Annotated in this window: 51 protein-coding genes and 1 pseudogene (2 of these 52 only partly in view); 33 read left to right on the top strand and 19 right to left on the bottom strand. The window is 69.8% G+C overall.

Annotation, left to right across the window (positions count from 1 at the left end; translation table 11 throughout):
- The 6 genes in view from ACFPOE_RS02950 to hpaR are tightly spaced (at most 18 nt apart) and all read right to left on the bottom strand, a layout consistent with a single transcriptional unit that may run on beyond the window.
- Positions 1-372 carry the 5' portion of a 5-carboxymethyl-2-hydroxymuconate Delta-isomerase gene (locus tag ACFPOE_RS02950; protein ID WP_376848496.1) on the bottom strand. 33 nt of this gene lie to the left of the window's left edge, so the window shows 372 of its 405 coding nt (coding positions 1-372); its start codon is at positions 370-372; the stop codon falls past the left edge of the window.
- Positions 372-1,298 (bottom strand): 3,4-dihydroxyphenylacetate 2,3-dioxygenase, encoded by a 927-nt coding sequence (gene hpaD, locus ACFPOE_RS02945; protein ID WP_376848495.1) that lies wholly within the window; start codon positions 1,296-1,298, stop codon positions 372-374. Before hpaD ends, ACFPOE_RS02950 begins: the two co-directional genes overlap by 1 nt.
- A 2-nt stretch (positions 1,299-1,300) precedes the next feature.
- Positions 1,301-2,758: a 5-carboxymethyl-2-hydroxymuconate semialdehyde dehydrogenase gene (hpaE, locus tag ACFPOE_RS02940; protein WP_376848494.1), complete on the bottom strand. Its 1,458-nt coding sequence runs from the start codon at positions 2,756-2,758 to the stop codon at positions 1,301-1,303.
- Between the two features lie 18 nt (positions 2,759-2,776).
- On the bottom strand, positions 2,777-3,523 hold the full coding sequence (locus ACFPOE_RS02935) for a fumarylacetoacetate hydrolase family protein (RefSeq protein ID WP_376848493.1): 747 nt from the start codon (positions 3,521-3,523) through the stop codon (positions 2,777-2,779).
- Positions 3,520-4,146: a fumarylacetoacetate hydrolase family protein gene (locus ACFPOE_RS02930; RefSeq protein ID WP_376848492.1), complete on the bottom strand. Its 627-nt coding sequence runs from the start codon at positions 4,144-4,146 to the stop codon at positions 3,520-3,522. Before ACFPOE_RS02930 ends, ACFPOE_RS02935 begins: the two co-directional genes overlap by 4 nt.
- Positions 4,143-4,574 carry a homoprotocatechuate degradation operon regulator HpaR gene (gene hpaR / locus ACFPOE_RS02925; RefSeq protein WP_376848491.1) on the bottom strand — a complete coding sequence of 144 codons (432 nt, stop codon included), beginning with the start codon at positions 4,572-4,574 and terminating at the stop codon, positions 4,143-4,145. Before hpaR ends, ACFPOE_RS02930 begins: the two co-directional genes overlap by 4 nt.
- Before the next feature lie 93 nt (positions 4,575-4,667).
- Between hpaR and radA the strand changes: the two genes are divergently transcribed.
- Positions 4,668-6,044, top strand: a complete 1,377-nt coding sequence (gene radA / locus ACFPOE_RS02920) for a DNA repair protein RadA (RefSeq protein WP_376848490.1) — start codon at positions 4,668-4,670, stop codon at positions 6,042-6,044.
- A gap of 14 nt (positions 6,045-6,058) precedes the next feature.
- Complete coding sequence (locus ACFPOE_RS02915) at positions 6,059-6,499, top strand: glycerate kinase (protein ID WP_376848489.1); 441 nt, start codon at positions 6,059-6,061, stop codon at positions 6,497-6,499.
- Here ACFPOE_RS02915 and ACFPOE_RS02910 read toward each other — a convergent pair.
- A complete protein-coding gene (locus ACFPOE_RS02910; protein WP_376848488.1) occupies positions 6,465-8,630 on the bottom strand; it encodes a prolyl oligopeptidase family serine peptidase in 2,166 nt (721 codons plus the stop codon). The two genes, ACFPOE_RS02915 and ACFPOE_RS02910, sit on opposite strands and share 35 nt — an antisense overlap.
- 88 nt (positions 8,631-8,718) lie before the next feature.
- Here ACFPOE_RS02910 and ACFPOE_RS02905 point away from each other — a divergent pair, with 88 nt between their 5' ends.
- From ACFPOE_RS02905 to waaF, 3 genes are all read left to right on the top strand, one after another.
- A complete protein-coding gene (locus ACFPOE_RS02905; RefSeq protein WP_376848487.1) occupies positions 8,719-9,654 on the top strand; it encodes a branched-chain amino acid transaminase in 936 nt (311 codons plus the stop codon).
- A 2-nt stretch (positions 9,655-9,656) separates the two neighbouring features.
- Positions 9,657-9,875 carry a zinc-finger domain-containing protein gene (locus ACFPOE_RS02900; protein WP_376848486.1) on the top strand — a complete coding sequence of 73 codons (219 nt, stop codon included), beginning with the start codon at positions 9,657-9,659 and terminating at the stop codon, positions 9,873-9,875.
- 93 nt (positions 9,876-9,968) lie between these two features.
- Positions 9,969-10,955: a lipopolysaccharide heptosyltransferase II gene (waaF, locus tag ACFPOE_RS02895; protein ID WP_376848795.1), complete on the top strand. Its 987-nt coding sequence runs from the start codon at positions 9,969-9,971 to the stop codon at positions 10,953-10,955.
- Between the two features lie 80 nt (positions 10,956-11,035).
- Here the strand turns inward: waaF and ACFPOE_RS02890 are convergent, their stop codons facing one another.
- Entirely contained in the window at positions 11,036-12,019 is a 984-nt protein-coding gene (locus ACFPOE_RS02890; protein ID WP_376848485.1) for an NAD(P)H-dependent flavin oxidoreductase, read from the bottom strand.
- A gap of 377 nt (positions 12,020-12,396) precedes the next feature.
- Between ACFPOE_RS02890 and ACFPOE_RS02885 the strand changes: the two genes are divergently transcribed.
- The gene (locus ACFPOE_RS02885; RefSeq protein WP_376848484.1) at positions 12,397-13,560 is read left to right on the top strand and encodes a sensor histidine kinase; all 1,164 of its coding nucleotides are present in this window, start codon (positions 12,397-12,399) and stop codon (positions 13,558-13,560) included.
- A 275-nt stretch (positions 13,561-13,835) separates the two neighbouring features.
- Positions 13,836-14,993, top strand: coding sequence for a sensor histidine kinase (locus ACFPOE_RS02880; protein ID WP_376848483.1), 1,158 nt, complete (start codon positions 13,836-13,838; stop codon positions 14,991-14,993).
- Positions 14,994-15,253: 260 nt separating this feature from the next.
- On the opposite strand, the gene ACFPOE_RS02875 is transcribed toward ACFPOE_RS02880, so the two are convergent.
- Positions 15,254-16,426 carry an ATP-binding protein gene (locus ACFPOE_RS02875; protein WP_376848482.1) on the bottom strand — a complete coding sequence of 391 codons (1,173 nt, stop codon included), beginning with the start codon at positions 16,424-16,426 and terminating at the stop codon, positions 15,254-15,256.
- 186 nt (positions 16,427-16,612) lie between these two features.
- Positions 16,613-17,326 (bottom strand): response regulator, encoded by a 714-nt coding sequence (locus tag ACFPOE_RS02870; protein ID WP_376848481.1) that lies wholly within the window; start codon positions 17,324-17,326, stop codon positions 16,613-16,615.
- A gap of 87 nt (positions 17,327-17,413) precedes the next feature.
- Here ACFPOE_RS02870 and ACFPOE_RS02865 point away from each other — a divergent pair, with 87 nt between their 5' ends.
- Positions 17,414-18,874 carry a class I adenylate-forming enzyme family protein gene (locus ACFPOE_RS02865; RefSeq protein ID WP_376848480.1) on the top strand — a complete coding sequence of 487 codons (1,461 nt, stop codon included), beginning with the start codon at positions 17,414-17,416 and terminating at the stop codon, positions 18,872-18,874.
- 3 nt (positions 18,875-18,877) lie between these two features.
- Here the strand turns inward: ACFPOE_RS02865 and ACFPOE_RS02860 are convergent, their stop codons facing one another.
- Positions 18,878-20,224 (bottom strand): AmpG family muropeptide MFS transporter, encoded by a 1,347-nt coding sequence (locus tag ACFPOE_RS02860; RefSeq protein WP_376848479.1) that lies wholly within the window; start codon positions 20,222-20,224, stop codon positions 18,878-18,880.
- Positions 20,225-20,328: 104 nt separating this feature from the next.
- On the opposite strand from ACFPOE_RS02860, the gene ACFPOE_RS02855 reads away from it, so the two are divergent.
- The gene (locus ACFPOE_RS02855) at positions 20,329-21,171 is read left to right on the top strand and encodes a M48 family metallopeptidase (protein WP_376848478.1); all 843 of its coding nucleotides are present in this window, start codon (positions 20,329-20,331) and stop codon (positions 21,169-21,171) included.
- Between the two features lie 3 nt (positions 21,172-21,174).
- Here the strand turns inward: ACFPOE_RS02855 and ACFPOE_RS02850 are convergent, their stop codons facing one another.
- Positions 21,175-22,071, bottom strand: a complete 897-nt coding sequence (locus tag ACFPOE_RS02850) for a DMT family transporter (RefSeq protein ID WP_376848477.1) — start codon at positions 22,069-22,071, stop codon at positions 21,175-21,177.
- A 42-nt stretch (positions 22,072-22,113) separates the two neighbouring features.
- Here ACFPOE_RS02850 and pyrF point away from each other — a divergent pair, with 42 nt between their 5' ends.
- Positions 22,114-22,938, top strand: coding sequence for an orotidine-5'-phosphate decarboxylase (gene pyrF, locus ACFPOE_RS02845; protein ID WP_376848476.1), 825 nt, complete (start codon positions 22,114-22,116; stop codon positions 22,936-22,938).
- A 6-nt stretch (positions 22,939-22,944) separates the two neighbouring features.
- Here the strand turns inward: pyrF and ACFPOE_RS02840 are convergent, their stop codons facing one another.
- The 5 genes from ACFPOE_RS02840 to uvrA form a co-directional block, all read right to left on the bottom strand.
- Positions 22,945-23,709 (bottom strand): hypothetical protein, encoded by a 765-nt coding sequence (locus ACFPOE_RS02840; RefSeq protein WP_376848475.1) that lies wholly within the window; start codon positions 23,707-23,709, stop codon positions 22,945-22,947.
- 156 nt (positions 23,710-23,865) lie between these two features.
- Entirely contained in the window at positions 23,866-24,789 is a 924-nt protein-coding gene (locus tag ACFPOE_RS02835) for an EamA family transporter (RefSeq protein WP_376848474.1), read from the bottom strand.
- Entirely contained in the window at positions 24,786-25,229 is a 444-nt protein-coding gene (locus ACFPOE_RS02830; protein ID WP_376848473.1) for an acyl-CoA thioesterase, read from the bottom strand. Before ACFPOE_RS02830 ends, ACFPOE_RS02835 begins: the two co-directional genes overlap by 4 nt.
- A gap of 35 nt (positions 25,230-25,264) precedes the next feature.
- A complete protein-coding gene (locus tag ACFPOE_RS02825; protein ID WP_376848472.1) occupies positions 25,265-26,008 on the bottom strand; it encodes a GNAT family N-acetyltransferase in 744 nt (247 codons plus the stop codon).
- A gap of 25 nt (positions 26,009-26,033) precedes the next feature.
- Complete coding sequence (gene uvrA / locus ACFPOE_RS02820) at positions 26,034-29,141, bottom strand: excinuclease ABC subunit UvrA (protein WP_376848471.1); 3,108 nt, start codon at positions 29,139-29,141, stop codon at positions 26,034-26,036.
- Between the two features lie 171 nt (positions 29,142-29,312).
- Here uvrA and ACFPOE_RS02815 point away from each other — a divergent pair, with 171 nt between their 5' ends.
- Complete coding sequence (locus ACFPOE_RS02815; protein WP_376848470.1) at positions 29,313-30,521, top strand: MFS transporter; 1,209 nt, start codon at positions 29,313-29,315, stop codon at positions 30,519-30,521.
- A gap of 26 nt (positions 30,522-30,547) precedes the next feature.
- Positions 30,548-31,048 (top strand): single-stranded DNA-binding protein, encoded by a 501-nt coding sequence (gene ssb, locus ACFPOE_RS02810; protein ID WP_376848469.1) that lies wholly within the window; start codon positions 30,548-30,550, stop codon positions 31,046-31,048.
- 157 nt (positions 31,049-31,205) lie between these two features.
- Here the strand turns inward: ssb and mnmA are convergent, their stop codons facing one another.
- Positions 31,206-32,333 (bottom strand): tRNA 2-thiouridine(34) synthase MnmA, encoded by a 1,128-nt coding sequence (gene mnmA, locus ACFPOE_RS02805; protein ID WP_376848468.1) that lies wholly within the window; start codon positions 32,331-32,333, stop codon positions 31,206-31,208.
- A 48-nt stretch (positions 32,334-32,381) separates the two neighbouring features.
- On the opposite strand from mnmA, the gene ACFPOE_RS02800 reads away from it, so the two are divergent.
- The 3 genes from ACFPOE_RS02800 to ACFPOE_RS02790 all read left to right on the top strand — a co-directional run bounded on the left by ACFPOE_RS02800 (position 32,382) and on the right by ACFPOE_RS02790 (position 35,003).
- Complete coding sequence (locus tag ACFPOE_RS02800) at positions 32,382-33,455, top strand: hypothetical protein (RefSeq protein ID WP_376848467.1); 1,074 nt, start codon at positions 32,382-32,384, stop codon at positions 33,453-33,455.
- A gap of 2 nt (positions 33,456-33,457) precedes the next feature.
- Complete coding sequence (locus ACFPOE_RS02795) at positions 33,458-34,390, top strand: LysR family transcriptional regulator (RefSeq protein ID WP_376848466.1); 933 nt, start codon at positions 33,458-33,460, stop codon at positions 34,388-34,390.
- Between the two features lie 94 nt (positions 34,391-34,484).
- Positions 34,485-35,003: a GlcG/HbpS family heme-binding protein gene (locus ACFPOE_RS02790; protein WP_376848465.1), complete on the top strand. Its 519-nt coding sequence runs from the start codon at positions 34,485-34,487 to the stop codon at positions 35,001-35,003.
- A gap of 86 nt (positions 35,004-35,089) precedes the next feature.
- Here the strand turns inward: ACFPOE_RS02790 and ACFPOE_RS02785 are convergent.
- Positions 35,090-35,962, bottom strand: a pseudogene (locus tag ACFPOE_RS02785) (LysR substrate-binding domain-containing protein); the annotation flags it as partial.
- 138 nt (positions 35,963-36,100) lie between these two features.
- On the opposite strand from ACFPOE_RS02785, the gene ACFPOE_RS02780 reads away from it, so the two are divergent.
- The 18 genes from ACFPOE_RS02780 to tcuB all read left to right on the top strand — a co-directional run.
- On the top strand, positions 36,101-37,369 hold the full coding sequence (locus tag ACFPOE_RS02780) for an ABC transporter substrate-binding protein (RefSeq protein WP_376848464.1): 1,269 nt from the start codon (positions 36,101-36,103) through the stop codon (positions 37,367-37,369).
- An 84-nt stretch (positions 37,370-37,453) separates the two neighbouring features.
- Positions 37,454-38,329, top strand: coding sequence for a branched-chain amino acid ABC transporter permease (locus ACFPOE_RS02775; RefSeq protein ID WP_376848463.1), 876 nt, complete (start codon positions 37,454-37,456; stop codon positions 38,327-38,329).
- On the top strand, positions 38,326-40,863 hold the full coding sequence (locus ACFPOE_RS02770; protein ID WP_376848462.1) for a branched-chain amino acid ABC transporter ATP-binding protein/permease: 2,538 nt from the start codon (positions 38,326-38,328) through the stop codon (positions 40,861-40,863). Before ACFPOE_RS02775 ends, ACFPOE_RS02770 begins: the two co-directional genes overlap by 4 nt.
- A gap of 44 nt (positions 40,864-40,907) precedes the next feature.
- On the top strand, positions 40,908-41,351 hold the full coding sequence (locus ACFPOE_RS02765) for a type II 3-dehydroquinate dehydratase (protein ID WP_376848794.1): 444 nt from the start codon (positions 40,908-40,910) through the stop codon (positions 41,349-41,351).
- 21 nt (positions 41,352-41,372) lie between these two features.
- Positions 41,373-41,924, top strand: coding sequence for a TRAP transporter small permease (locus ACFPOE_RS02760; protein ID WP_376848461.1), 552 nt, complete (start codon positions 41,373-41,375; stop codon positions 41,922-41,924).
- The gene (locus ACFPOE_RS02755; protein ID WP_376848460.1) at positions 41,921-43,201 is read left to right on the top strand and encodes a TRAP transporter large permease subunit; all 1,281 of its coding nucleotides are present in this window, start codon (positions 41,921-41,923) and stop codon (positions 43,199-43,201) included. Before ACFPOE_RS02760 ends, ACFPOE_RS02755 begins: the two co-directional genes overlap by 4 nt.
- A 64-nt stretch (positions 43,202-43,265) precedes the next feature.
- Positions 43,266-44,285 carry a TRAP transporter substrate-binding protein gene (locus tag ACFPOE_RS02750; RefSeq protein WP_376848459.1) on the top strand — a complete coding sequence of 340 codons (1,020 nt, stop codon included), beginning with the start codon at positions 43,266-43,268 and terminating at the stop codon, positions 44,283-44,285.
- Positions 44,286-44,313: 28 nt separating this feature from the next.
- Positions 44,314-45,000 (top strand): hypothetical protein, encoded by a 687-nt coding sequence (locus tag ACFPOE_RS02745; RefSeq protein WP_376848458.1) that lies wholly within the window; start codon positions 44,314-44,316, stop codon positions 44,998-45,000.
- 64 nt (positions 45,001-45,064) lie between these two features.
- On the top strand, positions 45,065-45,454 hold the full coding sequence (locus ACFPOE_RS02740; RefSeq protein ID WP_376848457.1) for a cupin domain-containing protein: 390 nt from the start codon (positions 45,065-45,067) through the stop codon (positions 45,452-45,454).
- On the top strand, positions 45,454-46,917 hold the full coding sequence (locus ACFPOE_RS02735; RefSeq protein ID WP_376848456.1) for an aldehyde dehydrogenase family protein: 1,464 nt from the start codon (positions 45,454-45,456) through the stop codon (positions 46,915-46,917). The genes ACFPOE_RS02740 and ACFPOE_RS02735 overlap by 1 nt, the downstream gene beginning before the upstream one ends.
- Positions 46,918-46,940: 23 nt before the next feature.
- Positions 46,941-48,719: a thiamine pyrophosphate-binding protein gene (locus ACFPOE_RS02730; protein WP_376848455.1), complete on the top strand. Its 1,779-nt coding sequence runs from the start codon at positions 46,941-46,943 to the stop codon at positions 48,717-48,719.
- Between the two features lie 29 nt (positions 48,720-48,748).
- The gene (locus ACFPOE_RS02725; RefSeq protein WP_376848454.1) at positions 48,749-49,471 is read left to right on the top strand and encodes an SDR family oxidoreductase; all 723 of its coding nucleotides are present in this window, start codon (positions 48,749-48,751) and stop codon (positions 49,469-49,471) included.
- Between the two features lie 108 nt (positions 49,472-49,579).
- Positions 49,580-50,470 (top strand): sugar ABC transporter substrate-binding protein, encoded by an 891-nt coding sequence (locus ACFPOE_RS02720; RefSeq protein WP_376848453.1) that lies wholly within the window; start codon positions 49,580-49,582, stop codon positions 50,468-50,470.
- A 2-nt stretch (positions 50,471-50,472) separates the two neighbouring features.
- Entirely contained in the window at positions 50,473-51,450 is a 978-nt protein-coding gene (locus tag ACFPOE_RS02715) for a Bug family tripartite tricarboxylate transporter substrate binding protein (protein ID WP_376848452.1), read from the top strand.
- A gap of 23 nt (positions 51,451-51,473) precedes the next feature.
- Positions 51,474-52,445: a tripartite tricarboxylate transporter substrate binding protein gene (locus ACFPOE_RS02710; protein ID WP_376848451.1), complete on the top strand. Its 972-nt coding sequence runs from the start codon at positions 51,474-51,476 to the stop codon at positions 52,443-52,445.
- Complete coding sequence (locus ACFPOE_RS02705; protein WP_376848450.1) at positions 52,442-53,917, top strand: FAD-dependent oxidoreductase; 1,476 nt, start codon at positions 52,442-52,444, stop codon at positions 53,915-53,917. Before ACFPOE_RS02710 ends, ACFPOE_RS02705 begins: the two co-directional genes overlap by 4 nt.
- Positions 53,918-54,006: 89 nt before the next feature.
- Positions 54,007-55,410, top strand: a complete 1,404-nt coding sequence (gene tcuA, locus ACFPOE_RS02700) for an FAD-dependent tricarballylate dehydrogenase TcuA (RefSeq protein ID WP_376848449.1) — start codon at positions 54,007-54,009, stop codon at positions 55,408-55,410.
- Positions 55,397-55,602, top strand: partial view of a tricarballylate utilization 4Fe-4S protein TcuB gene (gene tcuB / locus ACFPOE_RS02695; RefSeq protein ID WP_376848448.1) — the start only. Its footprint extends 1,006 nt past the window's final position; the window shows 206 of its 1,212 coding nt (coding positions 1-206); it begins with the start codon at positions 55,397-55,399; its stop codon lies off the right edge, out of view. Before tcuA ends, tcuB begins: the two co-directional genes overlap by 14 nt.

Below are 55,602 nucleotides of genomic sequence, written 5' to 3'. Positions count from 1 at the left end.
CTTGCCGTCGTACACCTGGCCCGGGCTCTCGTCGATCTGCAGCGTGATGCCGATCGGCTCGCGGTCGAAGATCGGCGCGAAGTGCTGCTTGACGACGGCCAGCAGCCGGTCTCCCGCCTCTTTCTTCACTGCATCGCTGCGCCCGGTGGCCATGCGCACGTTCAGGTACATGAAGCCGTAGTCGCCCTTGCCGTCGGCCACGGCGTAGTGCGCCGCCGGATAGGCCAGCACGCGCGTGCCGCCGGTGGGAAACACCTGCTTGCCCGCTTCGTCGCGGATCTCCAGCATCTCGTCGGCCAGCCTGCGGCACAGCGCCGAGACGTCGGTCTTCGGCTCGATGTTGGGCGTGTAGAGGATGACGAGGTGCGGCATTACAGGCGCTGGTTGATGTTGGTGTAGCCCGCGGCCGACGAGGCCTGGGGCGCGGGGATCGATGCGCCAGACTGCGGCGTTACCGGAAAGATGGCGTTGATCTGGCCGGTGCCCGAGGCGCCGAAGTAGGGCGTGACCACTTCCGCCTTGCCGTCGTAGTCGGACCAGCCCAGCGCGCCCAGCAGCATGGCGGTGTCGTGCATGAAGCCTTCGCCGTGGCCCTTGGCCGCGTATTCCGGCAGCATGCCGCAGAACTGCCGCCACTCGCCGTGCTCCCACATGCGCACCACCTCGTGGTCCAGCGTCTCCAGGAACGGGCTCCAGACCTTGAAGGCGAACTCGGGCGCCAGCCCGTTCTGGGCGAAGCGGTGCGACAGCGAGCCGCTGGCGAAGATGGCGACGGTGCCGTCGTAATGGTCCTCGATCGCGCGCCGCATCGCCCAGCCCAGGCGGGCGCTGTCGTTCAGGTAGTGGGCCTGGCACAGCGCCGACACCGAGACCACCTTGTAGTGCCGGTCCTTGTTCATGTAGCGCATCGGCACCAGCGTGCCGTATTCCGGCGCCAGCGTGGTCTTGTCGTGCGCCAGCGTTTCCACTCCGGCGTCGTTGCAGGCCTGGGCCAGCAGCTGGCCCAGCTGCGGATTGCCCGGGAAGCCGTAGGGCAGGTTGCTGATGAAGTGCGGCAGCTCGTTGCTGGTGTAGGTGCCTTCGAAGTTGGGCGCGCAGTTGACGTGGTAGTTGGCGTTGACCAGCCAGTGGCTGTCGAACACCACGATGGTGTCCACGCCCAGCGCGCGGCAGCGCCGGTCGATCTCCAGGTGGCCGTCGATCGCGTCCTGGCGCGAGCCCTTGCGCGCGCCTTCGAGCTCGCTGAGGTACATCGAGGGGACGTGGGTGATCTTGGCCGCGAGCGCTAACTTGCCCATGCTCAGACTCCCCAGTGCGGAATGTGATGGCTGCCCATCGACACCGCGACATTCTTCGGCTCGCAGAACACCTCGTAGCTCCAGGTGCCGCCCTCGCGGCCCGTGCCCGATGCTTTCGTGCCGCCGAACGGCTGCCTCAAATCCCGCACGTTCTGGCTGTTGACGAAGCACATGCCGGCTTCCACCGCAGCGGCGACGCGGTGCGCCTTGCCGATGTTCTCGGTCCAGACGTAGCTGGAGAGGCCGTACTGGATGTCGTTGGCCAGCCGGATCGCATCCGCCTCGTCCCTGAATGGAATCAGGCAGGCGACCGGGCCGAAGATCTCGTCCTGCGCGATCTTCATGCGGTTGTCGACGTCGGCGAACACGGTGGGCAGGACGTAGTTGCCTTTCTTCACGCGGTCAGGCAGCAGCGGCGCATCGAGCCCGCCGCACAGCAGCGTCGCGCCTTCCTTGGGCCCCAGCTCGATGTAGCTGCGCACCTTGGCCAGGTGGGCCTGCGAGATCATCGGGCCGACGATGGTCTCTTCATGGAGCGGATCGCCGACGCTGATCTTCCTGGCCCGCGCCACGAACTTCTGCACGAAGTCCGCATAGATCGACTGCTGCACCAGGATGCGGCTGCCGGCGGTGCAGCGCTCGCCGTTGTTGGAGAAGATCATGAACACCGCGGCGTCCAACGCCCGCTCGAGGTTGGCGTCGTCGAAGACCACGAACGGCGACTTGCCGCCCAGCTCCATGCTGAACTTCTTCAGGCCCGCTTCCTTGACGATGCGGTTGCCGGTCGCCGTCGAGCCCGTGAAGGAAATGGCGCGCACGTCCGGGTGGCGCACCAGCGGCTCGCCGGCCTGCTTGCCGTAGCCGTGCACCAGGTTCAGCACGCCGGGCGGGATGCCCGCTTCCAGCGCCAGCTCGCCCAGCCGCGCCGCGCTCATTGGCGACAGCTCGCTCATCTTGAGCACCGCGGTGTTGCCGAAGGCCAGGCAGGGCGCGACCTTCCAGGTGGCCGTCATGAAGGGCACGTTCCACGGCGAGATCAGCGCGCAGACGCCCACCGGATGGAACAGCGTGTAGTTCAGGTGCGTTTCGGTCGGGTAGGTGTGGCCGTCGACCCGGGTGCACATCTCGGCGAAGTAATAGAAGTTGTCGGCGGCGCGCGGCACCAGCTGCTTGCCGGTCTGGGCGATCACCTGGCCGCAGTCGTTGGTCTCGGTGCGCGCGATCTCCGGCACGTGGGCCGCGATCAGGTCGCCCAGCTTGCGGATCAATTTGGCGCGCTGCGGCGCCGCCATGCCCGCCCACTTCGGAAAGGCTTCCTTCGCCGCGGCGACTGCCGCATTGACTTCAGCCTCGCCGCCGCTGGCCACTTCCGCCAGCACCTCCTGGGTGGCGGGGTTGACGGTCTCGAAATAGTCGCGGCCGGCGACCGCCTTGCCGTTGATCAGGTGATCGATTCTCATATCGGGGTCAGACTCCAATTACGCGATGGTATTCACGAGCGCGCCGATGCCCTCGATCTCGGTGACGATGACGTCGCCGGGGCGGCAGTCCACCACGCCGTCCGGCGTGCCGGTCAGGATCAGGTCGCCGGGGCTGAGCGTCATGAAGCTGCTGAAGAATTCGATCAGGTAGGGCACGTCGAAGATCATGTCCTTCGTGTTGCCCGATTGCGTGAGCTTGCCGTTGACCGTGGTCGACAGCGCCAGCGCCATCGGGTCGGGCACGTCGGCGGCGTCGACCAGCCAGGGACCGAGCGGCGTGGTCGCATCTCGATTCTTCACCCGCAGGTTGGGGCGGTACCAGTTTTCCAGGTAGTCGCGGATCGCGTAGTCGTTGGCCACCGCGTAGCCGGCGACATGGGCGTAAGCATCGGCGCGCTTGACGTTCTTCGCGGTCTTGCCGATCACGACCGTGAGTTCGCACTCGTAATGCATGAACTCGACGCCCGCGGGGCGCTTGGTCATCTGCCGGTGGCCGGTCAGCGCGTTCTCGCCCTTGAGGAACACTAGCGGTTCCTCCGGCGCCTTGAATTCAAGTTCCTTCGCGTGGTCGGCGTAGTTCAGGCCGAGCGCAAGGATGGTGCGCGGGCGCGGCGTGGGCGCCAATGGCGGCAGCCACGACACGGCGTCGAACGCGACGAGCCGGCCGTCGGGCAGCAGCAACTGGCCGTCGCGCTCGGTCGCCTCGTGCACCACACCCTGGTAGGAAATGCGGGCGTGCTTCATGCCGTGCCCTCCGCCACCAGGCTATTCGTCAGCGTGCCGAAGTCCGGCGCGCTGATCTCGATGCGGTCGCCCACCTTCGCCAGCGGCCGCCCCAGGTCGCAACCGAGCATCAGCGCATCGCCCGGGCGCAGCGTCATGAATTCGCTCACGTCCGCCAGCAGCTGCCGGGCGTCGCGCACCAGCTCGCTGAACCGGACCGTCTGCTTGAGTTCGCCGTTGATCCGCACCTCCAGCACGAAGGTGGAGGGGTCCACGCCGGGGGCGTCGGCCAGCAGCGTGTCGCCGATGCCGAGGAAGCCGTCCAGGCACTTGAACTTGACCGGCGGGCGGAAGAGGCTGGCGTGCGGCAGCGACAGGTCGTTCATCAGGCGCCAGCCGCCGACCTGGTTGGGGGCCTTCATGATCATCGCGATCGTGGCACCCACTTCCACCTGCGGCGCGCGGGCCGGCACCGGGATGGTGGCGCCGTCGTTGCTCCAGGTGTTGGCCGGCTTGATGTAAAGCACCGGCTTCCTGGGCGGCGCCTTGTACGGCGCCTCGTTCATCTTCGGGGCCCATGCCTGCACTTCGCCGCGGAAATTCAGCAGCGTGCCGTACACGGTCCCCAGCGCATCCAGGTTCACGTTCGCTCCAGTTCGATCACTTCGTCCAGCAGCTCGTAGAGCTCGGCGAGTTTCTGCTTGCCGATGGACTTCTCCATCCAGCCGTAGTGTTCCTCGATCGTGCGCGACAGCTTCTCCACCAGCTTCAGGCCCTTGGCGGTCGCCTCCACCACGCTGCGGCGCTGGTCCGCCGGATCGCGCTCGCGCCGCACCAGGCCGTCGCGCTCCATCCGCGCCAGCACGCCGGTCAGGCTGGGCCCCAGGATGAAGGCCTCGCGGGCCACGCGGCCGGTCTCCACCGTGCCGTGCTCGCCCAGCACCCGCAGCACCCGCCATTGCTGGTCCGACAGGCCGTGCTCGCGCAGGCTGGGCCGGGTGTGCGCCATGACGGATTCGCGGGCTTGCAACAGCAGGCGCGGCAGGTTGCGGTGGACGAAGGCGGTGCTCACGCGGCGATTCTATTTAATATATTAAATAAATTCCAGCTCCCTGCGCCGGACCCCGGCTGGGGAAAACCCTTGGGTCGCTATAGTCGGCGGCACATGGCCAAGGAAAAAACAAGTTACGTCTGCACCGAGTGCGGCGGCACCAGCCCGCGCTGGCTCGGCAAGTGCCCGCAGTGCGAGGCCTGGAACACGCTGATCGAGACGGTGGCCGACAGCGCCGGCCCGTCCAAGAACCGCTTCGCGTCGCTCGCGAAGACCTCCGCGGTGGCGGCGCTGGCCGACATCGAGGCCAGCGAGGTGGACCGCACGCCCACCGGCATCGGTGAGCTGGACCGGGTGCTGGGCGGCGGCATCGTCGAGGGCGGCGTGGTGCTGATCGGCGGCGACCCCGGCATCGGCAAGTCCACGCTGCTGTTGCAGGCGCTCGACGGCCTGCAACGCACCGGCGTCGACACGCTCTATGTGACGGGCGAGGAGTCCGGCGCGCAAGTGGCGCTGCGCTCGCGCCGGCTCGGGCTGGTGCAGTCGCAGGTCAAGGTGCTGGCAGAAATCCAGCTGGAGAAGATTCTCGCCACGCTGGCAGCGAACCAGCCGGCGGTGGCCGTCATCGATTCGATCCAGACCATGTATTCGGAGCAGCTCACCTCGGCGCCCGGCTCGGTGGCGCAGGTGCGCGAATGCGCCGCGCATCTGACCCGCGCGGCCAAGGCCGGCGGCACCTGCATCGTGCTGGTGGGCCACGTGACCAAGGAAGGCGCGCTGGCCGGGCCGCGCGTGCTGGAGCACATGGTCGACACAGTCCTGTATTTCGAGGGCGACACCCATTCCAGCTTCCGCCTCGTGCGGGCGATCAAGAACCGCTTCGGCGCGGTCAACGAGATCGGCGTGTTCGCGATGACCGAGAAGGGCCTGAAGGGGGTCTCCAACCCCAGCGCGATCTTCCTGTCGCAGCACAGCGAGCCGGTGCCCGGCAGCTGCGTGATGGTGACGCTGGAGGGCACGCGCCCGATGCTGGTGGAGATCCAGGCGCTGGTGGACAGCGGCGGGCCCAGCCCGCGCCGGCTCTCGGTCGGCCTGGACCGCGACCGGCTGGCAATGCTGCTGGCGGTGCTGCACCGCCATGCCGGCGTCGACTGCCTGGACCAGGACGTCTTCGTGAATGCAGTTGGCGGCGTGCGCATCAGCGAGCCGGCCGCCGACCTGGCGGTGATGCTGGCCATCACCTCCAGCCTGCGCGGCAAGCCGCTGCCCAAGGGCTTCATCGCCTTCGGCGAAGTGGGCCTGGCCGGTGAAGTGCGGCCGGCGCCGCGCGGCCAGGAGCGGCTGCGCGAGGCGGCCAAGCTCGGCTTCTCGGTGGCGGTGGTGCCCAAGGCCAATGCGCCCAAGAAGGGCTCGCGCGACATCGAGGGCCTCACCATCCATGCGGTGGACCGGGTGGAAGAGGCGATGGACGTGGTGCGCGGGCTGGCGTAGCACAATCGCTGCCCATGAAATACCAGAAAATCCTGGTGCCGGTGATCGGCATCGCGCTGCTCGCAGGGGCCTGGCACACCTGGGGCTGGCCCGGCGTCGCCCTGGTGACGGGCGGCCTGGTGATGTGGGTGCTGCTGTACGTGAACCGCCTGATGACGGCGCTCAAGCGCGCCGCCGACCGGCCGATCGGCTACGTGGACAGCGCGGTCATGCTGCACACCAGGCTCAAGCGCGGCCTCGGGCTGCTGAAGGTGATCGCGATGACGCGGTCGCTGGGCACGGCGCTGTCGCCGGAAGGCGAGCAGCCGGAGTTCTACCGCTGGACCGACGCCAGCGAGTCGCACGTCACCTGCGAATTCGTCGACGGCAAGCTGGTGAAGTGGGAACTGGTGCGGCCCGAGCAGGCCGAACCGGCCGACGCTAGCGATTCCCCAGCCGCTGCCACAGGTAGCTGAACTCCAGCGCCTGCAGGTTGGCGCGCTGGGCGTTGTCGGCCGCGCCGCCGTGGCCGCCCTCGATGTTCTCGTAATACAGCACGTCGTGCCCCTGTTCCAGCATGCGCGCGGCCATCTTGCGCGCATGGGCCGGATGGACGCGGTCGTCGCGCGTGCTGGTGGTGAACAGCACCTGCGGATAGGCCACATCGGCCCTCACGTTCTGGTAGGGCGAGTACTTCGAGATCCATGCCCATTCGGCCGGCACGTCCGGGTCGCCGTATTCCGCCATCCAGCTGGCGCCGGCCAGCAGCTTGTGGAAGCGCGCCATGTCCAGCAGCGGCACCTGGCAGACCACCGCGTTGAACAGCTCCGGCCGCTGGGTCAGCACCGCGCCCACCAGCAGGCCGCCGTTGCTGCCGCCCATGATGCCCAGGTGCTTGGGCGAGCTGATGCGGCGTGCGATCAGGTCCTGCGCCACCGCGATGAAGTCGTCGTAGCTGCGCTGCTTGTTGGCCTTGGTCGCGGCCGTGTGCCAGTCGGGGCCGAACTCGCCGCCGCCGCGGATGTTGGCCAGCACGAAGGCGCCGCCCCGGGCCAGCCAGGCGCTGCCGAAGGCGCCGCTGTAGAACGGCCGCTCGCTGATTTCGAAGCCGCCGTAGCCGTACAGCACCGTCGGCGTGCTGCCGTCCGTCGCCGCGCCCTTGGGCAGCACCACGAAGTAGGGGATGCGCGTGCCGTCCTTGCTGGCCGCGAAGTGCTGCTCCACCTGCATGCCCTGGGCGTCGAAGAACAGCGGCGCGCGCTTGAGCACCTGCGCGTCGTCGCTGCCGGTGCGTGCCAGCGACAGCGTGGCGGGCGTCAGGAAGTCCTCGTAGCTCACCAGGTAGGACTCGGCCAGGTCGTCCTGCGCCAGCGCCGGGTCGTGCTGGGATGCGACCGACAGCCGGCCCGGGAATGGCGACTTCACCGCGCGCCGCTGCCAGCGGCCGTCGGCATGGTGCAGCTCCTCGATCCGGCTCGCGACGTTGTCCTGGATGGTCAGCAGCACACGGCTGCGGGTGAAGTCGACCCCGCCGCTGACCAGCGCGCGCGTGGCCGTCGGCTCGAACAGCACGTCGAAGTTGCGCTCGCCGCGCATGAAGGCGTCCAAGCCGATCGCCAGCAGCGTGCCGGCCGGGTAGGTCTTGCCGCCGGCGCTGTACGCGCTGCGCGGCTGCAGGAAGGCCCATTGCCGGTGGGCCCAGAACAGCGCATCGGCCGGCTTGTCGACCGCCACCAGCGGGCCGGCCGGCGACTGCAGGAACAGCTCGGTGCGGTAGAAGTCCCTGGCGCGGCCGAAGAAGGTGCGCTCGTGGCCGGGCGTGTGGTCGACCTCGGCGAAGGTGTAGACGTCCTTGGCATCGGCCTCGAACACGGTGCGCGCCGCCGCCAGCGGCGTGCCGCGCTTCCATTCCTTCACCAGCCGGGGATAGCCCGATTCGGTCATGCTGCCGGGGCCGACGTCGGTGGCCACCAGCAGCGTGTCGCGGTCCGCCCACCAGAGCTGGCTCTTGGCCTCCGGCAGCGCAAAGCCGGCGGCGACGAACTGGCGGCTGGCCAGGTCGAACTCGCGGTACACAGCCGCGTCGGCGCCGCCGCGCGAGAGCGCGACCATGCAGCGGTCCTCCTGCGCCGCGGCGCGTGCCGGCAGGCAGGTGACGCCGCCCCACACCCAGTTCTCATTCTCGGCGCGCGCCAGGGCGTCCAGGTCCAGCACCGTTTCCCACGCCGGCTGCGCACTGGCGTAGTCCGCCAGCGTGGTGCGGCGCCACAGTCCGCGCTGGTGCGCCCCGTCGCGCCACAGGTTGTACATGCGCTCGCCGATCCGCGCGATCGCCGGAATCTTGTCGGTGGAGTTGAGCATCTCCAGCAGGTGCGCGCGGCTGGCCGAGAAGCCAGGCTCCACCGCCAGCGCCCGCGCCGACTCGGCGTTGCGCGCCCGTACCCAGGCCAGCGAGCGCTCTCCGGTCACGTCCTCCAGCCAGGTGTACGGATCGGCCGGATGCAGCGGCGCCGCGGCGGCCCCGGCATCTCGCTGGCTGGTGACCGAGCAGGCCGCCAGCGCGGCGGGGATGGAGACCAGGGCCAGCAGGCGGGTGAAATTGGGCATCCGGCGGAATTTACACCGGCGCCGGAGGCCGCAGCCCCGCGCCTTAAAATGGCAGGCTCGGACGAATGCTCCCCAAGGACCAAGACTTATGAACGCGATTCCCTCGATGGCCGACCGCGACGGCAAGATCTGGATGGACGGCGAGATGGTGGAATGGCGCGACGCCAAGATCCACGTGCTGACCCACACCCTGCATTACGGCTGCGGCGCCTTCGAGGGCGTGCGGGCCTACAACACGGTCGACGGCACGGCGATCTTCCGGCTGCAGGACCACACCGACCGCCTGTTCAACAGCGCCAAGATCCTGCGCATGCAGCTGCCCTTCAGCAAGGAGCAGGTCAATGAAGCACAACGTGCCGTCGTCAAGGCCAACAAGCTGGAAAGCTGCTACCTGCGGCCGCTGACCTGGATCGGTTCGCAGAAGCTGGGCGTGAGCCCGCGCGGCAACCAGATCCACCTGATGGTCGCGGCCTGGGCCTGGGGCGCCTACCTGGGCGAAGAAGGCATGAAGCGCGGCATCCGCGTCAAGACCTCCAGCTACACCCGCCACCACGTCAACATCACGATGACGCAGGCCAAGGCGGTCAGCAACTACACCAACTCGATCATGGCCAACATGGAGGCGCTGGACGACGGCTACGACGAGGCGCTGCTGCTGGACGCGTCGGGCTTCGTCAGCGAAGGCGCGGGAGAAAACGTGTTCGTCATCAAGGACGGCGTGGTCTACACGCCCGACCTGTCGGCCGGCGCGCTCAACGGCATCACCCGCAACACCACGCTGCACATCTGCAAGGACCTCGGCATCGAGGTGGTGCAAAAGCGCATCACCCGCGACGAGGTCTACATCGCCGACGAAGCCTTCTTCACCGGCACCGCCGCAGAGGTCACGCCGATCCGCGAACTCGATCGCATCGAGATCGGCGCCGGCTCGCGCGGGCCGATCACCGAGAAGATCCAGTCGGCCTTCTTCGACATCGTCAACGGCCGCAATCCCAAATACGCCCACTGGCTGACCAAGGTTTGAGCATGAACAACGTAGCCGGCAAGAGCGAATTGGAGCTGCTCGCTTCCGACCTCAACGAGCAGGGCGGCATCTTCTGCCCCAGCCCCAAGGCGGGCATGAAGCTGTGGAACAACCACCCGCGCGTCTATCTGGACGTCGCCCGCACCGGCCATTCCAAGTGCCCGTACTGCGGCACGGTGTACCGGCTGAAAGAGGGCGAGCATTTCGGCGGCGGGCATTGAAATTGATCAGCGTGGGGTCAGAGCCCGATTTCGTTCAACGCTGCTGGCCTTCGCGTGCGCAACCGTCCTGAATCGGGATCTGGCCCCGAGTCCCTGATCATCGCCCCCCAATGGATCGGCGACGCGGTGATGACCGAGCCGCTGCTGCGGCGGCTGCACGCGCGCGGCGAACGGCTGACGGTGGGCGCGCTGCCCTGGGTGGCGCCGGTGTATCGCGCGATGCCGCAGGTCGGCGAGGTGATCGAACTGCCGTTCCAGCACGGCGGCCTGCAGTTCCAGGCGCGGCGCTCGATCGCCCGCCAGGTGGAAGGCCGCTTCGACACCGCCTATGTGCTGCCCAACTCGCTCAAGAGCTCGCTGCTGCCCTTCCTGGCCGGCATTCCCAGGCGGGTCGGCTATCTCGGCGAGGCGCGGGTCGGCCTGCTGACCCACCGCCTGAAGAACCCCCGCAACAAGCCGCCGATGGTGGCGCTCTATTCGGCGCTCAGCGGCGAGAGCGACGGCCTGCAGGACGACCGTCCGCGCTTGCAGATCGACGCCGCGCACGCCGATGCGGTGCTGGCTAGGCTGGGGCTGGAGCGTGGCGGCTACGACGTGTTCGCGCCCGGCGCCGAATTCGGTCCGGCCAAGCGCTGGCCGGCGATCCACTTCACCGAACTGGCGCGCCTGCTCGATCGGCCGGTGGTGCTGCTGGGGTCGGCCAAGGAGGCGGACCTGTGCGCCGAAATCGCCCATCCGGTGCCCGGCAAGTTCCTCAACCTGGCCGGCAAGACATCGCTGGCCGACGCCTTCGCGGCCATCTCGGCGGCCCATGCGGTGGTCAGCAACGACTCGGGCCTGATGCACGTGGCCGCCGCCTTCGGCGTGCCGCAGGTCGCGCTGTTCGGCTCGTCGAGCCCGCTGCACACGCCGCCGCTGAACGACCGGGCGCGGGTGCTGTGGCTGAAGGACGACCCGGCTTACCAGCCGCCGCTGGACTGCGCGCCGTGCTTCGAGCGCGAGTGCCCGCTGGGCCACACGCGCTGCCTGGTCGACCTGGCGCCCGAGCGCGTGATCGCGGCCTTGTCATCACGGCCTTGAGCCGGGATCCGGACGCCCTGGAATCAGGCAGATACCGTCAATCAGGATGAAGGCCGCCCGCTTTCTCCGGCATAACCCTCTCAGTCCCCGCCGAGGATCTCCGCCGCGCCGGCGCTCATGCGCTCGATCACCTGCGCGGCCGGCGGCAGGTCGTGGATCAGGCCGGCGGCCTCGCCCACCGTCGCATGCGCGCGGGTGAAATCGCCGGCCTTCACGCCGGCGTCGTACTCCGCGCGCGCTTCGTCGTAGCTGGAGGCCTCGAGCCGGCTCTCCCACTTGCGGTGCAGCGCATTGCGGATCGCGCGGAAGTCGTAGGGCGCCGGCCAGTCCTTGCGGCGCAGGATGTCGAACACGCGGCTGCGCGCCGTGCCGTCGCCGCCGGTCTCCACCGCCTGCGCCTTGGCGCCGGCCGGCGCCAGGCTCTCCTGCGTCGCCCACAGGCGCGAGCCCACCAGCGCGCCGTCCGCGCCCAGCACCCGCACCGCCGCCAGCGTGCGCGCATCGGCGATGCCGCCGGCCGCGAGCAGCATCGTCTGCGGCGAATTGGCGGCCAGCCAGTCGGCCAGCTCCGGCACCAGGGTGATGGTCGCGCGGCCGTGCAGCGCGTTCATGCCGTGCCCGCCGGCTTCGCCGCCCTGGCCGATGATCACGCTTGCGCCCGCCTCCAGCGCCATCGGCACCTGGTCGACGCGCTGCACCTGGAACAGCAGCTCGGCGCCGGCGGCGGCGATGCGCCTGGCATAGGGCCGCGGGTCGCCGAAGGACAGCATGATCGCGCGCGGTTTCTGCTCCAGCACCCAGTCGAGCGCCGAGGCGTCCTGGTCCAGCTTCCAGACGATGAAGCCGCAGCCGATCCGGCCGGTGTCGGCGGCCTGTTGCGCCAGCGCGTATTCGCGTTGCGTCCAGGCCAGTTCGCCGTAGCCGCCGCCCACCAGGCCCAGCGCGCCGGCGCGCGCGCACGCTGCCGCCAGCGCGCCACCGGCGGCAAGCGCCATCGGCGCCAGGGCGATCGGGCTGGCCAGGCCGAAGCGCTGGCTGAAACGGGTGTTCAGGGGGATGTGCATCGGCGCATTTTGCCGTCGCCGCGCGCGCCGCACACCCGGGTTGCCCCGGTGCCGGCGCCCGGCGGAGGAGAACGGCGCGTTTGCGCAGGCTTTGCCGCCGGGAAGCGTTCAGATGCCGGCGCCGCGGGTGGCTACCGTGGTGAGCTCGACCGAGCGCAGCGTCATCCGCTCGCATTCGAGCCATCCGGGGGCGAGGTGGCCGTCCGGCCGTCAAGCACGCCTCAGCCTGCCACGGCGCCGTCAGCCGCGCCAGATGAGTTCTGCCCCATCCAAACTCGCACAGTGGGTTTTAACGATGCACACTGTCAATTCGAGGTTGGCCCTGCTGTGGCCCGTCCGTGCTTCGTTGCTGCAATCACCATTCGCAGAGGCATGCCATGTACAGATTCCTGCTGAACAACCGCGACGAACTGGTTGCGCGCTGCAAGGCGAAGGTCGCAGAGCGACCGCGCCGCGCCGCAACGCCTGAACAACTCAAGAACGGTGTGCCCCTGTTCCTGAACCAGCTCACCAGGACGCTGCAGGCAGAGGAAGAGGGCGAGGCATGGGAAAGCCTGAAGATTTCCGGAGCGTCCGGGGGCGATTCCGCCGCGCTGTCCGAGATGGGTGTGACCGCCGCTGCGCACGGCAAGGAGCTCTTGAAACTCGGGTACACCGTCGATCAGGTCGTCCATGACTACGGCGACCTGTGCCAGGCCATCACGGATTTGGCGGTCGAGCGCGACGCGCCCTTCAGCGTCGACCAATTCCGCACCTTGAATCGCTGTCTGGACAACGCCATTGCGGACGCCGTGACCTCATTCAGCGACGAGAGAGACGTTGGAATTGCAGTCAAGCACAGCGCGGAATCGAACCAGCGACTGGGCGACCTCGTGCACGAGTTGCGCAGCTCCATCGGGACGGCGACCCTTGCCCTGTCCGCACTCGAGTCGGGGAGCCTCCCAATCTCTGGGGCAACGGGTAGCGTGCTCAAACGCAACATGGCTGCTCTCACAACCCTGATTGACCGAACCGTTGCCGAGGTGCGATTGGCGAATGCCGTTCCTGTGTTGGGTGAAACCTTCTCCGTGGCTTCGCTGGTTTCCGACGCGCGGGACGCGGCCGCTCTGGACGCAACTGCCAGGGGCTGCGTGTTTTCAGTGCCGGAGGTTGACCCTGCTCTGGGCATCCGCGGGGACCGCGAGCGGCTGCTGGCCGCTTTGGGCAATCTGCTCCAGAACGCCTTCAAATTCACCCACCCGCACACTGATGTCACCTTGCATGCCTACGCGGCCGGCGACCGGGTCTTCATCGATGTCAAGGACCATTGCGGCGGGCTGCCGCCAGGAGATGTGCAAAGGATGTTCGCCCCGATGTCCACGCGCCGCGGCGACAGGACCCATACCGGCATGGGGCTTTCGATTGCCAAGGAAAGCGTCGAGGCCGATGGAGGCGTCCTGACCGTGCGCGACGTGCCCGGCACGGGCTGCATCTTCACGATCAGCCTTGCGCGTCACGCACTGCAGGGAGAGCTCGACACGCGCCTGCCGTCTGGCGAGTAATGTCGCCTTCCCTGAACAGGCAACGCCCGGCGGCGGTGCCTTTCGCCTGAAGTCTGACGTGCTCGCGGCCGGTGGGGGCTCGAATCCGGCCGTGGCAGAGTCCTCCCACTCCGGGCGAAGCGGGGCGGCGGCAGCGATTGGGGTCCCCAAAGATAAACACGCTGAAAACCACCGCAGGCCCCTGGCAGGGCGCACACTCCATGGATGGGCTCGTGAAGTGGCCCGTCCGCGCAGCTCTTGCTGTCGAGGCATTAAGGGCTGGGGCGTGCCCAATCATGTACAGATTTCTGACGAACAATCGCGACGAGTTGATTGCGCGCTGCAAGGCCAAGGTCGCCAAGCGCCCGCGGCGTGCGGCGACGTCAGAACAGCTCAGGAACGGCGTTCCGATGTTTCTGGAGCAGCTGACCAGGACGCTCCGAGCGGAGGATGACGGTGAGGCTTGGGAAAGCCTGAAGATTTCCGGTTCTTCCGGTGGCGACGTGGCCTCATTGTCCGAACTGGGCGTGACGGCAACGGCGCACGGGAAGGAGCTGCTGCAGCTCGGTTACACCATCGACCAGGTCGTCCATGACTATGGCGACCTGTGCCAGGCCATCACGGACATGGCGGTCGAGCGCGACGCGCCCTTCAGCGTCGACGAATTCCGCACGCTGAATCGCTGTCTTGATAACGCCATTGCGGACGCCGTGACGTCGTTCAGTGTGCAGCGGGACGCAGACATTCTCGTCAAGCACACCGTGGAGGCGAATCAGCGACTCGCAGTTGTCGTGCACGAATTGCGCACTTCCGCTCAGGTGGCGACTCTGGCCGTCTCCGCCCTTGAAAGGGGTGGGCTGCCGATTTCAGGCGCGACCGGTGGCGTGCTCAAGCGCAGTCTGGCCGCCGTGACGAGCCTCATCGACCGCACCCTGTCCGATGTGCTACTGACAAACTCGGTGCTGATGGAGGGCGAACGGTTTTCGGTGGCCTTGCTGGTTGCCGAGGCGAGGGAAGGCGCCGCGCTTGACGCAAGCTCCGCAGGGAGCGACTTGACGGTGTGCGAGGTCGACCCGCTCCTGGGCGTGGAGGGAAATCGCGCGCACCTGTTGGCGGCTCTCGCGCACCTTCTTCGCAACGCCTTCAAATACACGCTCCCAGATACGGAAGTCATCCTGCACGCCTACGCCGTGGGCAACCGGGTCGTCATCGATGTCACAGACCACTGCGGCGGCCTTTCGGCAGCGGAGGCGAAAACGATGTTCACGCCGTTCTCTCAGCGCAGCGGCGACCAGATCGACCGGGGGCTGAGGCTGTCGATTGCCAGGGAAAGCGTTGAGGCCGATGGAGGCGTCATGAGCGTGCGCGATGTGCCCGGCACGGGCTGCGTCTTCACCATCGACCTTCCGCGCTGCGCACTGCAGGCGGCAACCGATATGCGTGTCACCCACTAAGTGCGTCAGGCTTGCGGAGCGACTTCAAAATGCGCTGTTCGAGTCCCAATGTTCCGCTCCAGGGTGGTCAAGCGCGGAAACGACCGAAGCCGTTGATACGCCGCAGCCAAAAAAACAGCCACCTTGCGGTGGCTGTATCAAGTCCTTGGAAGGACGTCGTTGGGAGACGGGAAGGCCGGCGATCCGCCGGCCTTGCTACGCCGTTATCTTGGTTTTTTTTCGCCGCATTTGCGAGCGTTGTCTGACTCTCTTACACGGAATTACATGTCGTGACAGGGCAGGCTGATGACGAACACGGCGCCTCCGCCGGGCTGGTCTTCGCAGCGGACGCTGCCGTGGTGGCGGGTCGCGATCGAGCGCACCAGCGCCAGCCCCAGGCCGACGCCGCCGGCGCGTTCGCTGGCGCCGGGCAACCGGTAGAACGGCTCGAAGATCCGCTCGCGTTCGGCGGGTGGCACGCCCGGTCCGTGGTCGCCCACCCGCACCAGGGCATGTGAGCCCTCACGCACTACTTCCACCGTCACCGGACCGTCGCTGTAGCGGCGGGCGTTTTCCAGCAGGTTGCGGATGGCCCGGCGCAGCAGCCGCGGCACTCCGTCCACCACGATGGCGCGGCCCTGGTTGACCTCCACCATCTCGGCCCGGGCGCGGGCGCATTCCTCGGCCACCAGGCCGGTCAGGTCCACGTGCTCGATGGTGCCGATGTCGCTCTCGCGCGCATCCAGCCGGCTGGCCAGCAGGATCTCGTCGATCAGCTGGTCCAGCTCGGCGATGTTGCGCGAGATCTCCTTGCGCGAGCCGATGGTCGATTCGCCGTCCATCAGCTCCAGCCCCATGCGGATGCGCGCCAGCGGCGAGCGCAGCTCGTGCGAGGCGTTGGCCAGCAGCGACTTGTGGGTCTTGACCAGCGTCTCCACCCGCTCGGCCGCGTGGTTGAAGCGGCGCGCCAGGAAGGCGACCTCGTCGTTGCCGGCCTCGTTCACCCGCACGCTCAGGTCGCCCTCGCCCCAGCGCTCCACGCCCAGCCGCAGGTCTTCCAGCCGCTTGGTCAGGCGCCGGATGATGGGATAGGTGCTCACGGCAACGGCCAGCGCCACGATCGCCAGCGTCCACAGCAGGCCCTGCGGCCCGCGGGTCCAGAACCACGGCCGGGCCGGCGGGCCGGCGCCCTGCGGGCGGCCGCGCGGCGGGATCTGGACCACCAGCGTGCTGCCGTCGGTCATCACCACCTGGAACTCCACGCCCTGGCCGGGCACGCGCACCGGCCGCTGCCGGGTCTGCCCCAGCAGGTCGCCGTTCTCGTTGCGGATGAAGATCTCGCGCGCCGGCGCCTGGTCGGCGTTGGTGCGCCACAGCCAGCCGAAGGCGAAGGTGAGCACGCCCACGGCGACGACCACGGCCAGCCAGATGCGAAGGTAGATCGGGAACCGCAAGATCGGACTCGGGAACAGGGACGTTCAGTGCCCGCCGGGCCGTCCCAAGGGCACTGAAGCCCCCGCGGGGCTGAGTCCCGCGGCTCCGAGACTGCCTGCGCAGTCTCGGACGGGGCGAAGAGCCGCTGCTTCCGGCGGCGGCACGTCCGGCGCAGGACACGAAGTGACAAGCGTGGGGGCCATCTTTCAGTCCTGCTGCTTGGCGAACACGTAGCCGACGCCGCGCACGGTGAGGATCCGCTTGGGGTTCTTCGCGTCCACCTCGATGGCGGCGCGGATGCGGCCCATGTGGACGTCGATCGAGCGGTCGAAGGCCTCCAGCTCGCGGCCGCGCACCGCCTCCATGATCTGGTCGCGCGTGAGCACCCGGCCGGCGCGCTCGGCCAGCGCGATCAGCAGGTCGAACTGGTAGGAGGTGAGTTCGGCCGGCTGGCCCGCGACGGTGACGGTGCGCGCGTCGCGGTCGATCTCCAGCGAGCCGAAGCGCAGCAGCTTGGCGGCCGGGGCCGCGCCGTCGCTGCGCCGGCGCAGGATGGCGCGGATGCGCGCCAGCAGCTCGCGCGGCTCGAACGGCTTGGGCAGGTAGTCGTCGGCGCCCAGCTCGAGGCCGACGATGCGGTCCATCGGGTCGCCCTTGGCGGTGAGCATCAGCACCGGCACCTTGCCGACCTCGCCCGGCATCGCGCGCACCCGCCGGCACACTTCCAGGCCGTCCATGTCGGGCAGCATCAGGTCCAGGACCAGCAGGTCCACCGGCACGCCGCCCTGCGGGTCCTGCAGCAGCGCCATGCCGGCCTTCGCGTCCAGCGCGTGCGTGACGGTGAAGCCGGAGCGCTCGAGGTACTCGCCCACCATCTGCGCAAGGCGGGCGTCGTCTTCGATCATGAGGAGTTGCTGCATATCCGGATGGTAAGGGGCAATGCGGGAAAGCACCCATCTTCGGCAGCCGCCGGCAAGTGGGCTTGTCGCGGCGGTAAAGTTAGGTAAATGAACTTCTGGCAAGTGCCCGAGCAGCATGCCCACGCCCGGCCGGACGCACTGGCCTTGCGCTTCCAGGGCCAGGACATCAGCCATGCGCAGCTGGCCGCGCGCAGCGCGCGGGTGGCGGCGCTGCTGTGGCACGACTGGGGCGTGCGCACCGGCGAACGCGTCGCCTGGCTGGGGCTGAACCATCCCGGCCAGCTGGTGCTGCTGTTCGCGCTGGCGCGCATCGGCGCCATGCTGCTGCCGCTGAACGTGCGGCTGGCGCCCGCGGAATGGGAAGGGCAGCTGCGCGATTGCCGTCCCACGCATCTGGTGCACGGGCCCGAGTGGGCGGCGCAGGCGCAGCAGCTGGGCGCGCGCTGCGCGCTGGCGGTGCATCCGCTCGATGCGCTGGACCAGGAGACGGCCCATGCGGCGCCGCGGATCGGCGCGCCCGGCACGGATGCACTGCTGGTCTACACCTCTGGCACCACCGGCCAGCCACGCGCGGCCGTCCACACCCAGGCCAACCTGCTGGCCAACATGCGGATCGCCGCGCAGGTGCAGCAGATCACCGACGGCGACCTGGTGCTGACGGTGCTGCCGCTGTTCCACGTCGGCGGCCTGTGCATCCAGACCCTGCCGGCGCTGTACGCCGGCGCCGGCGTCAGCCTGCAGCCGCGCTTCAGTGCGGACGCCACGCTGGACGCGCTGGCGCAGCAGCGGCCCACGCTGACGCTGCAGGTGCCGGCCACGATGAAGGCGCTGGTGGACCATCCGCGCTGGCCGGAGGCCGACCTGTCCTGCCTGCGCGCGGTCTGGGCCGGCTCCAGCGTGCTGCCGGCACCGCTGGTGCAGGCCTTCCTCGACCGCGGCGTCGCCCTGTGCAACGTCTATGGATCCACCGAGACCGGCCCGTTCTCGATCGCGCTGCCGCCGGCCGCGGCGCGCAGCCATGCGGGCAGCTGCGGCTGGCCGGCGCCCGGCGTGGAGGCGATGCTGGCCGGCGTCCAGCAGGGCTGCGGCGAAGTGCTGCTGCGCGGCCCCAACGTGGTGGCGCGCTACTGGCCGGACCAGCCGGCCTGCGACGACGACGGCTGGTTCCACACCGGCGACCTCGCCACGCGCGCGGAGGACGGCAGCTACACGGTGATCGGCCGTTCCAAGGACCTGATCATTTCCGGCGGCGAGAACATCCATCCGCTGGAGGTCGAGGCCGCGGTGGCGCAGCATCCGGCGGTGGCCGAATGCGCCGCCTTCGGCCTGCCCGATCCGCGCTGGGGAGAAGCGGTTGCGGTGGCGATCGTGTTGCGCGCCGATGCGCAGCTCGCGCCCGGCGCGCTCGCGCAGCACCTGGACGGCCGGCTGGCCCGCTTCAAGTGCCCGCGCCGGGTGTTCTTCGTCGCGGCCCTGCCGAAGACGGCGCTGGGCAAGCTGCAGCGGCAGGCGCTCGCCAGCCTGGCCGGCGAGCCGGACCCGGCCTGAAGTTCAGGTCGCCGCCGGCACGCGGCTGCCGGCGCGTTGCATCCGGTACAGCAGCACCAGCAACAGCATCGGCGGGATGGCGGTGAGCCCGGTGGCGATGAAGGCCGTGGCGTACGCGCCCAGCAGGCCATAGGTGGGCGTGAGCGTTTCCACCGCGATGCCGGAGAAGCCCTTGAGGAACTTGCCCAGCAGCGCATAGGTGGACGACAGCATCGCGTACTGGGTGGCGGTGTAGCCCAGGCTGGTCAGGCTGGACATGTACGTCACCAGCGCCACGCCGGCGAAGGCCTGTGCGAAGGAGTCGGCCGTCATCACCGCGGCGAACAGCGAAGCGTCCGGGTGGGCGGTGAGCAGCGCGAAGGCGGCGGTGCCGAAGCCTTCCAGCACCAGCCCTGCGATCAGCGTGGGCAGCAGCCCGAGCCGCACCGCGCTGATGCCCGCCGCGGCGATGCCGGCGAAGGTGGCGACCAGCCCGAACGAGCCGCGCACCCAGGCCACGGTGTCCTTGGCGATGCCCAGGTCGTGATAGAACGGGTTGTACATCGGCCCCATCACGAAATCGGGCAGCCGGTACAGCGCCACCATCAGCAGCATCACCAGCCCGGCCTGCCTGTGCTTGGCGAAGAAATCGACGAAGGGGCCGATCACCGCATCGCCCAGGCCGCGCAGGGTCCACAGCGGCGGCTTGTGCTGCAGGGCGATGTCGGCCCGCACCGGCTCCGAGGCGCACAGCGTCGCCACCATGCACAGCGCGATCAGCACCGCCATGCCGACGTAGGAGAGCGGCCAGCCCACCCGGGCCGCCGCCGCGATGATGAGGGCGTCCGTGACCAGCAGGGCGCTGCGGTAGCCCACCTGCGCTGCCGACGTCATCAGCCCCACCTCGTCGGGGTCGTTGGCGGACTCGATGCGCCAGGCGTCGATCGCGATGTCCTGCGTGGCCGACGCGAACGCGGTGAGCAGGGCGAAGGCGCCGATGGCCGCCAGTCCGCCGGCCGTACCGACCGCGGCCATCCCCAGCAGGCCGACCGCCACCAGCAGCTGGCAAAGCAGCATCCAGCCGCGGCGCCGGCCCAGGCGCCCCAGCAGCGGCAGGTCCAGCCGGTCCACCAGCGGCGACCAGTACACCTTGAAGGCGTAGGCAAAGCCCACCCACGAGATGAAGCCGATGGCGACCAGGCTGGTGCCGTCGTCGCGCAGCCAGTAGCCGAAGGTATTGGCGGTGAGCAGGAACGGCAATCCCGAGGAGAAGCCCAGCGCCAGCATCACTGCCACCTTGGGCTGCCGCAGTTCGCGCAGGACCTCCATCGCCGATCGTTTGCGGCGGGCGGCCGGCGCGGCGGCGCTCATAGCGCAGCGCCCCACGACCGCTTGGGCTCTTGGCTGACAGGCAGGAGTTGATGCATGCCGGAATAATAAGTCGGATGTGTGGGCGCAGGCCCGTGGAGACGACGATGACCGATTCGATTGCCGCTGCGGCCGGCTTCTGGCGCGCCCTCGCGCTTGGCCTGGCGCTGGTGGCGTTGCCCGCCAGCGGCGCGTTCGCGAAGGCGCAGCCGGCCGAAGGCGTGGCCGTCGGCAAGGCGTCCAGGCTGTCGGCGCTGGTGCCGGCCGCCGAAGTCGAGAACGCTGCCGCGCAGCAATACCGCGACCTGCTGGCGCAGGCTGCGGACAAGCGCGCGCTGGCCCAGCCCGATCACCCGCAGCTGCAGCGCATCCGCGCGGTGGCGACGCGGCTGATCGCGCAGGCTCCGCAATGGAACCCGCGTGCCGCCCAGTGGAAGTGGGAGGTCAACCTGATCGGCTCCAACCAGGTCAATGCCTTCTGCATGCCGGGCGGCAAGATCGTGTTCTTCTCCGGCATCCTCGATCAACTCAAGCTCACCGACGACGAGGTGGCGATGGTGATGGGCCACGAGATGGCGCACGCGCTGCGCGAACATGCGCGCGAGCGCATGGCCAAGGGCGAACTCACCAATGTCGGCGCCAACGTGCTGGTGCAGGTGCTGGGGCTGGGCCAGGTCGGCCAGGCCATGACCGGCATCGGCGCGCAGCTGATGACGCTCAAGTTCAGCCGCTCCGACGAATCCGAGGCCGACCTGGTCGGCATGGAGATCGCGGCGCGCGCCGGCTACGACCCGCGCGCGGCGATCACGCTGTGGACCAAGATGAGCCAGGCCAGCAAGGGCTCGCCGCCGCAGTGGATCTCCACCCACCCGTCGAGCGCGACGCGGATCGCCGAACTGCAGCGCAACCTGCCGCGCGTGATGCCGCTGTACGAGCGGGCCAAGCACTGACGCTCAGGCCGGCACTGCGCGGCGCTGGCGCGCCGGCCACAGCACCGATGCGATCGCCACCATCATCAGCAGCACCGCGGTGTAGTCCTGCCAGTGCAGCACCTCGTGCAGCCAGAGCGCGCCGCTGAACACGCCCAGCACCGGGATCAGCATCACCGACAGCGTCGAGGCCAGCGGCGGCAGCGAGCGTGCCAGGAAGAACCAGGCCGGCTGCGCATAGCCGAAGATCATCACGCCGTTGAACAAGATCGCCCAGCCGGTCGGCGCCGGTGGCAGCCTCCACTGCGCCCGCTCGAAGGTGACCGCCAGCACGCTCATCACCACCGTGGTGATCGCCGTCATCCAGAACGACAGCGTCAGCGTCGCGACCTCCATCCTGCTGCGGCGCAGCAGCTGGGTGCCCAGCGCCCATGCGGCGGCGGCGAACAATGCCAGCAGCACGAACACCGGCCGGCCGGCCAGCGCGGTGAGTTCGTGCCAGAGCAGCAGGCCGACGCCGACCGCGGCGGCGCCCACGCCCATCCAGCCGCGGGCCGACAGCCGCGCCGAAAACAGCCAGGCGCCGATCAGCGCCGAGAACACCGGCATGGTGTAGCCCAGGATGGCGGCGCGGCCGCTGGACAGGTTCTTCAGCGCCAGGATGATGCAGACGTGCCAGACCAGCATGTTGGTCGCGGTGAGCACCAGCAGCTGCGGCCAGTGCCGCCGCGCGATGCGAAAGGGCAGCTTCAGCGCGATCAGCACGGCGCCCAGCAGCGGCAGCCCGATCAGCATCGACAGGGTGCGGAAGGTCAGCGGCGGGAAGCCGGTGACCCCCAGTTTCATCACCGGCCAGTTCAGGCCCCAGATGAGCGTGAGCAGCACCAGGGTGAGCAGCTGGCGAGGAGTGAGCTTGTACATGCGGCGATTGTCGCCGTGCGTGCATCCTTACAATCCCAGTCCATGACCTTCCTCGACCGCCTGCGCAGCGCCGGCCGCAGCAATGGCTCGATGCTCTGCATCGGCCTGGACCCGGAGCCGTCGCGCTTTCCCGGTGCGCTCAAGGGCGACGCCGGCCGCATCTACGATTTCTGCGCGCGCATCGTGGACGCCACCGCGGACCTGGTGATCGCGTTCAAGCCGCAGATCGCCTACTTCGCCTCGCATCGCGCCGAAGACCAGCTGGAACGGCTGATGGAGCACATGCGGCGCAACGCGCCCCAGGTGCCGGTGATCCTGGACGCCAAGCGCGGCGACATCGGCTCCACCGCGCAGCAGTACGCGCGCGAGGCCTTCGAACGCTACGGCGCCGACGCGGTGACGCTGTCGCCGTTCATGGGCTTCGATTCGGTGCAGCCCTATCTGAAGTTCCACGACAAGGGCGCCTTCCTGCTGTGCCGCACGTCCAACCCGGGCGGCGACGACCTGCAGAACCAGCGGCTGGCCTCGGTGGACGGACAGCCGCTCTTGTACGAGCATGTGGCGCGGCTGGCGCAGGGGCCGTGGAACCTCAACGGCCAGCTCGGGCTGGTGGTGGGGGCGACCTATCCGGCCGAGATCGAGCGGGTGCGCCGGGTGGCGCCGACGCTGCCCCTGCTGATTCCCGGGGTCGGGGCCCAGGGCGGCGACGCGGTCGCCACCGTGAAGGCAGGATGGCGCGCCGATGCGCCGATCGTGGTCAATTCCTCTCGCTCCATCCTCTATGCGTCGGGCGGCGACGACTTCGCCGAAGCGGCCCGGCGCGAGGCGCTGCGCACCCGCGACCTGCTCGAAGCCGCCAAGCCCTGAGCGGCTTCAGCGCTTGATCTGCATCGGCATCGGGATGGTCGGGTCGACGGGCCGGAAGGCCGGCTGGCGCAGCGGCGTCGGCCGCGGGTGGTCGCCATGGTCCTGCAGGTCGGCCGGCCGGGTGTGCGATTCGCGCTCGCGCTGCAGGTAGCGCTGGCGCCGGCGTTCCAGGTGCTGCGCCCCCGCGATGTCGCGCAGCAGCTCGGCATAGACCTCGGCCAGCGTCGGCGAATCCGGCCGCATCGTCTGCACCTTGAAGTCGGGCACCAGCACCAGCTCGTGGGCCTCGGCGTCCAGCTCGATGCAGCACGGGCTGCCCATGCTCCGCTCGATCGCCTTGTGCGCGCGGTCGCGGCCGCAGGCGGGCATCAGCACGCTGAACACGGTTGCATCGGTGCGGATCACCACCCCCCTGCTGCCGGCCATCGCCTGCAGCTTGAACACCACCTGCGTCGTCACCTCGCGGGCGATCGCCGCGCCGAACACGCTTTCCAGTTCCGGCAGGTCGTTCAGGTCGAACACCGCCAGGCTGAGCGGCTCGCCCGCGCTGCGCGCGCGCGCCAGCAGCTTGTCGCCGGCGCTGAGCATCGCCTGCTTGTGCTGCTCCCAGTTCTTGCCCTTCACCGGGATCGGTGCCCGAGCGTGTGGTTCGCGGCCCATGCCGAGCCAGCCGGCGAGGGCCGCCAGCAGCCTGGGCTGTGGCCTGCGGGCGCGCCGAATGGACGCCGGAGCGCGGGTGTTGACGAAGGAAGAGTTGAAAACGCTGCTCATGGGAGGTGCTCTCCGCCCGGCGGACAACGACCGGGCATGGAGCGATCAGACCATGCGTTTACATTTTGAAGTTAGGCTAAACACTCTGTAACGGTAAGGCGCCTGCTTAAGCGAAATGGTCGAGCCGCTGACGCAGGCGCGACGCGGCTGGCACTCTCAGCTCGACGCCACCGGCTTGGCAAAGCGCGGGCCCAGCAGCACGCAGGCCAGCGCCGCCACCACCAGCACGATCCCGCCCCATTGCCATGGCGACACCGATTCGCCCAGCACCAGCATGCCGGCCGTGAGGCCGACCACCGGCACGCCCAGGCTGAACGGGGCGACGCGGTTGGCCGGATGGCGCTTGAGCAGGCCGGTCCACATGCCGTACGCCGCGACGGTTGCGATCCAGCCCAGGAAGGCCACCGCCAGCCAGCTGCTCCAGGGCGCCGCGGTCCAGCGCCAGCGGCTGGGCACGGGATCCAGCCAGAGCGACAGCAGCACGAAGGGAACGATCGGCACCACGCTGGACCAGATCACGAAGGCCAGCGGATCGAAGCCGGCACTGGCCTGCTGCGCCTTGCGCGCGACGATGTTCGATGCCGCCCACATGGCGGCGGAACACAGGTTCAGCACGAAGCCCAGCGCGGTGGTTGCCCGGCTCGCGCCCGGCCCCACGTAGTTCATCGCGAAGCAGGCCAGGCCCAGCGCGGCCAGCACCAGGCCGGCCTGCAGCGGCCGGCTGGCCCGCTCGCGCAGCAGCACGAAACCGAACAGCGCGGTGAAGAACACCTGGGTCTGCATCAGCACCGAGGCCAGCGACGCCGTCATGCCGACCTGCAGCGCCCAGAACAGGAACCCGAACTGGCCGACGCCCTGGAACAGGCCGTACAGCAGCACCCACTTCCAGTGCAGCCGCGGCGGTCGCACCAGCAGCACCAGCGGCAGCGCCGCCACCACGTAGCGGGCGGCCCCGAGCTGGAACGGCGTGAAGTCGCGCAGCCCGAACTTCATTGCCACGAAGTTGACGCCCCAGATGACGACGATCAGCAGCGCGGCGGCCAGCTCGCGTCCCGACAGGCCGGCGGGGGCGGCGTTCAATGGCGGTGGGCTCGCGAGGCCTCGATCTGCGCACGCACCCGGCTGGCCAGCGCCACCTCGCCCGGCGTTTCCGGATTCCAGCTGTCCACCGGCACCGGCTTGCCGTCGTCGTCGAGCGCGACGAACACGATCACGCATTCGGTGGTCGTTTCCATCGCGCCGGTCCGGATGTCGCCGCTGCTCACCTCCACCGAGATGTTCATGCTGCTGTTGCCGGTGAAGGCCAGCCGGGCCTGGACCTCCACCAGTTCGCCGATCCGGATCGGGCGGAGGAAGCGGATGCCGTCGACATAGACCGTGACGCAGTAGCGCTTGGCCCAGGCGGTGGCGCAGGCGTAGCCGGCCTCGTCGATCCACTTCATGACGGTGCCGCCATGGACCTTGCCGCCGAAGTTGACGGTGTCGGGCTGGGCCAGGAAGCGCAGGGTGATGGAGGACATGGTGGTTCCCGACGGCGACAGCCCGGAATGCGGGATTATTGCCCGAGCCGCCAGTACGAGTAGCGCCACGCCGGCGCAAAACCGGCACGCCGGTAGAGCGATCTGGCCGCCGCGTTCTCGGCGGCGACCTGCAGGAACACCTTCCGGTAGCCGCGGTCGGTGGCCGCGCCGGCCAGCGTGGCCAGCACCCGGCCGGCCAGCCCGCGGCCGCGCCTGTCCTGCGCGGTGCGCATCCCGTGCACGCTGGCCCACCCGTGGCTGAAGGCAGCCGCGCCCGCCGCCGCCGGCCGCCCGTCTTCCCGCACGAGGGCGAACAGCGAGCCGGCGGCCTGCCCCAGCTTGCTCACGCGGCTGGCGCCGTCGACCGGGTCGAAGCCGGGCCCCAGGAAGATCGAGGCCCAGTCCGGTCCGGGCGTGGCCAGCAGTTCGGCCGGATCGCCATCGGACACCGCCCGCACGCTCGCCACGTCGGCCGTGTGCACCTCGGTCAGCGTGTGCTCGCGGTAGCCGCGGGCCGCCAGCGCCGAGCGGAACGGCTCGAAGGCCGCCAGCACCGGCACGCGCAGGTCCACTGGCAGGTTCCGCTGCGCGTAGGCCGCCTCGATCTGCGGCAGCACCGCCACCGCCGGCGGCGCGTGGGACAGGGGCACGGCGCTGCGGGCGCGGCCCACGGTGCCGTCGTCGAAGGGCAGCACCCAGCCCGCAATCTCGGTTTGCGCCTGCGGCGACACCGCCTGCACGGTGGCGCGTTCGATCGTTTCGATGTCGGTGGAATCCATCGCCGGATTCTGGCGCAAGTCGCGGCTACAGCAGCCGCTGCAGGTACTTGCCGGTGTGGCTGGCGGGATTGGCCGCGAGGTCCTCCGGGGTGCCGACGCCCACCACCTGGCCGCCGCCGGCGCCGCCCTCGGGCCCCATGTCGATCAGCCAGTCGGCGGTCTTGATCACGTCCAGGTTGTGCTCGATCACCACGATGGTGTTGCCGGCGTCGCGCAGCTGGTGCAGCACCTTCAGCAGCAGGTCGATGTCGGCGAAATGCAGGCCGGTGGTCGGCTCGTCCAGGATGTAGAGCGTGCGGCCGGTGTCGCGCTTGGACAGTTCCAGCGCCAGCTTGACCCGCTGCGCCTCGCCGCCCGACAGCGTGGTCGCCGCCTGCCCAAGCTTGATGTAGCTCAGGCCCACGTCCAGCAGCGTCTGCAGCTTGCGGGCGATGGTCGGCACGGCCTTGAGGAACTCGAACGCGTCCTCCACCGTCATGTCCAGGACCTGCGCGATGTTGCGGCCCTTCCACTGCACTTCCAGCGTCTCGCGGTTGTAGCGCTGGCCCTTGCAGACGTCGCACGGCACGTAGACGTCGGGCAGGAAGTGCATCTCCACCTTCACCACGCCGTCGCCCTGGCAGGCCTCGCAGCGGCCGCCGGCGACGTTGAAGCTGAAGCGGCCCGGCCCGTAGCCGCGCTCGCGCGCCATCGGCACTTCGGCCATCAGCTCGCGGATCGGCGTGAACAGGCCGGTGTAGGTGGCCGGGTTGCTGCGCGGCGTGCGGCCGATCGGCGACTGGTCGACGTTGATCACCTTGTCGAAGTGCTCGATGCCTTCGATCGCTTCGTGCTCCGCCGGCTCCTCGTGGGCGCGGTACAGCGTGCGGGCGACGGCGGCGTAGAGCGTGTCGTTGACCAGCGTCGACTTGCCGGAACCGGAAACGCCCGTCACGCAGGTGAGCAGGCCGACCGGGAACGCCACGCTGACGTCCTTGAGGTTGTTGCCGGTGGCGCCGAGCACGCGGATCTCCTGCAGCTCGCCCTGCGTGGCCAGGTGCTCGGCCTCGCGCGCCGCGCGCCGCTTGGCGGCATCGCTGGGCGCAAAGCGCGAGCCCGGCTTCGGCGCGTAGGCCGGCTTGTGCACCACCGGCAGCCAGGCCGTGCGGCGCTGCGGCACCGCGATCGACCTGGCGCCCGACAGGTACTGGCCGGTGAGCGATTGCGGCGTCGCTTTCACTTCCTCGAAGGTGCCCTGCGCCATCACCCGGCCGCCATGGATGCCGGCGCCCGGCCCCATGTCGATCACGTGGTCGGCGGCGCGGATCATGTCCTCGTCGTGTTCCACCACGATCACGCTGTTGCCGATGTCGCGCAGGTGGCGCAGGGTGGCGATCAGCCGGTCGTTGTCGCGCTGGTGCAGGCCGATGCTGGGTTCGTCCAGCACGTACATCACGCCGGTCAGGCCGGAGCCGATCTGGGATGCCAGCCGGATCCGCTGCGCTTCCCCGCCCGACAGCGTCTCGGCGCTGCGGTCCAGGCTCAGGTAATTGAGGCCGACGTCGTTGAGGAAGCGCAGCCGCAGACCGATCTCGCGGATCACCTTGTCGGCGATCTCGGCCTTGGAGCCGTGCAGCTTCAGGCCGTTGAAGTACTCATAGCACTCGCGCAGCGTCAGGTGGCTGACCTCGTAGATGGCACGGGCCTGGGCGCCTTCCCCGAGCTTGACGTGGCGCGCCTCGCTGCGCAGCCGCGTGCCGTTGCAGTCGCGGCAGGCCTGCATGCTGCGGTAGCGCGAGAGCTCCTCGCGCACCGCCACCGAATCGGTCTCGCGGAAGCGCCGCTCCATGTTCGGCAGGATGCCCTCGAACGGGTGCTTCTTGCTCACCTTGCGCCCGGACGAGGCGCCCGATTCCATGGTGTAGCTGAAGCGCACCTCCTCTTCGCCGGTGCCGCGCAGGATGGCTTCCTGCACCGGCGCCGGCAGGTCCTCGAACGGCGCGTCGACGTCGAACTTGTAGTGCTTGCCCAGGCTTTCCAGCAGGCTGAAGTAGTAGGCGTTGCGCCGGTCCCAGCCCTTGATCGCGCCGCTGGCCAGGCTGAGCGTCGGGAAGGCCACGACCCGCGCCGGGTCGAAGAACTCCATGTGGCCCAGGCCGTCGCAGGTGGGGCAGGCGCCCACCGGCGAGTTGAAGGAGAACAGCCTCGGCTCGAGTTCGCTGATCGAATAGTTGCAGATCGGGCAGGCGAACTTGGCGTTGAACAGGTGCTGCGCGCCGCCGTCCATCTCCAGCGCGATGGCGCGGCCGTCGGCCAGCCGCAGCGCCGCCTCGAAGCTTTCGGCCAGGCGCTGTTTGAGGTTGTCGAAGTCCGTTCGGGCTGAGCTTGTCGAAGCCGTGGTATCCCGATCGTCCTGAGCTTGTCGAAGGGCAGGCTCAGGGCGAACGGGTGGACGGCGAACCTTCACGCGGTCGATCACCACGTCGATGTCGTGCTTCTCGGTCTTCTTCAGCTTGGGCAGTTCGTCGAACTCGAAGGCCTGGCCGTTGACGCGGAAGCGCACGTAGCCGCGGGCCTGCATCTCGGCGAAGACGTCGTGGAACTCGCCCTTGCGGTCGCGCGCCACCGGCGCCAGGATCATCAGCTTGGTGTCCTCCGGCAGCGCCAGCACCGCGTCCACCATCTGCGACACGGTCTGCGACTGCAGCGGCACGTCGTGGGTGGGGCAGTAGGGCGTGCCGGCCCGCGCATACAGCAGCCGCAGGTAGTCGTGGATCTCGGTGACGGTGCCGACGGTGGAGCGCGGGTTGTGGCTGGTGGCCTTCTGCTCGATCGAGATCGCCGGCGACAGGCCCTCGATCAGGTCCACATCCGGCTTGTCCATCAGCTGCAGGAACTGGCGGGCATAGGTCGAGAGGCTCTCGACGTAGCGGCGCTGGCCCTCCGCGTACAGCGTGTCGAAGGCCAGCGATGACTTGCCCGAGCCCGACAGCCCGGTGATCACCACCAGCTGGTTGCGCGGGATGTCGAGGTCGACGTTCTTGAGGTTGTGGGTGCGCGCGCCGCGAATCGCGATGCGGCGCTGGACTGCCGCGGCGAGATAGGCGCCGTCGCCGCGTTCATCGAGGAATTTGCCGTCTGCGGAAGAGTTCAACGAGGCTGCTCTGGGGGAAACCCGACATGATAGACCGGCATGCCGGACCCGGCGCAAGGGCGCGGCCGATACAGGACAATGGGGGCCGGGCCGGGTTTTTCAATCCGGCAGGCACGATTGCTGCTGTTTTTTCCTGTGAACCCAAATCCCCGACCCACCGCCTCCGCCCGCATGACGGCCACCGAGCGCCGCGCCAGCAGCTCGCTGGCCGCGGTCTTCGCCGCCCGCATGCTGGGCCTGTTCCTGGTGCTGCCGGTGTTCGCGCTGGAGGCGGCGCGCTATCCCGGCGGCGACGACCCGGCCCGGATCGGGCTGGCGATGGGCATCTACGGCCTGACGCAGGGCGTGCTGCAGATCCCGTTCGGCATCGCCTCGGACCGCTTCGGGCGCAAGCGGACCATCATCATCGGCTTGCTGGTGTTCGCCGCCGGCAGCTTCCTGGCGGCGGCAGCCGACAGCCTGGGCGGGCTGATCATGGGGCGTGCGCTGCAGGGCGCGGGGGCGGTGTCCGCCGCCGTGACGGCGCTGCTGGCCGACCAGACCCGCGACGAGATGCGCACCAAGGCGATGGCCATGGTCGGGGCCAGCATCGGCCTGATGTTCGCGCTGTCGCTGGTGGCGGCGCCGCTGCTGGTGGCGCACATCGGCCTGTCGGGCCTGTTTGCCGTCACCGGCGCGCTGGCGCTGGCCTGCATCGCGGTGGTCCTGTGGTGGACGCCGCCCGAGCCGCTGCAGCACAAGAACGTGCCGCGCGGCCGGATCAGGGAGGTGCTGAGCCACTCCGGCCTGCTGCGGCTGGACATCGGCGTGTTCATCCTGCACGCGGTGCAGCTGGCGATGTGGGTGGCGATCCCGGCGCTGCTGGTGCAGGCGGGCCTGCCGCGCGAGGTCCACTGGCATGTCTACCTGCCGGCGGTGCTGGCGTCGTTCCTGGTGATGGGCTTCACGCTGTTTCCGCTGGAGCGGCGCGGCTACCTGCGGGCGGTGTTCCTGGCAGCGGTCGGCCTGGTGGGCCTGGTGCAGGTCGGCCTGCTGCTGGTGGCGCGCCAGCCGAGCGTGGCGGCACTGGCGGCGCTGCTGTTCCTGTTCTTCTGCGGCTTCAACGTGCTGGAAGCCAGCCAGCCCAGCATGGCCTCGCGGATCGCGCCGCCGCACGCGCGGGGCGCGGCCCTGGGCGTGTACAACACCCTCCAGTCTGTGGGCTTCTTTGCCGGCGGCGCGGTCGGCGGCTGGCTGGCCAAGCACGTTGGACCGGCAGGGCTGTTCGCGGTCTGCGCCGGCTTGATGCTGCTGTGGCTGGTGGTGGCGTGGCCGATGCGGGCGCCGCGGGCGCTGAAGTCGGCCGACGAGGCGCTGGCCAGCGAGGCCCAGGCGACATAATCCATCCATATCAGGAGAACCCTCCCATGGCATCCGTCAACAAAGTCATCCTCGTCGGCAACTGCGGCCGCGACCCCGAGATCCGCTACCTGCCTTCGGGCGCCGCCGTGGCCAACGTCACGCTGGCCACCTCCAGCAAGCGCAAGGACAAGACCAGCGGCGAGACCATCGAGGACACGCAGTGGCACCGCATCACCTTCTATGACCGGCTGGCCGAGATCGCCGGCGAATACGTCAAGAAGGGCCGTCCGATCTACGTCGAGGGCCGGCTGAAGTACGGCAAGTACACCGGCCAGGACGGCGTCGAGAAGAACACGGTGGACATCATCGCCACCGAACTGCAGCTGCTCGGCGGCCGCGAAGGCATGGGCGGCCCGTCCGGCGGCGACGAAGACGGCGGCGGCGCGCCGCGCCGCGCGCCGGCGCCGCAGCAGCAGCGGGCCCCGGCCCCGGCGGCCCAGCGTCCGGCGCCCGCGCAGAAACCGTCGTCGGGCTTCGACGACATGGACGACGACATCCCCTTCTGAGCCAGGCGCGGCCTGCCAGCCGCGCCATCGCAGGGCCGACTTCGATGCCTGCAAGTCGATCGTCACCACCGGCGGCAGCGGCAACGGCAATGGCGGCAAATACATTCTCAAGCCGGTGCTGACGCTCGCCCGCCGCACCTCGTGAGCCCGGGCGTGGTCAGCCCCTGGCGCTGATCACGCCGCCGCCCAGGCAGACCTCGCCGTCATACAGCACGGCGGACTGGCCGGGCGTCACCGCCCATTGCGGCGCGGCGAAATCCAGGTGGAATTCACCGTTGGCCGCGGCCGGCAGGGTACAGGGCGCGTCCGATTGCCGGTACCGCGTCTTGGCCGCATAGCTGCCGGCGGCCGGCGCGTGGCCCGCCACCCAGCTCGCGTCGTCCGCATCCAGCGCCAGGGACTGCAGCCAGGGATGCCCGTGGCCCTGCACCACGTACAGCGTGTTCTTTTCCATGTCCTTGCGCGCCACGAACCACGGCGCGTGGGCGCCGCCGCCGCGCTGCGCGCCCTTGTCCTTCACGCCGCCGATGCCCAGCCCCTGGCGCTGGCCCAGCGTGTAGAAGCTCAGGCCCTGGTGCTGGCCCAGCGTGCGGCCGCGCTCGTCCTTGATCGGGCCGGGCTCGCGCGAGATGTAGCGGTTGAGGAATTCGCGGAACGGCCGCTCGCCGATGAAGCAGATGCCGGTCGAGTCCTTCTTCTTCGCGTTCGGCAGGCGCAGCTCCTGCGCGATCCGCCGCACCTCGGTCTTGCGCAGCTCGCCGACCGGGAACAGCGTCTTGGACAGCTGGGCCTGGTTCAGCCGGTGCAGGAAGTAGCTCTGGTCCTTGGTCTCGTCCAGGCCCTTGAGCAGCTCGAAGCGCCCCGCTTGGCCGGCGCTTGCCGTGTGCCGCTCGCGCACCCGCGCGTAGTGGCCGGTGGCGATCTTCTCCGCGCCCAGCCGCATCGCGTGGTCCAGGAAGGCCTTGAACTTGATCTCGGCGTTGCACAGCACGTCGGGGTTGGGCGTGCGGCCGGACTGGTATTCGCGCAGGAATTCGGCGAACACCCGCTCCTTGTAGTCGGCGGCGAAGTTGACGTGCTCGATCTCGATGCCCAGCACGTCGGCGACCGCGGCGGCATCGACGAAGTCGACGTTCGACGAGCAGTATTCGCTGTCGTCGTCGTCCTCCCAGTTCTTCATGAAGATGCCGATCACTTCATGGCCCTGGGCCTTGAGCAGGTGCGCCGTCACCGCGGAATCGACGCCGCCGCTCAAACCAACAACCACCCGGGTCTTCGCATTCATTTATGCGATTATCCCAAGGCCATGCTCCTGCGGCCCAGCCCACTCCAGTTGCCCCCACAGCGCCGTTCCCCGGGCGCGATGGTGACGGTGGGCGCGCTGCACGTGGCGCTGCTCTGGCTGATCGCGCAGCACGTGCCGGTGGAGCGCGCCGTGCGCTATGTGGTCTACCAGTACGCGCAGCCGATCAGCCCGCGCAATGCAAGCAGCAGCCGCGCCATCACCTCGCCGTCCAACCTGTCGCTGCGCTCCAGCGAGGCGATGGCGGTGTTCGGCAACCGGGTCGAGCCCAGCGTGCCGCTGCGCGCCACCACGCAGCTGCCCGACACGCTGCAGGCCCGCAAACCGCGGCCGGCGCCCAAGGCGCGCCAGGCCGTGACGGAGACCGAGCCGGAGCCGACGCCGGCGCCGCCGGTCCCGGTGCCGATGCCCGTGACACCGCCGCCCGAGCCGCCGCCCACGCCGGCGCCGGTGCCACCGGAACCCGTGCCGGTGCCGGCGCCGGAGCCATTGCCCGCTCCCGTTCCTGCTCCGGTCCCGGCGCCGGTGCCCGCACCCGCGCCTGTCCCCGCGCCCGAGCCTGCACCTGCACCTGCACCTGCACCTGCGCCGGCTCCCGCGCCGGCTCCCGCGCCGGCACCGCCTGCGCCGCCGGCACCAGTGCCAACCCCGCCTGCGCCGCCGGCGCCGGCCCCGGCTCCGGCCCCGGCTCCGGCGCCACCTGCCCCGGCGCCGGTGCAGCGGCTGCAACTGCCGCCGGTCGATGTGGCGGTGCCGGCCGGTTCGCCGGCCGCCGCGGGCGCGACCACCATCCTGGTCGCGCCGCCGGCGCCCCCGGTGCCGCCCGCACCGCGCCCGCCGCCGCTGATCCTGCCGGCGCCGGCGCCTGTCATTCCGCCGCATCCCGGGCCGTTCCGCCTCCAGCAGCCGCGCAGCCTGGCCGACATGGCCAACGAGCAGCTGCGGCGCGGCGCCAAGCCGCGCGTCGACCCGATGGCCGAGGGCATGGGCGACGCGTCGGTGGACGACTGCATGCACGCGCCGGACAAGCCCGGGATGCTCGGCGGCCTGCTCGCTGCCCCAGGCCTGGCGGCGCGCGCCCTGTCCGACCGCTGCGCCAAATAGCGATGGAACTGCGCCAGCTCCGCTACTTCGTGCGCGTGGTCGAACTGGGCAGCATCAGCCGCGCCGCGCTCGACCTGCAGCTGGTGCAGTCGGCCCTCAGCCAGCAGATCAGCCGGCTGGAAGGCGAGCTGTCGACCCGGCTGCTGCAGCGCACCAGCAAGGGCGTGACGCCCACCGAGGCCGGGCTGGCTTTCTTTCGCGAGGCGCAGCTGGCGCTGCGCCATTCCGAGCAGGCGGTGCGGGCGGCGCAGCAGTCGCGGCTGTCCGGCAGCGTCAGCGTCGGCCTGGCGCCGACCACGGCGTCGGTGCTGGGGCTGGCCTTGATGCGGGCCATGCGCGAGCGCTATCCGGACGTGCGGCTGCACATGGTGGAAGGCCTGTCCGGCCACCTGTCGGCCATGCTCAACGCCCGCCAGCTCGATCTGGCGGTGCTGTTCGACACCAACCCGGCGCGGCGCTGGAGCGTGATGCCGCTGCTGGAGGAAAAACTGTTCTTCATCCGCGCCCGCGCGGGCCTCCCGGCCGGCGCCCCGGCCCGGCTGCGGATGGCGCGGCTCAAGGGCGTGCCGCTGATCCTGCCGACCGGCGCGCACGGACTGCGCAGCACGCTGGACGCGCTGTTCGCCCGGATCCGGCTGCAGCCCACGGTGGTCGCCGAGATCGATTCGCTGCCGATGCTGATGGAGGCGGTGGAGGCGGGCCTGGGCTGCACGCTGCAGCCGTGGGCGGCGGTGGCGCGCTTTCCCGATGCGGAGCAGCGCTTCCACCTGGCCGAGATCGGCGACGCCCAGGCGCGACGGGCCAATGCGCTGTGCAGCCTGTCGGACGACGAACTGTCGCCGGCCGGGCTTGCCGCCCGCGTGGTGCTGGCCGATTGCGCGCGCGCCCTGGTGCGCTCGGGCCGCTGGGTCGGGGCGGCGCTGCCGGACGCCTGAGCCATCACGGCCGCCGATGGCCCCATGCGCGCGAGTGCAGGCGACGCCGCCGCCGGCGCAGACTACATTGCGCTCCTCAACCGAGGAGACTCCCATGAAGTTCAAGTTCCATGCCCGCGCGATCGCCGTGGCCGGCCTGCTGCTGGCCGGTGCCGCCGGGGCCCAGCAGCCCAACCCGCTGGACGCCGTGCCCGAAAAGATGCCGTTCGACGTCCCCTATGGCGCGCCGATCGGGCTGGAGCGCGCCGACGCCGTGCTGGCGGCGGCAGTGGGCGAGGCCCGCGGCCGCGGCTGGAAGATGGTCTGCGCGGTGGTGGACTCGGGCGCCAGCCTGGTGTCCTTCAAGCGCATGGACGGCGCCCAGCTGGCCTCGGTGGAGATCGCCCAGCACAAGGCGCGCGCGGCCGCCAAGTACCGGCGCGAGACCAAGGCCTTCGAGGGCGGCGTGCAGGGCGGGCTGAACTACCTGCTGACCCTGGACGACCTGATCGCCTCGCGCGGCGGCATCCCGCTGGTGGAGGCCGGCCGGATCATCGGCGCCATCGGCTGCTCGGGCGGCACCGGCTCGCAGGACGAGGTGGTGGCCCGCACCGGCGCCGCCGGCGTGAAGTAGGAGGGCGTGCGCTGCTCCCTGGGGTGGAGCAGCTCCACGCCCTGCCAGCTGCCGGACTGCACCAGCTGGTGCACCGTGTCGCGCAGCTCGGCGCGCACCGCCGCCGCCGCCGGCGACAGCCGCTCCGGCACCACCGAATACAGGTAGTTGGGCCGCGTCATGCTCGCATCCGAGAACGCCAGCGTGCGCCAGCCCTGGCGCATCTGGCCCTCCAGCAGGGCCGCGGCCATCGGCTTGATGGTGGCGCCCATGCCGCCGCGAACGCAGGCCATCAGCAGCGACAGCGAATCGATCTCCGCCACCACCCGCGCCGCCAGGTTGCGCTGCTCGAATTCGGCCGTGATGCGGCGCCGCAGGCCATGGATGCCGGTCGGCAGGATCAGCGGCAGCTGCGCCGTCTCCGCCACGCTCAGCTTGACGCGGCGCGGCGCGACCAGCTCGCTCTCCTGCGGCAGCATGACGAACAGTTCCTCCGTCACCAGCGGCTCGGACGGCAGGTCGGGGATGGCGTCGCGGCTGAACAGGATGCACAGGTCCAGCTGCCCCAGCTGCATCATCTGCGCCAGGTGGCCGCTCATGCCCTCCACCACGTTCAGCACGATGCCCGGGTATTTCTCGCGGATGCGGCGCACGAAGGGCACGCCGACCGCGCACACGGTGGTGGCCGCCAGCCCCACCGACACCATGCCGTGCACCGTGCCCGGCTCCTGGCGCGCGATCGAGATGGCCTGATCGAGCTGGCGCAGCATGAAGCGCGCATGGTGGTGCAGCGCGGTGCCGTTCTCGGTCGGCGTCACGCCCTTGGAGCTGCGCACCAGCAGCGGCTTGCCGACCTCGGCTTCCAGCCGGGCCAGCTGCTGGCTGAGGGCCGGCTGCGCGATGTACAGCACCCGCGAGGCCTTGGCCAGGCTGCCGCTCTCGATGATCTGCACGAAGTACCTGAGCTGCCTGAGATCCATGTCGACGCTCCGCAAAAGGGGATGGCGCGAGCATATAAGAAATTCCGATAGCCCATCTCGGAAATCGGTATTTTCGCTTTGACGGCGTCGTTCCTATCATGCGTCTCGCATTGCGATAACACCACGAGGAGACACGACATGGGCAATCAAGTGCATGAGAGCAAGGGGCTGGCGCTCACGGGCCGCCGCAACCTGATCAAGGGCGGCGCGGCGCTGGCCGGCAGTGCGGCGCTGGGCTTCTCCTCGCTGGCCTTCGGCCAGGGCGAGAAGATCAAGATCGGCCACCTGACGCCGCTCACCGGCTTTCTCGGCGCCCTGGGCGAATACGCGGTGATGGGCATCAAGATGGCGGCCGAGGAGATCAATGCCGCCGGCGGCGTGATGGGCCGCCAGCTGGACGTGATGAGCGAGGACTCGGTCAACCCGCAGGTGGCGGCGTCCAAGGCCCAGCGCATGATCGAGCGCGACGGCGTCGCGGTGCTGATGGGCGAGATCAACTCCGCATCGGCGCTGACGATCTCCCAGGTCGCGGCCCGCAACAGGAAGCTGTTCCTGAGCATCGGCGCGCGCTCCGATGCGCTGCGCGGCAAGGACTGCAACCGCTACACCTTCCACGTCGACATCCCGGTCACGGTGATGGTCAACGCCGTCGGCCAGGCGCTGGTGCGCGACAACATGGTCAAGGGCAAGAAGATCTACAGCCTGACGGCCGACTACCTGTTCGGCCACGACCTGGCCAAGGCCGCCAAGAACTTCTTCGGCGCCAACGGCGGCAACCTGATCGGCGACGAGCTGGTGCCCACCGACGTCACCGACTTCAGCCCCTACCTGCTGAAGATCCGCCAGGCCAAGCCCGACCTGGTCTCCACCAACCTGGCCGGCAACCAGGTCACCAACTTCGTCAAGCAGTACGCCGAATTCGGCCTGCCGTACCCGGTGGTGGGCTTCAACCTGAACACCGCCGACGCCTGGGCCGCGGGCGAGGGCAACCTGGGCGGCATCTGGCCGACGGTGTGGCACCACGACCTGAACACGCCGGCCTCCAAGACCTTCGTGGCCAACTTCGTCAAGAAGTACGGCAAGGTGCCGGAGAACCACGCGTGGATCGAATACGTGTCGCTCAAGATCCTGGCGCAGGCCATGAGCGCCACCAAGTCGACCGACACCGACAAGCTGATCGCCTACTTCGAGTCGGAGGCGCAGTTCGACATCCTGAAGGCGCGCAAGGCCTACTTCCGCTCCTGGGACCACCAGCTGATGCAGGAGGCGTATCCGTTCACGGTCAAGGCCAAGGGCCAGGCCAAGGACAAGTACGACTTCCTGAAGTTCGGCGAGGCCGTGCCGGCCGCCAACCAGCCGCTGGAACTGCTGGCGCCGACCCGGGCCGAGAGCACCTGCAAGATGTAATGCGCGGCTGACGCGCAACTGCGCGCGGCCGCCGCCAGGCGGTCGCCGCGCGAGCCCGCGCGGGCCGGCCGGACCGACTTCCCTATGCAAATCGTTTTCCTGCTCGAGCAGGTCGTCAACGGCCTGGTGCTCGGTGGCTACTACCTGCTGCTGGCGCTGGGCCTGTCGCTGATCTTCAGCGTCGGCGGCGTCGTCAACCTGGCGCACGGCGCGTTCTACGCCATCGGCGCCTACCTGGCGCTGGAGATCGGCTCGCGCCTGGGCTTCGGCGCCGGCGTGGTGCTGTCGCCGATCGCCGTCGGCCTGCTGGGCATCCTGTTCGAGCGCTTCCTGCTGCGCCGCTTCTACACCGCCGACCCGATCCTGAGCCTGCTGGTCACCTTCGGCCTGGCGATGGTGGCCGAGCAGCTGCTGCGGATGATCTGGGGCGCCGCTCCCCTGTCGTCGTCGATGCCGGCCGGCTTCAAGGGCAGCGCGATGCTCGGCGACTTCATGTTCTCGCGCTACCGGCTGTTCCTGCTGGCGGTGGTGGCGGCGGTGCTGGGCGGGCTCTGGCTGCTGCTGCACAAGACCTCGTTCGGCCGGGTGGTGCGCGCCGGCGTGCAGCGGCCGGACATGGTGGCGGTGCTGGGGATCAACCTGCAGCCCTACATGACGGCGATCGTGGTGCTGGGCGTGGCCACCGCCGCCCTGGGCGGCGCGCTGTTCGGGCCGATCACCATCGTGCACCCGGCGATGGGCACCGAGATCATGACCGTCGCCTTCGTGGTGGTGGTGATCGGCGGCCTCGGCAGCTTCTGGGGCGTGGTGGTCGCCGCGCTGCTGGTCGGCGTGGTGCGCGGCGTCACCATCCATTTCGCGCCCGCCGCCGGCGAGGCTTCCATGTACGTGCTGATGTTCCTGGTGCTGATGTTCCGTCCGCGCGGGTTGCTCGGCGAGCGGATTGAACGGTTCGAATGAGCATGCTTTTCCCCGGCAAGAATTCCCGCCCCCTTTGGATCGGCGCCGCGGCGCTGGTGGCACTGCCGTTCGCGCTGCAGGCGATCGGGCTGACCTACGACAACGCCACCGTGGTGGTGATCCTGGCGCTGGCCGCCATGGGGCTGAACCTGCTGGTGGGCACCACCGGCCTGGTGTCGTTCGGCCACAGCGCCTGGTTCGGCATCGGCGGCTATGCGGCGGCGCTGGCGCAGCTGCACTGGTTCAAGGGCCAGATCGTGCTGCCGCTGCTGTTCTCGCTGGCCTTCACGGCCACGCTGGCCCTGGCCGTCGGCTTCCTGATCCTGCGCCGGCGCGGCGTCTACTTCTCGCTGCTGACGCTGGCGCTGTGCGCGCTGACCTTCGCCATGGCATTCCGCTGGACCGCGCTGACCGGCGGCGAGGGCGGCCTGGGCGGCATCGAGCGCGGCGGGCTGGCGGTGCTGAACCTGGACGGCCACGCCAACTTCTACGCGCTGGTCGCGGTGGTGGCGTTCTTCGTGCTGTGGGGACTGCTGCGGGTGACGCGCTCGCCCTTCGGCCACGTGCTGGTGGCGATCCGCGAGAACGAGCAGCGCGCCGGCTTCCAGGGCTACGACACCGTCCGCTACAAGCTCGCGGCCTTCGTGCTCTCGACCACCGTCACCGGGCTGGCCGGGGCGCTGCTGGTGTTCCTGCACCGGCTGGCGGCGGCGGAGTCGACCACCGTGGCCTTCTCGGGCGAGATGCTGGCGATGGTGGTGATCGGCGGCATGCGCAGCTTCCTGGGCCCGGCGCTCGGCGCGCTGTTCTACCTGCTGTTTCGCGAGCTGTTCTCGATCTACACCGGCAACTGGCTGCTGTGGTTCGGCCTGATCTTCGTGGGCTTCGTCATCTATTCGCCCACCGGCCTGACCGGCATCTGGGGCCGGCTCAAGCGCCGCTGGCGGCCGCCGGCGGAAACCGGCGCCGCCATGAGCGGGCGCAAGATCTACGAGGGGCTGGCCCTGCCGGGCTTCCTGCGGCCGCCGCCACGCCAGGGCGCGCTGCTGGAAGTGCAGGACGTCGAGATGCGCTTCGGCGGCATCAAGGCCGTCAGCGGCGCCCGCCTGACGCTGGAAGCCGGCCAGGTGCACGCGCTGATCGGCCCGAACGGCGCGGGAAAGACCACGACGTTCAACCTGATCTCGGGCATGTTCGCGCCCAGCCGCGGCAGCGTGCGGCTGGCCGGCGAGGCCATCCACGGCCTGTCGCCGCAGCAGATCTGCCAGCGCGGCCTGGCCCGCTCGTTCCAGATCACCAACCTGTTCAAGGGCCTGCCGATCTACGAGAACCTGCGGCTGTCGCTGCAGGCGCGCCATCCCGGCCGCTTCAACGTCTGGCGCGACATCGACAGCTATCCGCAGGTGCATGCCGAAACCACGGAGCTGATGAAGTTCCTGGGCCTGCACGGCATCGAGCAGACGCTGGGCGGCGACCTGTCGTACGGCGGCCAGCGGCTGGTGGACCTGGGCATCGCGCTGGGTTCCAAGCCGCAGGTGCTGCTGATGGACGAGCCGCTGGCCGGCCTGGCGGCGGCGGAACGCGAGCGCGTCTCCAACCTGGTCAGGACCGTCGCCAGCAGCATTCCGGTGCTGATCGTGGAGCACGACATCGACCGGGTGCTGGGCTTCTCGCAGCGCGTCACGGTGATGAACCAGGGCGAGGTGCTGATGTGCGGCACGCCCGACCAGGTCCGCAACGACCCGCGGGTGCAGGAGGTGTACACCGGCAGCGGCACGCCGCCGGTCACCGGCCGGGTGGCCGGCGACGCCCGCGAGCGGCCGCAGGTGCTGCGCTTCGAGGGCGTCAACGCCTTCTACGGCAAGAGCCACATCCTCAACGACGCCACCCTGGACGTGCGCGAGGGCGAGATCGTCGCCCTGCTGGGGCGCAACGGCGCCGGCAAGTCGACGCTGCTCAAGGCGCTGTGCGGGCTGCTGCCGCCGGCCTCGGGCCGGATCGAATTCGAGGGCCGCGACATCGCCGGCCTCGCGGCGCCGGCCATCGCGCGGCTGGGCATCGGCTACGTGCCGCAGGGCCGCGGCCTGTTCGCCGGCATGACGGTGGCCGAGAACCTGGCGCTGGGCCGGCTGGCCCGCGCCACCGACGGCAGCCACGGCATGGTGTGGAGCGAAGAGAAGATCTACGAATATTTCCCGCGGCTCAAGGAGCGCCGCAACGTGGCGGCCGACTACCTGTCGGGCGGCGAGCAGCAGATGGTGGCGGTGGCGCGCGCGCTCTCGGGCAACGTCAAGCTGCTGCTGCTGGACGAGCCCTTCGAAGGCCTGGCGCCGACGGTGGTGCAGGAGCTGTTCACCGTGTTCGACCGGCTGCGCGGCGAGGTATCGATGGTGATCGTCGAGCACAACCTGGACCTGGTGCTGGCGCTGGCCGACCGCGTGTTCGCGCTGGAGCGCGGCGCCGTCTTCCACACCGGGCCGGCCCAGCCGCTGCTGGACAACCTCGATTACCGCAAGCAGATCCTGTGGCTGTGAGCCGCGCCGCCACCAGACAAGGAACCGACATGACAACCAAGCCGCTGCTGATCCTGGTCCTGCACGGGCCCAACCTGAACCTGTTCGGCCGCCGCGAGCCGCACATCTACGGCACCACCACGCTGGCGGAGATCAACGCGCGCATCGAGGCGGTGGCCGCGCAGCTGGGGGTGACGCTGGAGATCCTGCAGTCCAACCACGAGGGCGCGCTGGTCGACGCCCTGCACGCCCACATCGACACCGCCGACGGCGCCATCGTCAACCCCGGCGGCCTGACGCAGTACGGGGTCTCGCTGCACGACGCGATCAAGTCGATGCCGTTCCCGACGCTGGAAGTGCACATGTCCAACCTGGTGACGCGCGAGCCGTGGCGCGCCCATTCGATCATCGCGCCGGCCGTCAAGGCCACCGTCCAGGGGCTGGGCTGGCATTCGTACACGGCCGCCCTGCACGGCCTGGTCGACACGCTGCGTGCAGCGCAGGCCTGAGCCGCACCAACAGGAACGTCCGTGGACAAACTGATCGCCCGCATCTGCAAGCTGTTCGAAGTGCTGATCGCGCTGGCCCTGGCCGCGATGGTGGTGCTGGTGTTCGGCAACGTCGTGCTGCGCTACGGCTTCAATTCCAGCATCACGGTGTCGGATGAAGTGTCGCGCTGGCTGTTCGTCTGGGTGACCTTCCTGGGGGCGGTGGTCGCCCTGCACAAGCGCGAGCACCTGGGCATGGAGATGGTGGTGGACCGGCTGCCGCTGGCCGGGCGCAAGGTCTGCTTCGTGCTGGGCCACCTGCTGATGCTCTACATCGCCTGGCTGCTGCTGGCCGGCAGCTGGACCCAGTGGCGGCTCAACCTCGACGTGGGGGCGCCGTCCACCGGCGCGCCGATGGCCATCCTGTACGCGCCGGGCGTGGTGTTCGGCGTGATGGCGGAACTGATCCTGGCGCTCAACCTGTGGCGCATGCTGGCCGGCCGGATGGGCGCGGACGAGCTGGTGATGGTGCAGGAATCGGAAGAGACCGCCCAGGTGCAGCACCTGGTCGAGACGCAAGGGCGGCGCCCATGACCGTCTTCATCTTCCTCGGCTCGCTGCTGCTGGCGATGGCGCTCGGGATCCCGATCGCCATGGCGCTGCTGGCCAGCGGCGTCGCCCTGATGTGGCAGATGAACCTGTTCGACGCCCAGATCCTGGCGCTGAACATCATCAGCGGGGCCGACAGCTTCCCGCTGCTGGCGGTGCCCTTCTTCATGCTGGCGGGCGAGATCATGAACGAGGGCGGCCTGTCGCGCCGCATCGTCAACCTGGCGCTGACGCTGGTGGGCCACATCAAGGGCGGCCTGGGCTACGTGACCATCGTGGCCGGCTGCATCATGGCCGCCCTGTCGGGCTCGGCGGTGGCGGATGCCGCTGCGCTGACGGCGCTGCTGCTGCCGATGATGACCAAGGCCGGCCACGACCGCGCCCGCGCCGGCGGCCTGATCGCGGCCACCGGCGTGATCGGCCCGGTGATCCCGCCCAGCATCGGCCTGGTGATCTTCGGCGTCAGCGCCAACGTCTCGGTGTCCAGGCTGTTCCTGGCCGGCATCGTGCCCGGCCTGCTGATGGGGCTGTCCCTGTGGCTGACCTGGGGCTGGCTGGTGCGCAGGGAAGCGGTGGTGCCGCCGCCGCGGGCCGCCATGGGCGAAGTCCTGCGGTCGCTGCGCGAGGCCTCGTGGGCGCTGATGCTGCCGCTGATCATCCTGGTGGGCCTGCGCATGGGCGTGTTCACGCCGACCGAGGCGGCCGTGGTGGCGGCGGTCTATGCGCTGCTGGTGTCCATGGTGGTTTACCGCGAGATCGGCTGGCGCGACGTCTACGGCATCTTCGTGACGGCGGCCAAGACCAGCGCCATCGTGATGTTCCTGATCGCGGCGGCGATGGTCAGCGCCTGGCTGATCACGGTGGCCAACCTGCCGGCCATGATGGTCGACCTGCTGCAGCCCTTCATGGGCAACAAGACGGCGCTGATGGCGGCCATCATGGTGCTGGCGATGGTGATCGGCACCGCGCTGGACATGACGCCGACCATCCTGATCATGACGCCGGTGCTGATGCCGGTGGTCCGGGCCGCCGGCATCGACCCGGTGTATTTCGGCGTGCTGTTCATCATCAACTGCTCGATCGGCCTGATCACGCCGCCGGTGGGCACCGTGCTCAACGTGGTGGCCGGCGTCGGCCGCATCAAGATGGACGACGTCACCCGCGGCGTGATGCCCTTCATGACCGCGCAGTTCGTGATCATGTTCGTGATGGTCCTGTTCCCAGAGCTGGTGCTGGCGCCGCTGCGCTGGCTGACCGGCTGACCCGCCCGCTTCCCCCCGAGCCGTGAACCAACCCGCCCCAAGGCCCTTTCCTCCAGGAGCAACCATGCGCACACCCTTTCTCTCCAGCGTCGCCGGCGTCGTCATGGGCCTCGCGGCCCTGCTGCCGCTGGCCGGCCAGGCCCAGGACATCAAGGAGCGGACCCTGAAGTTCACCTTCAGCATCGCCAAGGACCATCCGCTGGGCCAGGGCGCCTACATCTTCGCGGACCTGGTGAAGAAGAAGAGCGGCGGCAAGATCAAGGTGGACGTGTTCCCGGCCGGCGTGCTCGGCGGCGCGCCGCAGGACCTGGCCGGCCTGCGCGGGGGCACCATCGACTTCTCGTCGATGGCGACCGGCTTGCTGTCGGGGATCGACAAGGAATTCATGGTCTTCGACTTCCCGTTCCTGTTCAACAACCCGCAGGAAGCGTTCGCCGTGGCCGACGGCCCGGTGGGCACCCGCCTGATGGGCAAGTTGCCGCAGCACGGCCTGGTCGGCCTGGGTATGTGGGACCTCGGTTTCCGCAACATGACCAACAGCCGGCACCCCATCGCCCGGGTCGAGGACCTGCAGGGGCTGAAGGTGCGCGTGATCGGCTCGCCGATCTACCTGGACCTGTTCAATGCGCTGGGCGCCAACCCGCTGCCGATGGCCTTCCCCGAGGTCTATGGCGCGCTCGAATCGAAGGCGGTCGACGGCCAGGAGAATCCGCTGGCGGTGATCGAGACCTCCAAGTTCAACGAGGTGCAGAAGTACCTGTCGCTCACCCGCCACGTCTACACGGCGATGCCGGTCCTCATGAGCAAGAAGACCTGGGACGGCATGTCGCCGACGGAGCGCAAGATCATCGTGGACTCGGAGCAGGAGGCGCGGACCCAGCAGCGCCAGATCTCGCTGCGCGAGGAATCGAAGACCCTGGCCGCGCTGCAGAAGCTGATGCAGGTCAACCAGGTCTCCCCGGCCGAAATGCAGCGGCTGCGCCAGAAGGTGCAGCCGGTGGTGGACAAGTACACCAGGGAAGTGGGCGAGCCGGTGGTGCGCGAAGTCAACGCCGAACTGGCCAAGCTGCGCGCCGCCAAGTGATGGCGCACGGGATCATGGGGGCATCGACATGGCGCTGAAGGGCAACGCGGTGCTCGCGATGTGGTGGGACATCGCGCCGCCGGAGCGGCCGGGCTTCGAGCACTGGCACACCAGCGAGCACTTCCCGGAGCGGCTGGCCGTGCCCGGCTTCCTGCGCGGGTCGCGCTGGGTGGCGGTGTCCGCCGTGCCGCACTACTTCGTCATGTACGAGCTGGCCGGCCTGGAGGTGGTCCGCTCGCAGCAATACCTGGACCGGGTGAACAACCCGACGCCCTGGTCGACCCGCACCATGGCAGGCTTTCGCAACATGGTGCGCAGCCAGTGCGCGGTGCAGGGCAGCCTGGGGAGCGGCATCGCGCACGCCATGCTGACGGTGCGCTTCTCGCCGCAGCACGGGCAGGCCGAGACGCTGCGCGCGTGGCTGGTCGACGTGCTGTTGCCGGCGCTGGTCGCCAAGCCCGGCGTCAGCAGCGCCCACCTGCTCCAGAACATGGCGCCCCCGGGCCCGCCGCAGGTGCAGACCGCGGAGCAGAAGCTGCGCGGCGGCGACGCCAGTGCCGACTGGGTGCTGCTGGCCAGCGGCTACGACCGGCAGGCCGTCACCGACCTGGCCGACAACGAATTGAACGAAGACCTGCTTGTGCACCGGGGCGCCGCCCGCGGCGTGGTGGCGGGCGTGTACCGGCTGGGCTACGCGATGGCGGCCGGCGATTGACAGGAACACCAGCAAGCCTGCCGGCATCGCGGCAGGCGGCTTGGCACTCACGAAGGGAAACAACATGAGCCAGAAACAGCCCCCCAAAGGCAAGGCGCTCCTCGAGAAGATGGCGAACCTGCCGTGGAAGGAATATCCCGGGCACTTCGGCGGCGCGCTGTCCAAGGCGCTGGCGGCGCCGGAGAACACCGGCAGCAGCCGGATCGACTTCCGGATCTCCCGCTACGCGCCGGCCGCCTACGTGGCCGAGCACGTGCACAAGGTGCAGGAGCAGATCTATTACGTGCTGGAGGGCGAGGGCGTGCTCACGCTCGACGACGAGCGGCACCTGATGCATCCGCACGACTACGTCTACGTGCCGCCCGGCATCCGCCACAGCTTCACCAACACCGGGACCAACGGCCTGGTGTTCCTGGTGGTCACGACGCCGGCCGACGACGAGGAGGCGCGCTGATGGCTCCGCAATCCTCCCCCGCGGTGCGGGACGACGCGGCCGCGCAGGCCACGGCGCAGCTGCTGATCGACGGCGCCTGGATCGACGGGGCCGGCCCGCGGGTCGCCTTGCGCGACAAGTACCGGCTGCACGACTGCGGCTCCATCACCACCGCCGACGCCGCGCAGGTGCGGCAGGCCGTCGACGCGGCGCATGCGGCCTTCCGCGGCGGCCCGCTGGTGGCCTACGAACGCGGCGCCGTGCTCGACCGGGCCGCCGTGCTGCTGGAGGCGCGGCTGGACGACTTCGTGCGCACCATGCAGATGGAGGCCGGCTTCACCCAGTCCGACGCCACCGGCGAAGTGCGCCGTGCCATGCAGACGCTCAGGCTGTCGGGCGAAGAGGCGCGCCGCCTGGCCGGCGACGTGATCCCGCTGGCCGGCGCGCCCGGCCAGGCCGGCCGCATGGGCTTCACCATCCGCGTGCCGCTGGGCGTGGTGGCGGCCATCACGCCGTTCAACTCGCCGCTCAACACCGTCACGCACAAGGTGGCGCCCGCCTTTGCCGCCGGCAATGCGGTGATCCTCAAGCCGTCCACCAACACGCCGCTCACGGCCTGCAAGCTGGCGCAGCTGCTGCTGGACGCCGGCATGCCGCGCGGCTTCCTGTCGGTGCTGCACGGCAGCGCGGAAGTGGTGAAGAACCTGCAGGACGACGAGCGCGTGCGCTTCTTCGCCTTCACCGGCAGCACCGAGGTCGGCCGCAAGATCCAGCAGGCCGCCGGCCTGCGCCGCACGCAGATGGAGCTGGGCTCGATCGCCTGCACCATCGTGTGCGACGACGCCCGGCTCGACACCGCGCTGCCCAAGATCATCAACGCCGGCTACCGCAAGGCCGGCCAGGTCTGCACCTCGGTGCAGCTGCTGCTGGTGCACGAGTCGCTGCAGGCCGAGGTGGAGACGCGGCTGGCCGCGCTGGTCAAGGCCCTGCCCTTCGGCGATCCGCAGGATCCGCAGACGGTGGTCGGCCCGGTGATCAGCGAGGACAACGCGATCCGCATCGACGCCTGGATCCAGCGGGCCGTCGCCGACGGCGCAAGGCTGCTGGCGGGCGGGCCGCGCCGCGGCGCCGTGGTGCCGCCGACCCTGCTGACCGACATCGGCGACCGGATGGACGTGGGCTGCCGCGAGATCTTCGGGCCGGTGGTCTGCATCGTGCCGTTCAGCACGCTGGCGCAGGCCATCGAGCGGGTCAATTCCACCCCCTACGGCCTGGCGACCGGCCTGTTCACCAACCGGCTGGGCGATGCGCTGGCCGCGGCCCTGCAGCTGGAAGTGGGGGGCGTGCACATCAACGAGACTTCCAGTTCGCGGGTGGACCTGATGCCCTACGGCGGCTCCAAGGACAGCGGCTTCGGCCGCGAAGGCCCGCATTACGCGGTCCACGAGATGACCGAAGAGCGAATCGTGACAATTACCGCCTGACAGCAGAAAGACAGAGGCAACACATGGCCAAGATGAAAGGCGGCGAACTGATCGCCAACTACCTGGTCCAGGAAAAGATGCCGTATATCTTCGGCATCTGCGGCCACGGCAACGTGGGCATCCTGGACGCCCTGTACGACGTGCGCGACAAGATCCAGCTGGTCTCGCCGCGCCACGAGCAATGCGCCGGCCACATGGCCGACGCCTACTTCCGGGTCAAGCACAAGCCGGTGGCCACGCTCACCTCCACCGGCCCGGGCTCGGCCAACATGGTGATGTCGCTGGCGACCGCGCTGTCGGATTCGTCGGCCTTCATGGCGATCACCTCCAACGTGCCGACCTCGCAGCACAACCGCGCGCCGTTCCAGGAGCTGTACCACCACAACCAGGCCGACTTCGCGCAGGTGCTGCGGCCGGTGGTCAAGCGCGCCTTCCAGCCGACCCGGGTGGACATGCTGCCGCTGGCGCTGCGCCAGGCCATGGACACGATGATGACCGGCCGGCCGGGACCGGTGAACCTGGACATCCCGTACAACGTCTACCAGGAAGAGGCGGACGTGGAACTGCCGCCGGCATCGCACCAGCACGGCTCGCATCGCCCCGGCGCCAGCGAGGCCGACGTGGCGGCCACGCTGGACCTGCTGGCCGCCGCGCAGCAGCCGGTGCTGTTCATCGGCCACGGCGCCACGCTGTCGGAAGCCGGCGCCGAGATCACCGAGTTCGCGCAGCGCCTGGGCATCCCGGTGATCACCTCGCCCAACGGCATGGGCTGCATCGCCGGCGACCATCCGCTGGCGCTGGGCTTCATCGGCCGCAACGGCGCCTACCCGGCCAACGAGGCCGGGCGCCGGGCCGACCTGGTGCTCACGCTGGGCACCCGCTTCGACGACCGCAGCTCCTCCAGCTGGCATCCGGGCTATTCGTGGAATTTCCCCAAGACCAGGCTGGTGCACGTGGACATCGACCCGCAGGAGCTGGGCCGCAACTACGCGCCGACGCTGGGCATCATCGCCGACGTCAAGGTGTTCGTGCGCCAGCTGCTCAACGCGCTGCCGGCGCGCCAGGCGATCGAGGCGGCGCGCTACGCGCCGTGGCTGGCGCAGGTGCAGGGCTGGCAGGCCGAATGGGAAGCCTTCGTGCGCCCGCACTTCGGCGACTCGACCAACCCGCTGCGACCCGAATTCGTGGTCGGCACGCTGCAGAAGATCCTGCCGGACGACGTCATCCTGGCGCTGGACTCCGGCGTGCACCACAACTGGTTCATGCAGTTCTGGAAGGCCAAGCGGCCGCAGAGCATGCTCAATAGCTGGGGCTATTCCAGCATGGGCTTCGGCGTCTGCGGCGTGATGGGGGCGCAGCTGGCGGCACCGGACCGCCCCTGCGTGGCGGTGGTCGGCGACGGCGGCTTCACCATGGCGCCCTACGTGCTGTGCACGGCGGTGGAATACAACCTGCCGGTGGTCTGGATCGTCTGGAACAACTTCGCCTGGGGCGCGATCCGCGACCTGCAGTACGGCCTGTTCAACGGCCGCGAGATCGGCACCGCCTTCTACAAGGGCGGCACCGGCGAGCGCTACAACCCCGACTTCGCGGCCTGGGCCCGCGCCTGCGGCGCCGACGGCATGACGGTGACGCGGCCGCAGGAGCTGGCCGCGGCCGTCGAGCTGGCGCTGAAGAACCGGCGGCCCTGCGTGATCGACGTGCACGTCGACGCCGACGTGCGCCCGCCTTCCACCGGCACCTGGCAGCTGCCGCCGATTCCGTACAAGGAACCGGCGTACGGCAAGCCCTACGTCGCCTGAACCATTTTCATTTTCACCAAGGATTCCCCATGAGCAACAAGATCGCCCTGGTTTTCGGCGGCACCCGCGGCATCGGCGCGGCCTGCGTGCAGAAGCTGGCGGAGGGCGGCTTCGACGTCGCCTACACGTACGTCTCCAGCGCCCCCAACCTGCCGGCCGATATCGGCAGCTCGCGCACCAAGGGCTATGCGGTCGACATCTGCCAGCCCGCCCAGGTGGCGCAGGTGTTCGCCGACGTGGCGCGCGACTTCGGCAGCGCGCCCGCCTGCGTCGTGGCCAATGCCGGCATCAACGTGCCGCCCGGCCCGATGGCCAGCTTCAACCCCGAGGACTTCCGCAAGCTGGTGGAAGTCAACATCGTCGGCGCCTTCAACGTGCTGAGCGCCGCCGCCAAGAACGTGGCGGACGGCGGCACCGTCATCGGCCTGACCACGTCGATGGTGCGCCATGCCGTGCCCGGCGGCGGCCCGTACACGGCGACCAAGGGCGCGGTCGAAGGCATGTTGCGGTCGATGTCCAAGGAATTGGCGGCGCGCAAGGTGCGCGTCAACGGCGTGGCGCCGGGCCCGGTGGACACCGACCTGTTCCGCGCCGGCAAGACCGACGAGGTCAAGGCCCGCTCGGCGGCCATGAGCCCGTTCAACCGTATCGGCACGCCGGACGAAGTGGCGCAAGTGGTCGCCTTCCTGGCCTCCGACAAGGCCTCGTGGATCCACGGCCAGATCATCCAGCCCAACGGCGGCATGGTCTAAGCATGTGGCCCCCACGGTCGCTCACTGCGTGTAGCTCCCTGCCCCCCGAGGGGGCCGCGTTTTGCCTCGGGGCGGCCCGGCGGCAAACCATGTTGGCCCTGGGTTGAGATGCGCATCGCCGTCTTCACCAAGAACCTCACCAACCCGGCCTACGCCGCGGCGCGGCTGGGCGCCGAGCGGGCCGCAGCGCGGCTGGGCGCCGAGGTGCTGCACTTCGTGCCGGAGCCCGGCGACGACCCGAAGCAGCAGAGCGCGCTGATCGACCAGGCGCTGGCGCTGGTGCCGCGCCCCGATGCCTTCGTGCTCTCACCCGTCCATGCCAGCGCGGTGGATCCGGCGATCCTGCGCATCGCCGCGGCCGGCATCCCGATGGTGGGCTTCGTCAACCCGATCAACGCCGCCCCCAGCGCCTGCTACGTCGGCTCGGACGACTACCGGCTGGCGCTGGCGATCGCGCGCCACCTGTTCCGGCACCTGCAGGGGCAGGGCAGGGTGCTGGTCGTCACCGGCCCGCAGCAATCCTTCACCAGCCAGGAGCGGCTGCGCGGCTTCCAGGAGGCGGCGCGCGAGTATCCGGGCATCAGCATTGCCGGCACCGTCGCGGGCGACTACCTGCGCGAGACTGCGCGCGCACAGACTGCGCAGTGGCTGCGCGACAACCGCGGGCCCGAGGGCTGCCTGGTGGCCAACGACATCATGGCGATCGGCGTGCTCGATGCGCTGGACGCGGCCGGCTGCGGCGCCGCGGTGGTCGGCGTCAACGCGATTCCGCAGGCGATCGAGGCGATCGGCGCCGGCCGCATGCTGGCCACGGCCGATTTCAACGCCATGCAGATGGCGGCCCTGGCCACCGAGTGCGCGGTGCTCCACCTGCGCGGCGACAGCGTGCCGCTGGCGATCGACCTGCCGGTGCAGATCGTGGACCGCGCCAACTGCCACCTCTGGCAAGGGCCGTACGACCAGCGTCCCATCCTCACGCTCGACCAATTGAAAGCCTGACCATGACCAGCCGCCTGTTGCATCCCGTGGGCCGCCTGCTGCTGGCCGGCCTGCTCTGCCTGGCCGGCGCCGCGATGGCGCAGGACTATCCGACCCGGGCGATCCGGGTGGTGGTGCCGTTCGCGCCGGCCGGCGCCGCCGACATCCTGGGCCGGATCGTCGCGGAGCGGCTGCAGCCGCTGTACGGCCAGACCGTGGTGGTCGACAACAAGCCCGGCGCCAGCGGCCACCTGGGCGCGCAGATCGTCGCGAAGGCGCCGGCCGACGGCTACACGCTGCTGGTGGGCACCATCGGCATCCACGCGGCCTACGCCAGTTACCGCAAGCTCGGTTACGACCCGGCGGCCGACCTCAAGCCGGTGATGATCCTGGGCGAGTCGCCCAACCTGGTGCTGGTGCCGGCCGCCTCGCCCTACAAGACCTTCGCCGAGTTCGCCGCCGACGCCCAGGCCCATCCCGGCAAGATCAGCTACGCCACCGCGGGGCCCGGCTCGTCGGTGCACATGGTGACGGCGCTGTTCGAGCTGGCCAGCGGCGCGAAGATGACGCACGTGCCGTACAAGGGCAGCGGCCCGGCGCTGATCGACCTGATCGGCGGACAGGTCGACGTGATGTTCGACAACATGTCGTCGGGAATGCCCCACGTGCGAAGCGGCAAGCTGCGCATCCTGGCCGTGACGGGGCCGCACCGCGACCCGCACTTCCCGGATGTGCCGACCATCGCCGAGTCGGGCTTTCCGGGCTACAGCGCAACGTCGTGGTTCACGCTGGCGGTGCCGCGCAACACGCCGCAGCCGCTGGTGGACCGGATCAACCGGGACGTGCAGCGGGCGCTGGCCGCGCCCGAGGTGCAGGCGCGGCTGGACAAGCTGGGCATCGCCTTCACGCCGAACACGCCGCAGGAGGCGGCGGCCTACTTCCGGTCCGAGACCGTCAAATGGAACCGCGTGATCGAAGCGGCCCGGCTGCAGCTCGATTGAATTCAACAGGACTGGAGACTTCGATGTTCGACAAGATCACCCGCCGGCTGCTGGGGGTCGCGCTGCTCGCGGCCTCGGCCCTGGCCGGGGCGCAGGACGCCTATCCCTCCCACCCGCTGAAGCTGGTCGTGCCCTATGCGGCCGGCGGGCCGGCCGACATGCTGGCCCGCCTGGTTGCCGAGAAGCTCGGCGCCCGGCTCGGCCAGCCGGTGGTCATCGACAACCGCGGCGGCGCCGGCGGCCACCTGGGCGGCGAGATGGTGGCCCGGGCCCCGGCGGACGGCTACACGCTGATGCTGGCGACCATCGCGCACAACGGCGCCGCCAAGCTGTACAAGAACCTGCGCTACGACCCGGCAACCGAACTGCAGCCGGTGATCCTGCTGGCCGAGAGCCCCAGCGTGCTGGTGGTCGGCCCCAAGCTGAAGGTCCGCAGCGTGGCCGAACTGCTGGCGATGGCGCGGACGGAGCCGGGCAAGCTGACCTACGGCTCGGCCGGCAACGGGTCGGCCATGCACATGGCGGCGGAGCTGTTCAAGTACCAGACCAGGATCGAGTACACGCATGTCCCGTACAAGGGCGGCGCGCCGGCGATGGCCGACCTGCTGGGCGGGCAGATCGACATGCTGTTCGAGAGCCTGGGCACGGCGCATGCCTACATCAAGTCCGGCAAGGTGCGGCCGCTGGCGGTGACCGGCACCACCCGCAGCCCCAGCCTGCCCGACGTGCCGACGATGGCCGAAGCGGGCGTGCCCGGCTATTCGTCGGTTCCCTGGTACACCATTTCGGTGGCCAGGGGCGTGCCGCCGGCGATCGTGAACCGGCTCAATGCGGAGCTCAACGCCGTGCTCAGGCTGCCCGAGGTCGCGCAGCGCTGGGACGCCCTCGGCGTGCTGCCGCTGGGCGGCACGCCGGCCGACGCGGTCCGCCGCAACCTGGCCGAGACCGAGAAGTGGAATGCCGTGATCGCCGCGGCCAGGCTGCAGGTCGAATGACTGCGCCAGACACCTTCGACGTGGTGGTGGTGGGCGCCGGCGGCGCCGGCCTGGCCGCCGCCATCGAGGCGCGCGCCGCCGGCGCCAGCGTGCTGCTGCTGGAGAAGAACGAGCGGCCGGGCGGCTCCACGGCCTGGTCGATCGGCTCCGTCACCGCCACCGGCACGCCGCACCAGCGCCGCCAGGGCATCGTCGATTCGCCGGCCGACCACTGGGCCGACATGCCGGGCTTTGCCGGCGGGCTGGCCGATCGCGACAACGCCGAACTGCGCCGCGTGCTGTGCGACGAGGCGCCGGCCGCCTTCCAGTGGCTGCTCGATTCGGGCGTGCGCTTCATGGGCCCGATGCCGGAGCCGCCGCACCGGCAGCCGCGCATGCACAACGTGCTGCCCAATTCGCGCTCCTTCATCTACCACCTGGAGCGCCGCGCGCGCCGCGCCGGCGTGGACCTGCGCTGCAACGCGCAGGTCACGCGGCTGCTGGTCGAAGGCGGGCGCGTGGTCGGCGCGGAGGCTGAAGTGGGCGGCGTCCTGCATCAATTTCGCAGCCGCGGCGCCGTGGTGCTGGCGGCCGGCGACTTCACCAGCGGCGCGCCGTTCAAGGCCCGCTTCATGGGCCCGCAGGAGGCGGCGGTGGACGGCGTGAACCCGACCGCCACCGGCGACGGCCAGCGCATGGCCGAAGCGCTGGGCGCGCGCATCGTCAACGGCGACCTGGCGCTGGGGCCGGAGCTGCGCTTCATCGCGCCGGCCCGCGAGACGCTGGTGCGGCGGCTGCCGCCGTGGCGGGCGCTGGCCAATTTCATGGCCTGGTCGCTGGACCATCTGCCGGCGGCGCTGCTGCGGCCGTTCATCATGAAGTTCCTGACCACCGCACTGGCGCCCTCGGCGGCGCTGTTCGAGGCCGGGGCGGTGCTGGTGAACCAGCGCGGCGAGCGCTTCGGCGACGAAAGCGACCGCGCCGCCTGGCGCGTGCCCGGGCAGCCGGGCCGGCAGGCCTGGATCGTGATCGACCAGCGGCTGGCGCAGCGCTTCTCGCAGTGGCCCGACTTCGTGTCGACGGCGCCGGGCATCGCCTATGCGTACATCCCCGATTACCTGCGCAATCGCCCCGACGTCACGGCGCAGGCACCGACGCTGGCGGCGCTGGCCGCGCAGCTGGGGATGGATCCGCAGGCGCTGGCGCAGAGCGCACGCCAGGGCGCCCAGGGTCCGCTCGGGCCGGGGCCGTACATCGCGCTGGGGCCGGTGCGCTCGGTGTTCGTGCATTCGGAAGGCGGGCTGATGGTGGACCTGCAGCACCGCGTGCTCGATGCCCAGGACCGTCCCATCCCCGGCCTGTACGCCGCCGGATCGACCGGGCAGGGCGGCCTGCTGCTCAAGGGCCACGGCCACCACCTGGCCTGGGCCTTCGTCTCGGGCCGGCGGGCCGGCCGGCTGGCCGCGCAGCAGGCCCGCACCGCCCCATCTTGAATCGTGATGGCGGCATGCCGGCCCCGGGCTGGCCGCCGCCAGGCCCTCCCGCTACAGTGGCGCCTGCCTCTGCCAACCGAAGTTTTTCCATGATCGATGTCCTTGTGATCGGCGGCGGCAACGCCGCCCTGTGTGCGGCGCTGATGGCGCGCGAAGCCGGCGCCAGCGTGCTGCTGCTGGAGTCGGCCCCGCCCGAATGGCGCGGCGGCAACTCGATGCACGTGCGCAACCTGCGCTGCATGCACGACCAGCCGCAGGACGTGCTGCTGGAGGCCTACCCCGAAGAGGAGTTCTGGCAGGACCTGCTCAAGGTCACCGGCGGCGTGACCGACGAGAAGCTGGCCCGGCTGGTGATCCGCGCCTCGTCGACCTGCCGCGACTGGATGCGCCGGCACGGCGTCAACTTCCAGCCCTCGCTGTCGGGCACGCTGCACCTGTCGCGCACCAACGCCTTCTTCATGGGCGGCGGCAAGGCGCTGCTCAATGCCTACTACCGCAGCGCGCAGGCGCTGGGCGTGCAGGTGCGCTACGACGCGCCGGTCGATGCGATCGAGCTGGACGGCGACCGCTTCGTCGCCGCCCGCGTCAAGGGCGAGCGCATCGAGGCGAAGAGCTGCGTGCTGGCCTGCGGCGGCTTCGAATCCAACCGCGAATGGATGCGCGCGGCCTGGGGCCAGAACGAGCGCGGCGAATGGCCGGCCGACAACTTCATCGTCCGCGGCACCCGCTTCAACCAGGGTGTGCTGCTCAAGGCGATGATGGACGCGGGCGCCGACATCATCGGCGATCCGACGCAGGCCCACTGCGTGGCGATCGACGCCCGCGCGCCGCTGTACGACGGCGGCATCGTGACCCGGGTCGACTGCGTGTCGCTGGGCGTGATGCTCAATCGCGACGCGAGGCGCTTCTACGACGAGGGCGAGGACTTCTGGCCCAAGCGCTATGCGATCTGGGGCCGGCTGGTCGCCCTGCAGCCGGGCCAGGTCGGCTACTGCGTGATCGACAGCAAGCCGGTCGGCCGCTTCATGCCGCCGGTGTTCCCGGGCGTGAAGGCCGACACGCTGCCGGAACTGGCGCAGCAGCTGGGCCTCCATGTCGCGACCTTCATGCAGACCATCGGCGACTTCAACGCCGCCTGCCGCGTCGGCAGCTTCGACCACACCGTGCTGGACGACTGCCACACCGAAGGCCTGGCGCCGGCCAAGACGCACTGGGCCCGGCCGATCGACACCGGGCCGTTCTACGGCTACGCCCTGCGGCCCGGCATCACCTTCACCTACCTGGGCCTCAAGACCGATGAACATGCAGCAGTCCACTTCGGCGGCAAGCCCAGCGCCAACCTGTTCGTGGCGGGCGAAATGATGGCCGGCAACGTTCTGGGCAAGGGCTACACCGCCGGCGTCGGCATGAGCATCGGCACCGCCTTCGGCCGGCTGGCCGGGACCTCGGCGGCGCGCGCCGCATTGCGGGAGGCGGCCCATGCAGCAGCTTGAAGCATTGACCCGCGAGGCCCGGGCCCTGGCTGGCGGCATGCCCACCACGGCGGCGGAGACCGAGGTGGCGCGGCAGATGCAGATCTGCAACGCCTGCCGTTACTGCGAGGGCTTCTGCGCGGTCTTTCCGGCGATGACCCGCCGGCTCGACTTCAACAAGGCCGACGTCCACTACCTGGCCAACCTGTGCCA

The organism is Caenimonas terrae, from assembly GCF_042655405.1.
Taxonomy (GTDB): domain Bacteria; phylum Pseudomonadota; class Gammaproteobacteria; order Burkholderiales; family Burkholderiaceae_C; genus Ramlibacter; species Ramlibacter terrae_A.
This window is presented reverse-complemented; position numbering and strand designations above follow the sequence as displayed.

Excerpts from the sequence above, each read along its gene's own strand:
- hpaD (WP_376848495.1), bottom strand. The coding sequence starts at position 1,298 with ATGGGCAAGTTAGCGCTCGCGGCCAAGATCACCCACGTCCCCTCGATG.
- hpaE (WP_376848494.1), bottom strand. The coding sequence starts at position 2,758 with ATGAGAATCGATCACCTGATCAACGGCAAGGCGGTCGCCGGCCGCGAC.
- ACFPOE_RS02935 (WP_376848493.1), bottom strand. The coding sequence starts at position 3,523 with ATGAAGCACGCCCGCATTTCCTACCAGGGTGTGGTGCACGAGGCGACC.
- radA (WP_376848490.1), top strand. The coding sequence starts at position 4,668 with ATGGCCAAGGAAAAAACAAGTTACGTCTGCACCGAGTGCGGCGGCACC.
- ACFPOE_RS02915 (WP_376848489.1), top strand. The coding sequence starts at position 6,059 with ATGAAATACCAGAAAATCCTGGTGCCGGTGATCGGCATCGCGCTGCTC.
- ACFPOE_RS02910 (WP_376848488.1), bottom strand. The coding sequence starts at position 8,630 with ATGCCCAATTTCACCCGCCTGCTGGCCCTGGTCTCCATCCCCGCCGCG.
- ACFPOE_RS02905 (WP_376848487.1), top strand. The coding sequence starts at position 8,719 with ATGAACGCGATTCCCTCGATGGCCGACCGCGACGGCAAGATCTGGATG.
- ACFPOE_RS02900 (WP_376848486.1), top strand. The coding sequence starts at position 9,657 with ATGAACAACGTAGCCGGCAAGAGCGAATTGGAGCTGCTCGCTTCCGAC.
- ACFPOE_RS02890 (WP_376848485.1), bottom strand. The coding sequence starts at position 12,019 with ATGCACATCCCCCTGAACACCCGTTTCAGCCAGCGCTTCGGCCTGGCC.
- ACFPOE_RS02885 (WP_376848484.1), top strand. The coding sequence starts at position 12,397 with ATGTACAGATTCCTGCTGAACAACCGCGACGAACTGGTTGCGCGCTGC.
- ACFPOE_RS02880 (WP_376848483.1), top strand. The coding sequence starts at position 13,836 with ATGTACAGATTTCTGACGAACAATCGCGACGAGTTGATTGCGCGCTGC.
- ACFPOE_RS02870 (WP_376848481.1), bottom strand. The coding sequence starts at position 17,326 with ATGCAGCAACTCCTCATGATCGAAGACGACGCCCGCCTTGCGCAGATG.
- ACFPOE_RS02865 (WP_376848480.1), top strand. The coding sequence starts at position 17,414 with ATGAACTTCTGGCAAGTGCCCGAGCAGCATGCCCACGCCCGGCCGGAC.
- ACFPOE_RS02860 (WP_376848479.1), bottom strand. The coding sequence starts at position 20,224 with ATGAGCGCCGCCGCGCCGGCCGCCCGCCGCAAACGATCGGCGATGGAG.
- ACFPOE_RS02855 (WP_376848478.1), top strand. The coding sequence starts at position 20,329 with ATGACCGATTCGATTGCCGCTGCGGCCGGCTTCTGGCGCGCCCTCGCG.
- ACFPOE_RS02850 (WP_376848477.1), bottom strand. The coding sequence starts at position 22,071 with ATGTACAAGCTCACTCCTCGCCAGCTGCTCACCCTGGTGCTGCTCACG.
- pyrF (WP_376848476.1), top strand. The coding sequence starts at position 22,114 with ATGACCTTCCTCGACCGCCTGCGCAGCGCCGGCCGCAGCAATGGCTCG.
- ACFPOE_RS02840 (WP_376848475.1), bottom strand. The coding sequence starts at position 23,709 with ATGAGCAGCGTTTTCAACTCTTCCTTCGTCAACACCCGCGCTCCGGCG.
- ACFPOE_RS02830 (WP_376848473.1), bottom strand. The coding sequence starts at position 25,229 with ATGTCCTCCATCACCCTGCGCTTCCTGGCCCAGCCCGACACCGTCAAC.
- ACFPOE_RS02825 (WP_376848472.1), bottom strand. The coding sequence starts at position 26,008 with ATGGATTCCACCGACATCGAAACGATCGAACGCGCCACCGTGCAGGCG.
- ACFPOE_RS02815 (WP_376848470.1), top strand. The coding sequence starts at position 29,313 with ATGACGGCCACCGAGCGCCGCGCCAGCAGCTCGCTGGCCGCGGTCTTC.
- ssb (WP_376848469.1), top strand. The coding sequence starts at position 30,548 with ATGGCATCCGTCAACAAAGTCATCCTCGTCGGCAACTGCGGCCGCGAC.
- mnmA (WP_376848468.1), bottom strand. The coding sequence starts at position 32,333 with ATGAATGCGAAGACCCGGGTGGTTGTTGGTTTGAGCGGCGGCGTCGAT.
- ACFPOE_RS02795 (WP_376848466.1), top strand. The coding sequence starts at position 33,458 with ATGGAACTGCGCCAGCTCCGCTACTTCGTGCGCGTGGTCGAACTGGGC.
- ACFPOE_RS02790 (WP_376848465.1), top strand. The coding sequence starts at position 34,485 with ATGAAGTTCAAGTTCCATGCCCGCGCGATCGCCGTGGCCGGCCTGCTG.
- ACFPOE_RS02780 (WP_376848464.1), top strand. The coding sequence starts at position 36,101 with ATGGGCAATCAAGTGCATGAGAGCAAGGGGCTGGCGCTCACGGGCCGC.
- ACFPOE_RS02775 (WP_376848463.1), top strand. The coding sequence starts at position 37,454 with ATGCAAATCGTTTTCCTGCTCGAGCAGGTCGTCAACGGCCTGGTGCTC.
- ACFPOE_RS02770 (WP_376848462.1), top strand. The coding sequence starts at position 38,326 with ATGAGCATGCTTTTCCCCGGCAAGAATTCCCGCCCCCTTTGGATCGGC.
- ACFPOE_RS02755 (WP_376848460.1), top strand. The coding sequence starts at position 41,921 with ATGACCGTCTTCATCTTCCTCGGCTCGCTGCTGCTGGCGATGGCGCTC.
- ACFPOE_RS02750 (WP_376848459.1), top strand. The coding sequence starts at position 43,266 with ATGCGCACACCCTTTCTCTCCAGCGTCGCCGGCGTCGTCATGGGCCTC.
- ACFPOE_RS02745 (WP_376848458.1), top strand. The coding sequence starts at position 44,314 with ATGGCGCTGAAGGGCAACGCGGTGCTCGCGATGTGGTGGGACATCGCG.
- ACFPOE_RS02740 (WP_376848457.1), top strand. The coding sequence starts at position 45,065 with ATGAGCCAGAAACAGCCCCCCAAAGGCAAGGCGCTCCTCGAGAAGATG.
- ACFPOE_RS02735 (WP_376848456.1), top strand. The coding sequence starts at position 45,454 with ATGGCTCCGCAATCCTCCCCCGCGGTGCGGGACGACGCGGCCGCGCAG.
- ACFPOE_RS02730 (WP_376848455.1), top strand. The coding sequence starts at position 46,941 with ATGGCCAAGATGAAAGGCGGCGAACTGATCGCCAACTACCTGGTCCAG.
- ACFPOE_RS02725 (WP_376848454.1), top strand. The coding sequence starts at position 48,749 with ATGAGCAACAAGATCGCCCTGGTTTTCGGCGGCACCCGCGGCATCGGC.
- ACFPOE_RS02720 (WP_376848453.1), top strand. The coding sequence starts at position 49,580 with ATGCGCATCGCCGTCTTCACCAAGAACCTCACCAACCCGGCCTACGCC.
- ACFPOE_RS02715 (WP_376848452.1), top strand. The coding sequence starts at position 50,473 with ATGACCAGCCGCCTGTTGCATCCCGTGGGCCGCCTGCTGCTGGCCGGC.
- ACFPOE_RS02710 (WP_376848451.1), top strand. The coding sequence starts at position 51,474 with ATGTTCGACAAGATCACCCGCCGGCTGCTGGGGGTCGCGCTGCTCGCG.
- ACFPOE_RS02705 (WP_376848450.1), top strand. The coding sequence starts at position 52,442 with ATGACTGCGCCAGACACCTTCGACGTGGTGGTGGTGGGCGCCGGCGGC.
- tcuA (WP_376848449.1), top strand. The coding sequence starts at position 54,007 with ATGATCGATGTCCTTGTGATCGGCGGCGGCAACGCCGCCCTGTGTGCG.